Here is a 54,619-nt window from a genome sequence, read left to right as displayed (position 1 = left end):
CGTGGCGACCCTCCCCATCGAGGGGAGGGTGGGGCGCAGGTTCGGCCGCCGGCTTCAGTGCGTCCAGCGCATCCCATTTGATCGGCGGGAGGGGCGCGGTCTCGTCGACCCGCTCCTCGACAATTTCTTTCTTGCCGAACGAAAATATCTTCTTGAAAAAACCAGCCATGCTTTGCGTTTCTCAGGCGGCGCAAGCGGCAAGCGGGGCCGCGATCAGCCGGGCGCCATCTTGGCCAGTAATTGTCGCTTCGACGATCTCGCCCGGGCTGCCGGCGCCGAGTGCGGCAAGGGTGAAGCCTTCGGTGCGGCCAAGCCCATCACGCTCGATCAAGATCGACTGGCGGGTGCCGGGAAGTGACGACAGGTGACGGCGATAGGCGGCTTCACCGGCCGCGCGCAGCCGGGCGGCGCGCTGCTTGACCACCTCGCGGCGCAGCTGCGGCATGCGTGCGGCAGGCGTGCCTTCGCGCGGGCTGAACGGAAAGACGTGGAGATGGGTCAGGCCGCATTCCGCGACGATATCTATCGAGTTCTCGAACATGTCGTCGGTTTCGGTCGGGAAGCCGGCGATGATGTCGGCGCCGAAAACGATTGCAGGACGCAGCTTGCGCACATCCTCGCAGAAGCGGATCGACTGGTCGCGCAGATGGCGGCGCTTCATGCGCTTCAGGATCATGTCGTCGCCCGATTGCAGCGACAGATGCAGGTGCGGCATCAGCCTGGGCTCGGTGGCGATGGCGTCGAGCAGGTCGTCGTCGGCCTCGATGGAATCGATCGACGACAGCCGCAGGCGCTTCACGTCCGGCACCTGTCTGAGGATCGTCTTCACAAGTTTGCCGAGCTTGGGCGCACCCGGCAGGTCGGCGCCGAAAGACGTCATGTCGACGCCGGTCAGCACGATCTCGGCATAACCGTTGCCGGCGAGACGCTTGACCTGCTCGACCACGGCGCCCATCGGCACCGAGCGCGAATTGCCGCGGCCGTAAGGGATGATGCAGAAGGTGCAGCGATGGTCGCAGCCGTTCTGAACCTGGACGAACGCACGCGCCCGGCCCTCGATGGCGTCGACCATATGGCCGGCGGTCTCGCGCACCGAGAAGATGTCGTTGACGCGGGCCTTTTCGGTGTCGTTGATACCGAAATCCGGCAGCGCGCGATAAGAGTGCGCCTTCAGCTTCTCCTCATTGCCAAGCACGAGATCGACCTCGTCCATAGCGGCGAATTTTTCGGGCTCGGTTTGCGCAGCGCAGCCGGTGACGATGATGCGCGCCTGCGGGTTGTCGCGGCGCGCCTTGCGGATCGCCTGCCTGGCCTGGCGCACGGCCTCGCCGGTGACGGCGCAGGTGTTGAAGATCACGGCACCGCCGTCCAGCGCGCCGAGACCCGCGGTTTCGGCCTCGCGCCGCATCACTTCGGATTCATAGGTGTTCAGCCGGCAGCCGAAGGTCACCACGTCGATGCCATTGGAACGGGGGCCATTGGAACGGGGGGCCTCGGAGAGGGAGCCCTCGAAGACAGGGCTCTTCGACAGGGCCGACATCAGGCCGCGCTTTCGGTGTCGCGGGCCCAGGCGCCGGTCGAGGGATCGAAGCTGCCGGAAAATTCCCATTCGGCGGCACCGGTCAGGATGACATGGTCGTCGTCGCGCCATTCGACATGCAGCGTGCCGCCGCCGGGGGTCAGCAGGCTGACGCTGCGCCCGGTCCGCCTGGTGCGGGCCGCTGCCACCACGGCGGCGCAGGAGGCGGAGCCGCAGGCCTTGGTCAGGCCGGCGCCGCGTTCCCAGGTGCGAATGATCATGCTCTCGGGCGACGTGACCTGCGCGATGGTGATGTTGGCGCGTTCGGGGAAGATCGGGTGGTTCTCGAGCAGCGGGCCGAAACGGTCGAGCTCGTAGGACCAGACGTCGCGGTCGACCCAGAAGATGGCGTGCGGGTTGCCCATCGAGACGGCGGAGGGGGAATGCAGCACCGGTGCGTCGATCGGGCCGATCTGCAATTCGATCATGCGGGTGTCGCGGAATTCTTCGGCCAGCGGAATGTCCTGCCAGCCGAAACGCGGCATGCCCATGTCGACCGAGATCGAGCCGTCGGCATGTTCACTGGCGTTGAGGATGCCGGCGACGGTCTCGAAGGTGAAGCTCTTCTGGCCGGTCTCGGCGGCGAGCGCCTGGACGACGCAGCGCATGCCGTTGCCGCAAGCCTGTGCACCGGTGCCGTCGGAATTCAATATGTCGATGAAAAAGGCGGTGCCCGGCGTCCTCGCGTCGTGGATCGCCATGATCTGGTCGAAGCCGGTCGCGGCATCCGCGTTGAGCGCGATCGCCGCGGCCGCCGTCACCCGATCGGCGCGGCCGCGCATATCGGCGACGATGATCTCGTTGCCGATGCCGTTCATCTTGGCGAAAGGGGTCGTGCTTGCCATCGCTCCGAAAAGTTCCGTGTCCGTTTGGCGCTATATGGCGGAAACGGGCGGGAATTACCAGTGCGCAGCCGCTTTACGTCACGGCGAAGACCCCAAACAAGATCAGCAGGAAGATGATGAGCACGATACCGATGAGGATGCGTGCGCCAGTGGCTGCGGCCCCGGCCAACGCCGGCATGCCGAGCAGGCTGGCAGCGGCGGCGATGATCAGGAGAATGATGATCCATCTGAGCATGGAAATGCCTCTCGAGCCGACAGATTTTGTAACTGCATGAAAACGCTGCTGTCGTGCTTGGGTTCCGTCGCTCGCGAGGGAATGTCAGCGGCGAAACCTAGCCGGCGATCTCGATGTCGGTGCTGAACGGCCCCGTCTTGCTCGAATTCTCGTCGTGCATGAGGAAGTCGCAGCGGTATTTGCCGGGCGGCAAGCCATCGAGGGACAGGTCCAGCTTGAAGAACAGCTCGCGGTTGCGCGAGCGCGAGGCGACCTGGACGCGGCTGATCTTCTCCATTTTGCCGAGTTCCTCGCCGGATGCGGAGACCACGGTCAGATCGACCGAAAGCGAGATCTGCTTGTTGCCGAGCCCGTCGGAGCCGTAACCGTAGCCGACCGGCTCCATGTAGAGCACGATCTTCTCGCCGGGTTTGTAGATGTGGTTCGCGCGCTCGGTGTAGATGCCGAAACCCGCCGCCGTGTCGACGTGCTTGACGTTGAGCACGGCGAGCGGCATCGCCTCCCACAGCGCGTCCTCGGCACCGCGGAACTTTTCCAGCGCGCCGGCGGAATCACCGGACTGGAGCAGCTTTTCCGCTTCGGCGGCACGGTCGCCGATCTCACCGGCAAAGGCCATCGAGGTGGAGATTGCGGTGACGACGAGGGCTGCCAGGATTGTTTTCATGAGACGCGACTCCGTTCCTCGAAACATCACGACATCATGGTGGGCGAAAACCGGCGTGAGGTAAACGCCAATCCTGGCAGATGCCAAGGCCTGACCTCAGGGCACGTTCCAGACTTCGCCGGGCCGCAAGGCGCGAAAGCGCTCCGGCGGCAGCTGCTCGGCCGCAAGCGCCTCGGCCAGTTTCCGGACCGGCTCGTCGATCGGCTCATCGGTGAGCTGGAAGGTGCCCCAGTGGCAGCCGGCGGCGAAAGCCGCATTGCACAGTTTCATGCCTTGCACCGCTTCCTCCGGGTTCTGGTGCTGGGGTGCCATGAACCAGCGCGGCTCGTAGGCGCCGATCGGCAGGATGGCGAAGCGGAAGCCGCCATGCTTGTCAGCCATCAGCTGGTAGTTGATGCCATCGTGGAAGCCGGTATCGCCGGCGAAATAGATCTTGCCGTCCGGTGTCTCGACAACGAAGCCGGCCCACAGCGCCATGCGCCGGTCGCGGGTGCCGCGTGCCGACCAGTGATGCGCCGGCTCGATATGGACGACAACGCCACTGCCGATGTCGACCCTGTCGCCCCAGTCATGCGCCGCCAGCCGCATGCCGGGAACCGCCTGGCCAATCAGCATGTCATTGCCGAGCGGAGTGATCAGCAGCGGGTCATGGCCGGCTTTCAGCTGCCTGAGCGTGGCGAGATCGAGATGGTCGTAATGATTGTGGCTGACCAGCACGAGGTCGATGGGCGGCAAATCGGCAAAGGCGATGCCCGGCGGGTTGACGCGCTTCGGTCCGGCAAAGGAAAACGGCGATGCGCGTTGCGACCAGACCGGATCAGTGAGGATGTTCAGCCCAGCGGTCTGGACCAGCAGCGTGGCGTGGCCGATCATGGTCACCGCGAGGTTGGCACCTTCGACCTTCGCTGCCGGCCTTGCCTGCGGAAAAGGGCTCGGATCGGCCGCGGGCCACTTCGCGCGTTGGCCGTTGAACTGCCATTTGAGCGCGTCGGCGAAACGCCCGGGCGGCTGGCCGCCAGGATTGAAGAAGAGGGTGCCATCGAAATGGTCGCTGGGCGGGCCGCTGTAATAGCGGTTGGCGGTTTTCTTCCTCGCGGCCAACGTCTGCGCTCCAGCGGATTTCGGCCCCTAGACATAGGATCTGCGCCGATTCGTGCAAGCAGCCGTCACGAGAATGACAGGGATGGACGCTTCTCCATTTGTGATCGTCGAGGCCGAACGGCGAAGCTCCGGTCCATGTCATAGCGACAAATTTGCAACAAATCTTGCTGCAAACCCTATTTTAACCATATCGGGTTGAAATTTCGCCACCTTCTCCATCTTGGTGGAGGTGAGATTGCGCGGACGGCATCCCCCCAGCCGGATCCGACGGAGGTTGTAATGAATTTTTCGAAAAGCGGTCTGGTGGCCGTATCGTTTGCAGCGCTTTTTGCGGGCGGCTGCTCGACCTCACGCTTCTCGTCGATGGACGACCAGCAGCCGGCGCCGCTGCAGCCGGCCCCGGCTGGCCAGGTGACCTCGAACCAGCTGCCGCCGCCGGCCGCGCCCGGCACCACCGACCCAGCGCAATTCCCGACAGCGCCGGCGAACACGCAGGTCGCGTCCTTGCCGCCGGATGGCACAGCGCCGGCAGGGGCCGCGGACCTCAGTGCGGCCAGCGTCGCCGGCGTATGGAACGTCAGCGTTGCCGGCCAGAGCTGCAAGGTGGCGACGCCGCAGACCAAGTTCGGCGCCGGCTTCCGCGCCGGGCCGCTGCATTGCCCGGCGCCGATCGACGGCATCAAGTCCTGGAATGTAGCCGGCAAGCAGTTGACGCTCTATGACGAGAATGGCGGTTCGCTGGCGCGGCTCTATTCCTCGGGCGGCTCCAAATTCGACGGTCAGACTTCCAGCGGCCAGGCGATTTCGCTTACAAGGTAGGCTATGTATGCCGATATTCAGGTGATGCCGGCCTGCGAACGGCGGTTTTCTGCGCTTCCGGTGCTCACGTACTTTAAATACGCTCCGCTCCGGTTCTCGAAAGCCACCATTCTCGGCTCGGCCTGACCTGAATCTCAACACACCTAGTCCCTGAGGATTCTTGCTCTGTACAAACGACGTGACCGATGCATCTGCGTGACGGCCTCCAGACCCATGCGACCGTCAGGCAGCGCTACGACCATCTGGTGGACACCGGCGCGATCGAGCGCGATCCGGCGCAGGAACGCATCGCGGCCGCGCTCGACCGGCTGACATCGGAAATTTCGGCAAAACGGCTGGCCCACAAATCGAGTGCGCTGGGCTGGCTGTTCGCCCGCAAGCGCGAGACGCGGGACCTCGTCAGGGGCCTCTACATCCATGGCGGCGTCGGCCGCGGCAAGACCATGCTGATGGACATGTTCTTCGAGCTGCTGCCGGTCCGGCGCAAGCGCCGCGTCCATTTCAACGACTTCATGGCCGACGTGCAGGACCGCATCCAGAGGCACCGGCAGGCGCGCAAGAATGGTGACGTCAAAGAAGACGATCCGATCCCGCCTGTGGCAAAAGCCTTGGCCGAGCAGGCCTGGGTGCTGTGCTTCGACGAATTCTCGGTCACCGACATCGCCGACGCGATGATCCTGTCGCGGCTGTTTTCGGCGTTGTTCACCAATGGCGTCGTGCTTGTCGCCACCTCGAACGTGGCGCCGGAAGATCTCTATCGCGACGGGCTGAACCGCCAGCTGTTCCTGCCCTTCATCGGCATATTGGAACGGCACGCGCAGGTGCTGTCGCTCGACGCAGACAAGGATTACCGGCTGGAAAAGCTCGCCCGCACGCCGGTCTATGTCGTGCCGGACGATACGGTGGCCGACCGGGCGCTCGATGAGGCCTGGCGGACGATGACGCGCGGCGCGCCGACGGCTGCGACGTCGCTGACGCTGAAGGGAAGGCAAGTGATCGTGCCGGCTGCGGCGGGCGACGCGGCGCGGTTTTCCTTCGCCGATCTCTGCGAAAAGCCGCACGGCGCGCGCGATTTCCTGGCCATCGCCCGGCGTTTTTCGACTGTCTTCATCGATCACGTGCCGGTGCTGGGCGAAGGCAAGCGCAACGAGGCCAAGCGCTTCATCCTCCTGATCGACACGCTCTACGACCATCATGTACGGCTGGTGGTGAGCGCCGAGGCCGCACCCCACGAGCTCTATGTGGCCAAGCGCGGCATCGAGGTGTTCGAGTTCGAACGCACGGCCTCACGCCTGATCGAGATGCAGAGCCGCGACTGGCTGGAGGACTGGGCCGAGCGGCGGAAGGCGCCGGAGCCGACAGAAGCGTCGCAGGCGCAGGCTTAGAGACGAGAAAGTTCGCGATCCTTCGCGCCCCCTCTGTCCCGCCGCCGTTTAAAACTCACATCCTCGGCGACCCGCATCACAAGGGCGTCATCGCCTCTTCCAGCCTTCTGGTTGCCACTCTAATTGTATAATATCCAACAAGTCGGCTTACAAACTTTGACGTTTACGTAAATCCCAAACCATCTAACCGATTGAAAATGCTCACCCCAAAATAATCGTTTGAATTTATCTTGCACCGGGGCTATTGGGTGCGGCGAAATCTCGCGGGTTTCCGCTGCATTCCGGCCTCTTCCTCGACGCCGTCATCAAGTCGTCAAAGATTTGGGCGCAGTCACAGACAAAGGGAAAACATCCTCACATGGCACGCAACAAGATAGCGCTTATCGGCTCGGGCATGATCGGCGGCACGCTGGCCCACATGATCGGCCTCAAGGACCTCGGCGATGTGGTGCTGTTCGATATTGCCGAGGGTATTCCGCAAGGCAAGGGGCTCGATATCGCGCAGTCATCGCCGGTCGATGGTTTTGACTCGCGGCTGACCGGCGTCAACGATTATGCCGGTATCGAGGGTGCCGATGTCTGCATCGTCACCGCAGGCGTGCCGCGCAAGCCGGGCATGAGCCGCGACGACCTGCTCGGCATCAACCTCAAGGTCATGGAACAGGTCGGCGCCGGTCTGAAGAAGTACGCGCCGAAGGCTTTCGTCATCTGCATCACCAACCCGCTCGATGCCATGGTCTGGGCGCTGCAGAAGTTTTCCGGCCTGCCCAAGACCCATGTCGTCGGCATGGCCGGCGTGCTCGACAGCGCGCGCTTCCGCTATTTCCTGGCCGAGGAATTCAAGGTCTCGGTCGAGGACGTCACCGCCTTCGTGCTCGGCGGTCATGGCGATTCCATGGTGCCGATGATCCGCTATTCGACGGTGTCAGGCATTCCGCTGCCCGACCTGATCAAGATGGGCTGGACCTCGAAGGAAAAGCTCGACCAGATCGTGCAGCGCACCCGCGACGGCGGCGCCGAGATCGTCGGCCTGCTCAAGACCGGCTCGGCCTATTACGCCCCGGCCGCCTCGGCGATCCAGATGGCCGAAGCCTATCTCAAGGACAAGAAGCGCGTGCTGCCGTGTGCTGCCCACCTCTCCGGCCAGTATGGCGTCAAGGGCACCTATGTCGGCGTGCCCGTGGTGATCGGCGCCGGCGGTGTCGAGCGCATCATCGAGATCGACCTCAACAAGGCCGAGCAGAAGATGTTCGACAGTTCGGTGGCGACCGTGCAGGGCCTGACCGAGGCCTGCGTCAAGATCGCGCCGCAGCTCGCCTCGAAGTGAACCCCGCCAAAACGTCAATCCCGGCAAAAAGACTTGGAGATAGTTCCCAATGAACATCCATGAATATCAAGGCAAGGCGCTGCTGAAGAGCTTTGGCGCGCCGGTGGCCGAAGGCGTGCCGGTGTTCAAGGCAAGCGAGGCCGAAGCCGCCGCCAAGGCGCTGCCCGGTCCGCTCTATGTGGTGAAGAGCCAGATCCATGCCGGCGGCCGCGGCAAGGGCAAATTCAAGGAACTCGGCCCCGACGCCAAGGGTGGTGTGCGGCTGGCGAAGTCGGTGGCCGACGTCGTCGCCAACGCCAACGAGATGCTCGGCCACACGCTGGTGACCAAGCAGACCGGCCCGGCCGGCAAGCAGGTCAACCGCCTCTATATCGAGGACGGCGCCGACATCGAGCGCGAGCTCTATCTGTCGATCCTGGTCGACCGCTCGGTCGGCCGCGTTGCCTTCGTCGTCTCGACCGAAGGCGGCATGGACATCGAGGCGGTCGCGCATGACACGCCGGAAAAGATCATCACCGTCGCCATCGACCCGGAAAAGGGCGTCACATCAGCCGATCTGAAGGCGCTCAACGGCGCGCTGAAGCTCGACGGCGACGCGGCCAAGGACGGCGATACGCTGTTTCCGATCCTCTACAAGGCCTTCGTCGAGAAGGACATGAGCCTGCTCGAGGTCAACCCGCTGATCGTCATGAAGACCGGCCGGCTGCGCGTGCTCGACGCCAAGGTGTCGTTCGACAACAACGCGCTGTTCCGTCACCCCGACGTGCTCGAACTGCGCGACACCACCGAAGAGGACGAGAAGGAAATCGAGGCGTCGAAATACGACCTCGCCTATGTGGCCCTCGACGGCAATATCGGCTGCATGGTCAACGGCGCCGGCCTTGCCATGGCGACGATGGACATCATCAAGCTCTACGGCGCCGAACCCGCCAACTTCCTCGATGTCGGCGGCGGTGCGTCGAAGGAGAAGGTGACGGCGGCGTTCAAGATCATCACCAAGGATCCGGCCGTCAAAGGCATTTTGATCAACATCTTCGGCGGCATCATGAAGTGCGACATCATCGCCGAGGGCGTCATCGCCGCGGTCAAGGAAGTTGGGCTAAAGGTGCCGCTGGTGGTGCGTCTCGAAGGCACCAATGCCGAGCTCGGCAAGAGGATCATCAACGACAGCGGCTTGAACGTGGTGTCGGCCGACGATCTCGACGACGCGGCCAAGAAGATCGTGGCGGCGGTGAAGGGCTGAGCCGGTGCCTCCGCGCAAGATAAACCTGGTCGAGGCTGCGGATCAAAAGATCACCAAGGTCTTCGATCCGCATATCGCCGGCGACGTCAATGACAGCCAGGCGAAGGTCGCCAAGTTCGGCGAGGCCTTCGACTGGCACGCGCATGACCATGAGGACGAAGCCTTCCTGGTGCTGCGCGGCCGTATCGCCATCGATTTCCGCGATGGTCCGGTCGAGCTTGGCGAGGGCGATTTCATCGTCGTGCCGCGTGGCGTCGAGCACCGGCCGCGCTCGCTGACCGCCGAGCCAGTGGTGCTGATGTTCGAGCCGGCGACGACGCTCAACACCGGCAATGCCAAGAGCGATCTTACCGTCACCGACCTGAAGCGGCTCTGAGCCATGAACGCGTCCCCCTTCTCCTCGCTCTCGGCCGATCACCAGCGCCTGCAGGCGCTGGTCGGCGCCTGGCGCGGCGAGGAAGAGGTGGCGGGCACGCAATGGACCGATGCCGGCACGGCGACTTCCGAAGTGCTGGCGGAGGCACAGTTCGGCGGCCTGTTCGTGGTGCAACGCTATCGCCAGCGCCGCGACGGCACGGTTTCGTTCGGCGCGCACAATGTGTTCGGCTTCGACCAGCAAAGCGGCGCGGTGACCATGCACCAGTTCGATTCGATGGGTTTCGTGCCGGCCTCGCCGGCCACGGGCACGTGGGACGGCAATAGGCTGACGCTGCTGCGCTCGTCACCGCGCGGGGCCGCACGCGTGAGCTACGATTTCGATGGCAGCGACAGCTATCGCATGCGGCTGCAATTCCAGCCTGTCGGCAGCGACGGCTGGCAAGACATGGTGAGCGGCCTCTACCGGCGCGTCCCGCCTTCCGCGATAGGGGAAGGCTGAATGATCGAGCTCGTGGGTAAGGCGGTTGAAGAATTACACATAATCACACATATAATGGCTGTGTATTTATGTGGAGATGAACGATGAAGAACGTCACCCTGGCCATGGACGAGGCTCTGCTGGAAAAGGCGCGAGGCCTAGCCGAACGCCGCAAGACGACGCTCAACGCCCTTATTCGTTCACTGCTTGCGCATGAAGTCGAGCAGGAAGACCGGATTGCCTGGGCGCGGGAAGGTATGCGTAGGCTGATGGCCGAAACTCCGCTCGACCTGGGCCCGGCGTACAAATGGAATCGGGACGAGATCTATGCCGAACGAGAAGATAGAATGCTTTCTCGACTCGAACGTCCTGCTGTACGCGGCTTCGGAGAGGACAAGTGATCCTCGCCGACACGATATCGCGCAAAGGCTTGTGCTGGAGACTGTCTTCGGCGTCTCTGGCCAGACCTTGGCCGAGTTCGCAAACGTTGCAAGACGCAAGTCAGTCTCTGCCGACGCAGTGGTCGATCAGTGGCTGGTGTTCCTCGGCACGTTGCCGTTTGTCCCGGTCGACCAGGCCTATGTCATCGCAGGACTTCGTGTCGCGCGCCGCTATCAGCTTAAATACTACGACGCAGCGCTGCTCGCAGCCGCGGAGCGGCTCGGCGCGCCGATTTTCTACACCGAAGACCTCAATCACAACCAGGTTTATGGCTCGGTCCGAGCCGTCAATCCTTTCTTGTAATCGCTGAATTCAGAGGCGCATCACCCATGTCCATTCTCGTCGACAAGAACACCAAGGTGCTGGTGCAGGGCCTGACCGGCAAGACCGGCACGTTCCACACTGAACAGGCGCTGGCCTATCATGGCACCAAGATGGTGGGCGGCATCCATCCCAAGAAGGGCGGCGAGACCTGGACCGGGTCGAAGGGCGAGAACCTGCCGATCTTCGCCACCGTCGCCGAAGGCAAGGCAAAGACCGGCGCCAACGCGTCCGTCGTCTACGTGCCGCCGGCGGGTGCCGCCGAAGCCATCCTGGAAGCGATCGAGGCCGAGATCCCGCTGATCATCTGCATCACCGAAGGCATTCCGGTGATGGACATGATCAAGGTCAAGGCGCGGCTCGACCGCTCGGCCTCGCGGCTGATCGGGCCGAACTGCCCGGGCGTGCTCACCCCCAACGAATGCAAGATCGGCATCATGCCCGGCAACATCTTCCGCAAGGGCTCGGTCGGCGTTGTTTCGCGCTCGGGAACACTTACCTATGAGGCAGTGTTCCAGACCACCAATGTCGGCCTCGGCCAGACCACCGCCGTCGGCATTGGCGGCGACCCCGTCAAGGGCACCGAGTTCATCGACGTGCTCGAGATGTTCCTCGCCGACGACGAGACCAAGTCGATCATCATGATCGGCGAGATCGGCGGTTCGGCCGAGGAAGACGCCGCGCAGTTCCTCAAGGACGAAGCCAAGCGTGGCCGCAAGAAGCCGATGGCCGGCTTCATCGCCGGGCGCACGGCGCCGGCCGGCCGCACCATGGGCCACGCGGGCGCGGTCATCTCCGGCGGCAAGGGCGGCGCGGAAGACAAGATCGCGGCGATGGAATCGGCCGGCATCAAGGTATCGCCGTCGCCGGCACGGCTGGGCACGACGCTGGTCGAGGCGATCAAGGGTTAAGGCAGTAAGGGAGTAGGGCAGTAGGGGAATAGGAAGAACGGGACGAGCGCTGCTGCTTTCCCTACTGCCTTACTCCCCTACTGCCCTACTCCCCTCCAAAAACAGGAGACGGAGCCGGGCTCCGCAGACAAAAAATGGCACGACAAGATCAGGCCAACGACCAGTTTTCGCTCACCTCTTTCCTCTATGGCGGCAACGCGGACTATATCGACGCGCTCTATGCCGCCTATGAGGACGATCCCGCCTCGGTCAATCCCGAGTGGCAGGAGTTCTTCGCCGGGCTGAAAGACGATGCCGGCGATGTGCGCAGGAACGCCAAGGGCGCTTCCTGGGCAAAGCCCTCCTGGCCGCTGCAGGCCAATGGCGAACTGGTTTCGGCGCTCGACGGCAATTGGGGCATCGTCGAGAAGACGATCGAAAAGAAGGTCAAGGACAAGGCGGTCACCAACGGCGTGGTCCTGTCCGATGCCGATGTGCACCAGGCGACGCGCGATTCCGTGCGCGCCATCATGATGATCCGCGCCTACCGCATGCGCGGCCATCTGCACGCCAATCTCGACCCGCTCGGCATCGCCAAGCCGCTCGAGGACTACAATGAATTGTCGCCTGAGAATTACGGCTTCACCGAAGCCGACTACGACCGGCCGATCTTCCTCGACAACGTGCTCGGCCTCGAATTCGGCTCTATCCGGCAGATGCTGGAGATCCTGACCCGCACCTATTGCTCGACGCTCGGCGTCGAGTTCATGCACATCTCCGATCCCGAGGAAAAGGCCTGGATCCAGGCGCGTATCGAAGGCGCCGACAAGGAAATCTCCTTCACCGCCACCGGCAAGAAGGCGATCCTTTCGAAGCTGGTGGAGGCGGAAGGCTTCGAGCAGTTCATCGACGTCAAGTACAAGGGCACCAAGCGTTTCGGCCTCGACGGCAGTGAAGCGCTGATCCCGGCGCTGGAGCAGATCGTCAAGCGCGGCGGCCAGCTCGGCATGAAGGAAATCGTACTCGGCATGGCCCATCGCGGCCGGCTGAACGTGCTCAGCCAGGTGATGGCCAAGCCGCACCGCGCCATTTTCCACGAGTTCAAGGGTGGCTCCGCCGCACCTGACGAGGTCGAGGGCTCGGGCGACGTCAAGTACCATCTCGGCGCCTCGTCGGACCGCGAGTTCGACGGCAACAAGGTGCATCTGTCGCTGACCGCCAACCCCTCGCATCTGGAGATCGTCGATCCGGTGGTGATGGGCAAGGCGCGCGCCAAGCAGGACTCTCTGTTCGGTCGCGGCCGCGAGGAGATCGTGCCGCTGGAGGAGCGCGCCAAGGTGCTGCCGCTGCTGCTGCATGGCGACGCCGCCTTCGCCGGCCAGGGCGTGATCGCCGAAATCCTCGGCCTGTCGGGCCTGCGCGGCCACCGCGTCGCCGGCACGCTGCATTTCATCATCAACAACCAGATCGGCTTCACCACCAATCCGCGCTTCTCGCGCTCGTCGCCCTATCCGTCCGACGTCGCCAAGATGATCGAGGCGCCGATCTTCCACGTCAACGGCGACGATCCGGAAGCCGTGGTGCACGCCACCAAGGTGGCGATCGAATTCCGCATGAAGTTCCACAAGCCCGTTGTGGTCGACATGTTCTGCTACCGCCGCTTCGGCCACAATGAGGGCGACGAGCCGGCTTTCACCCAGCCGATCATGTACCGCAACATCCGCACCCATAAGACGACGGTGCAGATCTATGGCGAGCGGCTGATCGCCGAGGGCCATATCAGCCAGGCCGAACTCGACCAGATGAAGGCCGACTGGCGCGCGCACCTGGAGCAGGAATGGGAAGTCGGCCAGCACTACAAGCCCAACAAGGCCGACTGGCTCGACGGCGCCTGGTCGGGCCTGCGCACGGCCGACAACCAGGACGAACAAAGGCGCGGCAAGACCGCCGTCCCGGTCAAGACGCTGAAGGAGATCGGCAAGAAGCTGACCGAGGTGCCGAAGGGCTTCGAGGCGCACAAGACGATCATCCGCTTCCTCGAGAACCGCCGCGAGGCGATCGAATCGGGCGAAGGCATCGACTGGTCGACGGCCGAGGCGCTGGCCTTCGGCGCCATCCTGCTCGACGGCAACCCGATCCGCCTCTCGGGGCAGGATTCCGAACGCGGCACCTTCTCGCAGCGCCATTCGGTGCTCTACGACCAGCGCGACGAGACCCGCTACATCCCGCTCAACAATCTGTCGGCGGCGCAGGCGGGCTACGAAGTCATCAACTCGATGCTGTCGGAAGAGGCGGTGCTCGGCTTCGAATATGGCTACAGCCTGGCCGAGCCGAAGGCGCTGACGCTGTGGGAAGCGCAGTTCGGCGACTTCGCCAACGGCGCCCAGGTGGTGTTCGACCAGTTCATCTCCTCCGGCGAGCGCAAGTGGCTCAGAATGTCGGGCCTCGTCTGCCTGTTGCCGCACGGCTATGAAGGCCAGGGCCCGGAGCACTCCTCGGCCCGCCTGGAACGCTTCCTGCAGCTTTGCGCCGAAGACAACATGCAAGTGGCCAACTGCACGACGCCGGCCAACTATTTCCACATCCTGCGCCGGCAGCTGAAGCGGGATTTCCGCAAGCCGCTGATCCTGATGACGCCGAAGTCGCTGCTGCGCCACAAGCGGGCGGTGTCGACGCTGCCGGAAATCTCGGGCGAAAGCTCGTTCCACCGGCTGCTGTGGGACGACGCCCAGCTCTTGCCCAATCAGCCGATCAAGCTCACCAAGGATTCCAAGATCCGCCGCGTCGTGCTGTGCACGGGCAAGGTTTATTACGATCTCTACGAGGAGCGCGAGAAGCGCGGCATCAACGACATCTACCTGCTGCGCGTCGAACAGCTCTATCCATTCCCGGCCAAGGCGCTGATCACCGAATTGTCGCGTTTCCGCAACGCCGAGATGGTGTGGTGCCAGGAGGAGCCCAAGAACATGGGCGCCTGGTCCTTCATCGACCCCTATCTGGAATGGGTGCTGGCACATATCGACGCCAAGCATCAGCGGGTGCGCTACACCGGCCGGCCGGCGTCCGCGTCGCCGGCTACCGGACTGATGTCCAAGCACCTTGCCCAGCTCGCCGCCTTGCTCGAAGACGCGCTTGGTGAATAGAGAAGATCTGGGCGATTAGAGAAGATCTGGGCGAACAACAGAACCGAAAGAACGGACAGGCACAATGGCTACCGAAATCCGCGTTCCCACTCTCGGCGAATCCGTCACCGAGGCGACCATCGGCAAATGGTTCAAGAAGGTCGGCGATGCCATTGCCGTCGACGAGCCGCTGGTCGAGCTCGAAACCGACAAGGTAACGGTGGAGGTTCCGGCCGCCGCCGCAGGCACGCTGGGTGAGATCACCGCCAAGGAAGGCGAGACGGTCGGCGTCGGCGCGCTGCTGGGCTCGATCGCGGCCGGTGGCGCCGCTGCCCCGGCCACCAAGCCGCAGGCCGTGGCACAGGCCTCGAGCCCCGACGCGGCGCGGACCACCAAGCAGGCCGCGGCCGAAACCGCAAAGGTTGCCGGCGATGCCGGCCCCGTCGAGCCGCGCACCATGCCGCCGGCGCCAGCCGCCGCCAAACTGATCGCCGAGAACAATCTGTCGGTCGACCAGCTTTCCGGCTCGGGCAAGCGCGGCCAGGTGCTGAAGGGCGACGTGCTCGACGCCATCTCCAAGGGTGCGCCGTCGCAGCCGGCCGAGACGCCGAAGGCGGCACCGGCACCGGTTGCCGAACGTGCGCCATCCTCCGGCGACGACGCCTCGCGCGAGGAGCGCGTGCGGATGACCAAGCTGCGCCAGACCATCGCGCGCCGGCTCAAGGAAGCACAGTCGACCGCCGCCATGCTGACCACCTTCAACGAGGTCGACATGTCGGCGGTGATGGCGCTGCGGACCAAATACAAGGACATCTTCGAGAAGAAGCACGGTGTGAAGCTCGGCTTCATGGGCTTCTTCACCAAGGCGGTCACCCACGCCTTGAAGGAAATCCCCTCGGTCAATGCCGAGATCGACGGCACCGACATCATCTTCAAGAACTATGCCCATATCGGCGTCGCCGTCGGCACCGAAAAGGGCCTCGTCGTGCCGGTGGTGCGCGATGCCGACCAGATGTCGATCGCCGAGATCGAGAAGGATATCGGCCGGCTGGGCATTGCCGCGCGTGACGGCAAGCTGTCGGTCGCCGACATGCAGGGCGGCACGTTCACGATCTCCAATGGCGGCGTCTACGGCTCGCTGATGTCGACGCCGATCCTCAATGCGCCGCAGTCCGGCATTCTCGGCATGCACAAGATCCAGGACCGACCCGTCGTGGTCGGCGGCCAGATCGTGATCCGGCCGATGATGTATCTGGCGCTGAGCTACGATCACCGCATCGTCGACGGCAAGGAAGCCGTGACCTTCCTGGTTCGCGTCAAGGACAGCCTGGAGGATCCGGAACGGCTGGTGCTCGATCTCTGAGGTAGTCGCATGGCGGCTCGCGGCCGGGGCGGCCAATGATGGCCCATTTGCTTGGGTCCACTAAGCTGGTGACGCTGGCAGCCGGCTTGGCTTTGGCTCCAGCAAATGTCCAAGCCGCCTGCCCGATCGAACTCGCCGTCTACGGCGACGCTCAAAGCGGCAGCGAAATAGACTTCGCCCCGACCGGCACCTCTGCCACCGTCACCAACACATTCCGCGTGATCCTCGACAACAATGTGGTGCTGAACGGCATCGTCATGTGGAACGAAGGCGTTGCGCGGCCGAATGGCGCGCTGATGTACAAATGCCCGGAGGGCGATGCCACTGGGGATGAACTTGCCGCCTGCACGCTTTGGCATGGCGTCATCTACACGTCGGACGACAAGGGCAGCATCGGCCTGCTGCCGGCCGAGGGTGTCGAAGCGCCGAAGATGCTGATCCTGCCCGATCTTGGCCCAGCGCTGCGCCAGTCCAGCGCGTATGGCGGCGGCGGGTTTTCGAAAGTGCCGTGGGATGTGTTTGCCTTGAAGGGATGCCAGGAATGAGTGAGGCGCAAAAGGTGCTGCTGGTCACCGGCGGCAGCCGTGGCATCGGCGCCGCGATCTGCCGGCTCGGGTCCAAGGCGGGTTACCGCGTCGCGGTCAACTACGCCACGAACCGGAATGCCGCCGACGCCCTCGTTGCCGAGATCAGGGCCGCTGGCGGAGAAGCGTTTCCGGTCAAGGGCAATGTCGGCGTGGAGTCCGATGTGGCGGCCATGTTCGGCGCCGTCGACCGCGCCTATGGCCGGCTCGATGCCTTCGTCAACAATGCCGGCATCGTCGATCTCAAGGCGCGGGTCGACGAGATGTATGTCGCGCGGCTGGAACGCATGATGCGCGTCAATGTCGTCGGCGCGTTCCTGTGCGCCCGCGAGGCGGTGAAGCGCATGTCGACCCGCTATGGCGGTTCGGGTGGCGCCATCGTCAACGTCTCGTCGGCGGCCGCGACTTTGGGTTCGCCCGGCGAATATGTCGACTATGCGGCCTCCAAGGGTGCCGTCGACACGCTCACCATCGGGCTCGCCCGCGAGGTGGCGCTGGAAGGCATCCGCGTCAACGCGGTGCGGCCGGGCATCATCGACACCGAAATCCACGCGTCGGGCGGCCAGCCGGACCGGGTGGAACGGTTCCGCGATATGCTGCCGATGAAAAGAGCCGGCACGGCGGATGAAGTCGCGGGCGCGGTCCTCTATCTCTTGTCCGACGCCGCGTCCTATACGACGGGCGCGATCCTGAATGTCAGCGGCGGCCGTTGAGCGCCAAGCAAAGGGAAATTAACATGGCTTATGACGTCGTTATCATCGGATCGGGACCGGGCGGCTATGTCTGCGCCATCAAGGCGGCGCAGCTTGGGCTGAAGGTCGCGGTGGTCGAGAAGAACGCGACCTTCGGCGGCACCTGCCTCAACATCGGCTGCATCCCGTCCAAGGCGCTGCTCCATGCCTCCGAGATGTTCGCCGAGGCCGGCCATTCCTTCGATACGCTGGGCGTCGAGATATCGGCGCCGAAGCTCAACCTGAAGAAGATGATGGCGCACAAGGACACGACGGTCGCGTCCAACGTCAACGGCGTCGCCTTCCTGTTCAAGAAGAACAAGATCGATAGTTTCCGCGGCACCGGCAAGGTGGTCGCGGCCGGCAAGGTCTCGGTAACCGGCGAGAACGGCAAGGTCGAGGAGATCGAGACGGCGAACATCGTCATCGCCACCGGTTCGGACGTCGCCGGCATTCCCGGGGTCAAGGTCGACTTCGACGAGAAGGTCATCGTGTCGTCGACCGGCGCGCTGTCGCTGGCGAAGGTTCCCGACCATCTGGTGGTGGTCGGCGGCGGCGTCATCGGGCTCGAGCTCGGCTCGGTCTGGGCGCGGCTTGGCGCCAAGGTCACCGTGGTCGAGTTCCTCGACACCATCCTCGGTGGCATGGACGGCGAGGTCTCCAAGCAGTTCCAGCGCCTGCTCTCCAAGCAAGGTTTCGAGTTCAAGCTCGGCGCCAAGGTCACTGGCGTCGCCAAGGCAAAGACGGGCGTCAGCGTCACCTTCGAGCCAGTCAAGGGCGGCAATGCCGAGACGATCGATGCCGACGTGGTGCTGATCGCCACCGGCCGCCGCGCCTATTCCGACACGCTCGGTCTGAAGGAAGCGGGTGTCGAGGTCGACGAGCGCGGCCGGGTCAAGACCGACGCTCATTTGCGGACCAACGTACCCGGCATCTACGCCATCGGCGACGTCATCGCCGGGCCGATGCTGGCGCACAAGGCCGAGGACGAGGGCGTGGCGGTGGCCGAAACCATTGCCGGGCAGGCCGGCCATGTGAACTATGACGTCATTCCGAGCGTCGTCTACACCAGCCCGGAAATCGCCTCGGTCGGCAAGACCGAGGAGGAGCTGAAGAAGGCCGGCATCGACTACAAGGCCGGCAAATTCCCGTTCACCGCCAACGGCCGGGCACGCGCCATGCTGCACACCGACGGTTTCGTGAAGATCCTTGCCGACAAGACCAGCGACCGCGTGCTCGGCGTGCATATCGTCGGCTTCGGCGCCGGTGAGATGATCCACGAGGCAGCGGTGCTGATGGAGTTCGGGGGTTCGTCGGAGGACCTCGCCCGCACCTGCCATGCGCATCCGACGATGTCGGAAGCGGTGAAGGAAGCGGCGCTGGCGACGTTCTTCAAGCCGATCCATATCTAGCTAAAGGTCTTTTCGGCCGCTACCGCCAAAACAAAACGGCCCGCCTTTCGGCGGGCCGTTTGTATTCGATATCGAGCCGATTACTGAGCCGGTGCTGGCGCAGGGGCGGGCGCGGGAGCCGGAGCCGGAGCAGGTGCCGGAGCAGGGGCCGGAGCGGGCGCAGGCGCTGGTTCGGCTGGCTTCATCGGTTCAGCCGGCGCGGGCGCCGGGGCCGGTGTGCTGGCCGCTGGCGGTTCGGCGGGTGCCGGGTGTTCGCCACTTCTTCCGAAAACATAATAAGCGACAATCGCCAGGATAACCACGACCAGCGCAATCAGCCAGGGACTGCCACCGCCGCCGCCACTCGGCCTGGGAGTGTCGTTTGATGGATTCGCCATAAAAGTGTCCTCCGTGGATGAAAATGATCAATCAACAGCCATCAACGCGCAACCGTTGAATGGGTTTCACGCTAACGGAGGAAACCGCCGGAAACGCGGCGCCTGTGGCCCTCCGCTGCCGTCCGACTCAATTGACAGCGGTGACAGTATAGCCGGCTTTGCGGAAATCCTCGACCAGTCGCTCAGGACTGGAAGATGGCGCCTCCCGCCAGCTTTATTTCGAGCACTGGAGCCTCGCCGGACGGCGGCGTTTCGCCACGCAGCGAGCCAAGCCAACGGATGCTATCGTTGGTTGTTAGGGATTGCCGGTATGACGATCACTGCACAGACTTTTCCTGATCCCGAAGGCGCTCTTGCCGGTGCTCAGTTCGCCGACCGATACGTGCTGACAGCCGATGGTCTTGCCCTGACCGCCATTGGCGCGGCCGAACGCGTCCTGGGGTGGACACCGCGATGGGTCGACCGGCTTACGCGGCTACGCAACCTCGCCGTCAGGCCATTCGGGCTGAAAACGGGGGCGGAACCCGACGCACCGCCGGAAACCAGGATTGGCATATTTCCGCTCATCAGCCAGGCGCATGGCAAGGTCATCCTTGGCCTGGACGACCGGCATCTCGATTTCCGCATCCTGGTGGAGGTGAACGACCTCGGCGCGGGCCGGCAGGAGGTGGCGGCGTCGACGATCGTGAAGACACACAATCTGTTTGGGCGGACGTATCTCGCCATCATCATGCCGTTCCACCGCATGATCGTTCCGGCGATGCTGGCTCAGGTCTTGATCAAATAGGGCTTATAGCCCCACTGCCGTGACGGTATAGCCAGCTTTGCGGAAATCCTCGACCAGTCCCTGCGGACCGGGGAGATGCAGGGCGCCGACGGCCATGAAGGCATTGCCCTTGGCGAGGATCGGGCCGGCGTGATCGACCATCACCTTGTTGCGGCTGGTGATCATGGTTTCCTCGAAGGCGGCATAGCCTGAGACGTCATTCTGCTCTTCCGGCATGGCGGCGCGGAACAGCGGCCAGAACATGCCGGTGTCGCCACGCTGGTAGAGCACGATCATGGTTTCGTTGATATCATTGACCTTGTCGCCCAGCTTCAGCGTGTCGACCAGGCCTTTCATGTGAAAGGCGAGCGGCAAGGATGCCATGGCGCGCAACTGGCTCTCGGCCGTTTCCAATCCCTCCACCGGCTTGCCGGCAGCCTTGGCGCCTTCGGCCAGCTTGACGTCGAGCACCGGCGCGCCGCCGGACTGGCGGGCGAGCTCGCAAGCCGGAAGCGCCATCATGGCCGACAGCATCCACGGCTTCATCTTGGCGACGGTGGCCGGCGGGATGCCGCGTGCGTCGAGCGCGGCGTTCATGGCGGCCGCTTCGTCCGGCTTCAGCAGGGACGACAGCGTCGTGGAGTCCGTGAACATCATCAGGTCCGGCTCCTTCAGCATCGCCGTCATCATCTTCTGCTTGTCGAGCACGTCGGTGGTCTCGATGATGATGGTGCCGGCGGCGTCAAAAGCCTTCTGCGCGGCCGGCGGCAGCGTGGTGACGCGCGGATCGGTCATGTGCATGGTGCCGAACAGGAAGGATGGCTGTTCGCCCGGCTTTTCGAGCTTCCACAGCAGGCCCTTGCCGTTCGGCGTGGCTGCGGCTTCGGCCTCGATCTTCTGGTAGGCGGCCGGGTCGGTCTTCTGCAAGGCCGACACCATGTCGGCGCCGGTGCAAGTCGGGATCTCGGCATGCGCCCTGCCGGCCGCGAACAGCAGGACAGCGAGGAACGACAGGAAAAACAGGATGTTGAGCGCGACGAGCAGTTTCAGCGAGACGTGCGCTGCGCGGTCGGCGATGGCAATGACGCGTTTCATGACACTGTCTTCTGCTTGATCCATGATCTTGTCCGAAAACCGGGTGCCACTTTTCGGGATCATGGTCAGTCGTAAGCGCAAATAGCGGCAAAACGGTTAACTGGCACAGCAAAATTGAAGGGTTCACGCCCTGGGATGGGCGGATTCGTAGATCTCCAGCAGCCTCGTCGTGTCGACGCCGGTGTATATTTGCGTCGTCGACAGGCTGGCGTGGCCGAGCAGTTCCTGGATGGTGCGCAAATCGCCGCCGCGGCCGAGCAGATGCGTGGCGAAGGAATGGCGCAGCGCGTGCGGCGTCGCGGTGTCCGGCAGGTTCAGCGCCGAGCGCAGCTTGGCCATGTCGCGCTGGATGATGGCCGGGTTGAGCGGGCCGCCGCGCGCACCGCGAAACAACAGCCCCTTCGGGTCGAGATGATAGGGGCAGAGCCGGCGGTATTCGGCGATTGCCCTGAGCGCCACCGGCAGCACCGGCACCAGCCGTGTCTTGCCGCCCTTGCCGGTGACACGCAGCACGGTGTCGGCTTCCGACGCCAGATCGGCGCCGGCGAGGCCAAGCGCTTCCGAAATGCGCAGGCCGGAGCCATAGAGCAGCGTCAGCACCGCGGCGTTGCGGGCGGCGATCCAGGGTTCTTCGGCAAGTTGGCCTTCCACCGACACCACATGTTTGGCGTCGCTCGCCGTCAGCGGCTTGGGCAGGGATTTGGGCTGGCGCGGCGCACGCAAGGCTGCCGCCCCGGCGGCATTGGCGAGGCCACGCCGTTCGAGGAAGCGCAGCAGCGAGCGGATGCCGGCGAGACCCCGGCCAAGCGTGCGGGCGCCGGCGCCGGCGTTGCGGCGGGCAGCGAGAAAGCCGCGCAGGTCGGCCGGGCGCAGATTGGCGATGTCGGAAATGCCGGGCGAGCCGCCGCAATGGCCGGTGAGGAAATGCAGGAATTGGCGGGTGTCGCGCTCATAGGCTTCCACCGTCTCGGGTGACAGCCGACGTTCTCGCGCGAGCATCTTCAGCCAGCCTTCGCGCGCTGCCTGCAGATCGGGTTTTGCCGGGATGAGGAATTCCTGCATGGTGTCGTTCCGGTTCGCTGCCATTTTCGGGCACCCGGGTTAGGAAGCGGTGAAGAGGCCGTCATTGAAATCGCAGCCCTGTGGGGTTAGGAGACAGTCGATCGGTGGCAAATCCAAACCTTGGTGATTGGCTCCTGAACCGCCTTGCGTACTGGTCACCGTAACGGAATGGATCCTCGGGTCTGCGCAGTCGCTTCGCGCCTGCTCCGCCCGTGGATGACGAAGGTAAAAGCGCCATGAGCAAGCCCCAGAACCCCGTCCAGATGGCCGTGATCGGCGCCGCCCATGGCATCAAGGGCGAGCTCAGGGTGAAGACCTTCACCGGCGAGCCGATGGCGCTGGCCGACTATGGGCCGCTCTATGCCAGCGATGGCCGCGCCTTTCAGATCATCGACATCAGGCCCGCCAACACCGTCGTCGTGGTACGCTTCAAGGGTGTCGCCGACCGCAATGCCGCCGAGGCGCTTGCGGGCACCGAACTGTTCGTCGACCGTTCGATGCTGCCCGACGACGGCGAGGAGGACGAATTCTACCACGCCGACCTGATCGGGCTGGAGGTCCGCGACGATACAGGTGCTGCGCTCGGCAAGGTGGTCGCGGTGCACAATTTCGGCGGCGGCGACATTCTCGATGTGACGCTGGGCGGGCGCAAGGGCGTGCTGATCCCGTTTACGCAGGCCGCCGTGCCGCAGGTGTCGATCGCCGAGGGTTTTGTCCGCATCGACCCTGCGGCGGCCGGGCTTGTCGAGGATGAGGATGGCGAAGCGCCGCGCGAGGAGGATTTCGACCCGAAGGGCAGGCCGCGCGGGCCGCGCGATGCCGGGGGCAACCGGTGACGTTCAAGGCTTCGGTGCTGACGCTCTATCCCGAGATGTTCCCGGGCGCGCTCGGCCTGTCGCTCGCCGGGCGGGCGCTCGAGGCTGGCACCTGGTCGCTGGAAGCGATCCAGATCCGCGATTTCGCCACTGACAGGCATCGCACCGTCGACGACACGCCGGCCGGCGGCGGCGCCGGCATGGTGATGCGCGCCGATGTCCTGGCCAGGGCGATCGACCATGCCTCTCCTGAAGGCGATTTGCGGCCACGACTGCTGATGAGCCCACGCGGCAAACCGCTGACGCAGGCGCGCGTGCGCGAACTCGCCGCCGGGCCGGGCGCCGTCATCCTGTGCGGCCGCTTCGAAGGTGTCGACCAGCGGGTGATCGACGCGCGGGAACTGGAGGAAGTCTCGATCGGCGATTTCATTCTCTCAGGCGGCGAGCCGGCGGCGCTCGTGCTGCTCGACGCCGTGGTGCGGCTTTTGCCCGGGGTCATGGGCAATGCGGTGTCGGGCGAAGAAGAGAGTTTTGAGAACGGCCTTCTCGAACACCCGCATTACACGCGGCCCCAGGAATTCGAGGGTCGGGAGATTCCCGAAGTGCTGATTTCGGGCAATCACAAGAAGATCGCCGCCTGGCGGCGGGCGGAGTCCGAGAAACTGACGAAAGAGCGCCGGCCCGATCTGCTCGGTGTTCAGCCTTTGCTGAAATAGTAGAAGGCGAGGAACAGGCCTACCGCGATGACGAAGCCGCGCACCACGTTCTGCGGCACGCGCTTGGCGATCCAGACGCCGGCATAGCCGCCGAGCGCACCACCGGGGATCATGACGATCGCCTGCGGCCAGGCGACGACGCCACCCGAGACGAAGACGACGATGGCGACAGCCGCGATGACCACGGCCAGCATGTTCTTCAGCGCGTTCAGCCGGTGGTAGTCGCCGGCCTGGGTCAGGCCGAGCGTCGCCAGCATCATGACGCCCATGCCGGCGCCGAAGAAGCCGCCATAAATGGCGGTGGCGAACTGCGCCAGCGAACCGGCAAGTGACCCCACGGACGCCTCATGCCCTGGTTTCGGCGCCGGCTTCAGCCAGGGTCCGGCGGCGAAAAGCGCCGTCGCCGCCAGCAGCAGCCACGGCACCATGGCGCGGAAGGACGGGTTGGACAGCGCCAGGAGGATGAAGGCCCCGGCCAGTGCGCCGGCCGCCGAGATCAGGCACAGCAGCAGGGCGCCGCGCCAGAAATGCTTGATGTCGGTCCAATAGGCGAGCGTCGACGTGATATAGCCCGGAAATTGCGTGACCGAGGAGGTCGCGTTGGCGACGATCGGCGGCACGCCGACCAATGTCATGGCGCCGAAGGTGATGAAGGTGCCGCCGCCGGCGACCGCGTTGGCGGCGCCTGACAGGAAGCCCGCCAGGAAAAGCAGGGTGGCGTCGAGAACAGACATGGAATGCCGCCGTGGAAAACTGTGTTATCTCAGGCTTAGAAAGCCCCGGTGACCAGCGCAACCCGGCACGGCCGGTATTACAATGGGGCCATGCCGGCAAAAAAGTCTCTGGCGCGGGCGTGACAAAGTGCTGAAATAGCTGTATGTGCCCGCCCGTACCGGCAAGAAAAATCTGCCGGGCCCGTCAACAATGACGGTGTAGTCGCCCCTGTCCGATGTCTGAAGATGGATGTCTTCTCGACAAAGGACATAGCCGAGCGGTCATTGGAACTGCAAGGCGAGTGTCGGACGCTCTGACTGTCGGAAGAACAAGAAGTGGATTATTGAGATGGATCTCATCCGTCAGCTCGAGGCCGAACAGGCCGCCAAGATCGAAGCCAAGCGCAAGCTTCCCGAATTCCAGCCCGGCGACACCGTGCGCGTCCAGGTCCGCGTGACCGAAGGTACCCGCACCCGCGTCCAGGCCTATGAGGGCGTCGTCATCGCCCGCGCCGGTTCCGGCTTCCAGGAAAATTTCACCGTCCGCAAGATCTCCTACGGCGAAGGCGTCGAGCGCGTGTTCCCGGTCTACTCGCCGATGGTCGAAGGCGTCGAGATCGTGCGTCGCGGCAAGGTGCGTCGCGCCAAGCTCTATTACCTGCGCGACCGTCGCGGCAAGTCGGCCCGTATTTCGGAAAACACCGGCGTGCGCGCCCGCAAGCTCAACGATGAGGAGCGCGATGCGCTGAACGCCGAGAAGGCCCGCATCGAGGCCGAGAAGGTCGCCGCTGCCCAGGCGCTGGCCGCCGAGACTGCCGCCAAGGAAGCCGCCGAGAAGAAGGCAGCCGCCGAGGCCGAGGCAGCAGCCAAGGCCGCCGCGGAAGCGACCCCGGCCGAATAAGGGTTTCGGAAAGTACATTCGAAAAGGCGGCTTCGGCCGCCTTTTTTCGTTTCACCAGACCGTGAACGCTTTCGGCTCCGGAAATCGGATGCGGGGCGTTGACGGCAGTTTATGTTGTGTACTAAACAATCGTGCACAAGATAGTTGGAGATTTGATATGGCACTCTATACGACACGGGCTCACGTCACCGGCGGCCGCGCCGGCCATGGCGAGACCAGCGACGGCCTGCTCAAGGTCGATCTGGCAATGCCCAAGGAGCTCGGCGGGCCCGGAGGCGCCACCAATCCCGAACAGCTTTTCGCTGTCGGCTACGCCGCCTGCTTCGAAAGCGCCGTCCGCTTCATCGCGCGCAAGCAGAAGCTGCCGCTCGAGGATGCCGCGATAACGTCTAGCGTCAGCCTGCTTCCCAATGGCGAAGGCTTCAAGCTCGGCGTCGCGCTCGCGGTGGAGACGAAAGGCCTTGATCAGGCGGCGGCGGAAGCGCTTGTATCGGAGGCGCATAATGTTTGCCCCTATTCGAATGCCATCAGGGGCAACATCGACGTAGCGCTTTCGGTTAGGGCGGCATGACGGGTAAGACCACAAAGAGCGCGAGCGACGTCCCGGCGGAGGCAGTCGGGACGGTTCCTGTTCCACGGCTCGACCAGCAGCTCTGCTTCGCGCTCTATTCGGCGAGTGGGCTGATGACCAAGGTGTACCGGCCGCTGCTCGAGCGGCTCAGTCTCACCTATCCGCAATATCTGGTGATGCTGGCGCTGTGGGAGCGCAAGCCGAGCACGGTTGGTGAACTGGGCGTGGCGCTGGGCCTGGATTCCGCCACGCTGACGCCGCTGATCAAGCGGATGGAAGCAGGCGGTCTCGTCACCCGCCGGCGCGATGTCGCCGACGAGCGACGCGTGCTGGTGGAACCGACGGCCAAGGGTGAGGCACTGCGTGCACGCATGAAAGATGTATCCGCCGGGCTGGCCTGCGCCGTGCCGCTGGAGCCGGGTGAAGTGAAAGCCCTGCACGCGACACTCACTCGCCTCGTTTCAGGCATGCGCAGCGCCATGGCGGATGACCGGCCGGCGGACGCGGAAGCGCTGATCCCTGTCCCGGTGTAACCGGATCATCCCGAAATTCCTGGCCCGAAATTCATCGGTTGAGGGCATCGGAATCCCTTTTTGCCAGTCCTGACGCAGCGGACCGTCTTGCATGGCGGTTGCGGCAAGCTAAAGTCGGCGCGGATTTTCCTGCAAGCCCGGCCGATGTCCGGGCGCTTTCAATTTTCGGGAGTGTGTCATGACCAAATCGAAACTGCTGCTGGCCGGCCTGCTTGCCCTGATCCTGACACCCGTTGCCGCTTTCGCGCAGGCGCTGCCCGATCTCGGCGGCAAGAAGGTAGTGGTGGTGACCGAGAACGCCTATCCGCCGCTGCAGTTCATCGATGCCAAGACCGGCAAGCAGATCGGCTGGGAATATGACGCGATGGACGAAATCGCCAAGCGGCTCAATTTCAAGGTCGAATACCAGAACACCTCCTGGGACGCGATGATCCAGGCGGTTTCCGACAACCAGTACAACATCGGCATGACCGGCATCACCATCAAGGACGACCGCAAGGCGAAGGTCGATTTCTCCGACCCCTATATGCGCTCGGAGCAGTTCATGCTGGTGCGTGGCGATGAGAGCCGCTTCACTGATGCCAAGACCTTCGGCGCCTTCAAGGACGGGCTGATCGGCGCGCAGGCCGGCACCACGCCCTTCTACACCGCCGTCTACAGCGTGCTCGATGGCAATGAGCAGAACCCGCGCATCAAACTGTTCGAGACCTTCGGCGCCACGGTGCAGGCGTTGAAGTCCGGCGACGTCGACGTGGTGCTGACCGACGGCACCGCCGGCAAGGGCTATGTCGATGCTTCCGAGGGCAAGCTGAAGCTGATCGGCGGCCCGCTCGGCACCGAGGATTTCGGCTTCATCTTCCCTAAGGGGTCCGACCTGGTGAAGCCGGTCAACGCGGCGATTGCGGCGCTGAAGGCGGATGGCACGTTCGATGCGCTCAACAAGAAGTGGTTCCTTGATTACAAGATGGGGCAGTGATTTCCCGCTGACTTTGCGCTTGAACGCCCCCCTCTGCCCTGCCGGACGTTCGTCGTTCGGAAAGCCAAGCAATTGGCTTTCCCTCCACTCCGCGGACCACTTCCTCAACCCCCGCAAGGGGGGAGATCGGATGTCTTTTCCGATCTCGCCAATCAGCAATGTTGTAAGAAGAGTGCCGCCGACGAGGCTGCCAATCTCCCCCCTTGAGGGGGAGATGTCCGGCAGGACAGAGGGGGGCGCCTTGGCGCCTGACCTTCGCGATATCTGCCTTGTCAGCATCGCCTGATGGGACCTCTGTCCTCCTCCAAACCCGACTTCCCCTGGTGGCTTGCCGTTGCCGCCGTCCTGGCCCTGGCGGCCGCCTTGTTCATAGCCACCAACAACCTCTATGCCCAGGTCTTCGCCACGGTCGCCAAGGGCATCGGCGTCACCATCTTCGTCACCGTTGTCGCCTTTTCGCTGGCGTCCGCCATTGGTCTCGGTATTGCGCTGATGGGATTGTCGGGCTCGCGCTGGCTAAGGCAGATCGCCCGCTTTTATGTCGAGATCATCCGCGGCGTGCCGATCCTGGTGCTTTTGTTCTGGATCGCTTTCGCCGGCGCGCCGGCCTTCGTCGCGGCCTGGAACGCGCTGACCGCGCCGCTGCAGAATGCCGGCCTATTCGGCGAGCTTCTGGTGCGCGATGTGTCGCTTTTGTGGCGCGCAGTCATGGCGCTGACCATCGGCTACTCGGCTTTCATCTCGGAGGTTTTCCGAGCCGGCATCCAGGCCGTCGAGAAAGGCCAGATCGAGGCGGCGAAGGCGCTCGGGCTGAGCCGCGCGCAACGCTTCCGGCTGATCGTGTTCCCGCAGGCAATCCGCACCATCCTGCCGCCGCTGGGCAATGATTTCGTCGCCCTGGTCAAGGATTCCTCACTGGTCTCGGTGCTCGGCGTCGCCGACATCACCCAGATGGGCAAGGTCTATGCCGCCGGGTCCTTTCGCTTCTTCGAGACCTATTCGATAACAGCCTACATCTACCTCATCCTGACCGTCGGCCTGTCGCTGGCGCTGAGGGCGCTGGAGCGGCGGCTGCGCCGCCAGCACGAGGAATAGTTTTTGGGCAAGGACGGCGTTACGATCATCCCGACATATCTGGTTGGGAGGTTTCATGATCGTCGACAAGGCCAATGCCGCGCTGGATTCCGTCTACGGCGCCGACACGCCGGAAGCGCTTGAAGAGGCCTACGCCGCATGGGCCGCGACCTATGACAGCGAAACCGCCTCGCTCGGCTACCTGCTGCCGTTCCTGATCACCGCCTGGGTGGCGCGGCACGTCCCGGCGGGTGAAGGGCCGCTGCTCGACGCCGGCTGCGGCACCGGCCTGTCGGGGCCGTCGCTGAAGGCGTTGGGTTACGGCGACATTGCCGGGCTGGATTTGTCGGACGACATGCTGAAGATCGCCGGCAGCCGCAATGCCTATGGCGAGCTGAAGCAGGCGATGCTGGGCGGTCCGCTGCCATGGCCGGATGGCCATTTCCGCGCCTTCTTCTCGACCGGCGTGTTCACGATCAGCCACGCGCCGGCCTCGGGCCTGCACGAGCTGGTCCGGATCACCAAAAAGGGCGGCCACGCCATCTTCACCGTGCGCGACCAGGTGTTTGAAAGCGGCGGTTTTCAGGCGGTGTTCAACGACTTGGAGCGGGCGAGGAAATGGCGGCTTGTGGAGCAAAGCCCGTGGTTTCGCTGCTATGCAATCGCCGAGCCGGAGGCATTGGTGAAGACGTTTGTGTTCGAGGTGCTGTAGCGGCGGCTTCTTCCTTCCCCCCCTTGTGGGGGAAGGTGGCCTCGCGAAGCGAGGTCGGATGAGGGGTGTTCCAGCTTGGCAAAGACGGAGATCCTTCGCGCACCCTCAACCGTCTCGGCGCTGCGCGCCGATCCACCGCCCGGGGCGAGTCACGGGCCTCGCCCGCCCTTCGGGCCCCACAAGGGGAGAAGGGAAAGCCGCGCCGCACCACGCCGCAATTGCCGAAAAGCCAAAACATTGATATGAGCCACGCCATGGAAGAGCTTTTTGGCGATCCGGCCTACAAAGGGTTCGTGCTGCAGGACAGAAAACGCCTGCCGTCGCGCTTTTCCGCGCGCGTCAGCGGCGCGCTGACCAGCCGACTTAGCTAGGCCGACCTGCCCAGGTCGTTGCGCCGGACCCAACCTGCCGGCATCTGCTCCTTTCCATTCTCATATCGACGGATTTACGCACATGAGCGCACCGCGCACCCTCTACGACAAGATATTCGACGACCATGTGGTCGACCGCCAGGACGACGGCACCTGCCTGCTCTACATCGATCGCCACCTCGTCCACGAAGTGACCAGCCCGCAGGCTTTCGAAGGCCTGCGCCTGAGCGGCCGAAAAGTCCGGCATCCGGAAAAGACGCTGGCCGTGGTCGATCACAATGTCTCGACCTCGCCCGAGCGCAAGTTTGGCATCAAGAACGAGGAAAGCCGCATCCAGGTCGAGGCGCTGGCCAAGAACGCCAAGGATTTCGGCGTCGAATATTATTCCGAGAACGATATCCGCCAGGGCATCGTTCACATCATCGGTCCCGAGCAGGGCTTTACCTTGCCCGGCATGACCATCGTCTGCGGCGACAGCCACACCTCGACGCACGGTGCTTTTGGCGCATTGGCGCACGGCATCGGCACCTCCGAGGTCGAGCATGTGCTGGCGACGCAGACGCTGATCCAGCGCAAGGCCAAGAACATGCTGGTGCGGGTCGACGGCGTGCTGCCGGAAGGCGTCACCGCCAAGGACATCATCCTGGCCATCATCGGCGAGATCGGCACCGCCGGCGGTACCGGCTATGTCATCGAATATGCCGGCGAGGCGATCCGCTCGCTGTCGATGGAAGGGCGCATGACGATCTGCAACATGTCGATCGAAGGCGGCGCGCGCGCCGGCCTGATCGCCGCCGACGAGACGACCTTCGCCTATGTCAAGGACAAGCCGCGCGCGCCGAAGGGCGCTGCCTGGGATGCGGCACTCGAATACTGGAAGACGCTGCAGTCGGACGAAGGCGCGCATTTCGACAAGGTGATCGTGCTCGACGCGGCCAAGCTGCCGCCGATCGTCTCCTGGGGTTCGTCGCCCGAGGATGTCGTCTCGGTGCAAGGTATCGTGCCGAACCCGGCCGACATCACCGATGAGAACAAGCGCACCTCCAAGCAGCGCGCGCTCGACTATATGGGCCTGACGCCGGGGACGAAGATCACCGACATCGCGCTCGACCGCGTCTTCATCGGCTCCTGCACCAATGGCCGTATCGAGGATCTGCGCGCCGTCGCCAAGGTGGTCGAAGGCAAAACGGTCAGCCCGCATGTCGATGCGATGATCGTGCCGGGCTCCGGCCTGGTCAAGGAACAGGCGGAAGCCGAGGGTCTCGACAAGATCTTCCTCGCCGCCGGCTTCGACTGGCGCGAGCCGGGCTGCTCGATGTGCCTGGCCATGAACGACGACCGGCTGAAGCCGCATGAGCGCTGCGCCTCGACCTCGAACCGCAATTTCGAGGGCCGGCAGGGCTTCAAGGGCCGCACCCATCTGGTGTCGCCGGCGATGGCGGCGGCGGCGGCGATCGCCGGCCACTTCGTCGACATCCGCGATTGGAAATAATCCCAACTTCACCAGAACCCGAGCCACATGGGCTCGGGCTCAAGGCTTTCCGTCGCGGCGGACGAGCTCGTGGAACTCCTCCCGGCGTCCCGGCTGGTCGGCAGCGACCACAAGCGCCAACTGCTGCTCTTCGAAGAGCCTGAACCATTCGTCCCATTCGACGAGTTCATAGCCACCGGCATTGATCGGCCGTTCCGGCTGGTCTTGATCCTGGTAGGCATGCTGGCCAAAGACCAGCCTCAACATGGGCTGTGTTCCCGCTTCGGGTGATATGTCGACGATCGCGGGAAAACCGGCTCGTCCGGCAGCCCACGAGCGGATTGCTTCGTGGTCGGTCAGTGTAATCATGTCGGCCATGGGCTGCTCCCGATTGTGACCTCAGAACGCTGGCCGCGGGTTGGGGTTCCCTGACAATATGTCGAGACTTGGCCCGGCTTAACCGCTTGTTTGGGCTTGCGCTCTAAGGTCTTCCCCGACGTCAGCGAGGGGAAGTCACCGTCCTTTGGACACCGGTCTGTTTATAGCGCTGCTCAATCCGACGATCGCGCTGGCCCTCGGCGCGGCGTTCCTCGTGCTATGGATCCATCAGCGCCATCGTCCGTATCTGGCCGTGCTGGCGCTCAGTTACTGCGTTTCGGCGCCGGGCTTTCTGTTCCAGTATTTCACCTTGCCAATCGGCATGGAGCTGACCAAGCTGGTGTCCAACATCTGCTTCGCCATTGCCGGCTGCTGCCTGTCCAGCGCCATTGTCGCCCGCTACGGCCGCAAGGTGCCTTATGTCGGGATCGGCGTGCTGGCGCTTGGCGGGCTGGTGTCCTTCTGTTGGTTCCTGTTCGTGGCGCCGGATCTCACCTGGCGTATCCTGGCGATGAATTTCGCCTTCGGAGGCATCAGTCTCCTGGTCGCCGCCGAACTCAGACCGGTGCGCAACCACGGCCCGACGGAAAAAATCCTGTTCGTGTTGTCGCTGCTGTCAGGCCTCAATTTCTTGGTCCGCACCCTCGTCGTGGTCATCGCGCACGGCCCGTTTGCCAGCTATGACGGGTTCTATGGTTCGTCCTACTGGACGACCGCGCTGCTGTCGCACGCGCTTTTGTCGCTGCTGATCGCGCTCTGTCTGTTCACCGCCGCCGCACTCGACGTGATGAAGGCGCTGAAGACCGAGACGTTTACCGATCCGCTGTCGGGCCTGCTCAACCGCCGCGGTTTCGAGGAGCGCGCCGCGATGCTGCTGGAGACTTGCGCCAGGGCAAAATTCCCGGTGGCCCTGGTGCTGGCCGACCTCGACCACTTCAAGGCGCTCAACGATGTGCATGGCCATGCGGCGGGCGACCGCGTGATCGCCGACTTCGCCGCCAAGCTTCGGGCGGCGGCCGGGACGAGGGGTGCCGCGGGGCGCATCGGCGGCGAGGAGTTCGCCGTACTCCTGCCGCTCAGCGATCTCGCGTCGGCGCGATTGTTCGCCGAGGCCGTGCGCACGCTTTATTCGGCCGGCAGCGTCGACGGGCTTCCTCCGGGCACCAAGGTCACCGCCAGTTTCGGCGTGGCGGCGCGCAGCGGCGGCGAGGCGCTGGAGCCCCTGATGCGCCGCGCGGACGAGGCGCTCTACAAGGCCAAGAAGAACGGCCGCGACAGTGTGCGCCTGTCCTACGAGCGACCGGAAGCGGTGTTCGTGGCGGAGCCGCTCAAGGTGAGCTGATCACGCGCGCCCGGCCTCGCGTTAACGTCTTTTTCGCCCGTCGATGCTTAGGTGGGGCTCGGGGTTTAAAGAAGATGAGCGGCGCCAACTTCATCCTGTTGATCAACGTATCGGTTGCCGGCCTGCTGGCGGCAGCCTTCATGGCGGTCGCGTTGCATGATGCCGGCCGCGCGCCGGCGCGCTGGTTTGCCTTCGGCTACCTGCTGGGCATGGTCTATTCGGCCATCGAATTCAGCATTCCCGCCTTCAGCGATGCGCGGCTCCCGGTGGTCGCAGCCTTCGCGGTCTTCCTTGCCGCCACCATCGCCTTCAATGGCGGGCTGGCCCGCAAATACGGCGTGGCGCCGCCATGGTCGCCGATGCTGTTCTTCCTGTTCGCCGCCACTGTCGCCGTCTATTTCGTGCAGGACCTGCCGCGCCAATCGCTGGTCCGCATGATGGCCTACCAGCTTCCCTATGCCGTCATGCAGTTCGTCGGGCTGGCCATCGTCTGGTCGTCAAGACAAAGGCGTGGCCGGCTCGATCTCATATTGATGGGGGTGCTCGCGGCCAGTGGCCTGCAGTTCGCCTCCAAGCCGTTCATCGCCCATGCGCTCGGCGGCTGGGGTGCCAATCCGCAGGCCTACCTGCAAAGCAGCTACGCGTTGGTGTCGCAGTCGCTCGGCACCGTCTTCGCTCTGGCGCTTGCGCTGCTGACGCTGGCGATACTCGCTCGCGATGTGCTGGCCGAAGTGATCTCGAAGTCGGAGATGGATATGCTGTCGGGGTTGCTCAATCGCGGGGGCTTCACGCGCCAGGCCGAGCTGGCGGTGCTCGGCGCCGTGCGGCAAGGCGTGCCGGTCGCGCTGGTGATCGCCGATCTCGATCATTTCAAGAGCATAAACGACGGTTTCGGCCATGCGTCCGGCGACCGGGTGATCGAGACCTTCGCCGGCCTCCTCCGAGAGGCCGCCGCCGGCCACCACGCCGCGGGCCGGATCGGTGGCGAGGAGTTCGCCATCATCCTGACGGGAACCAACCTTGCCGGCGCCCGGCTGTTCGCCGAGGGCACGCGCAGCGCGTTCGGCACACTGCCCATCGACGGGCTGCCGGCCGACAATCGCTGCACGGCGAGCTTCGGGGTTGCCGAACTTCATCCGGGCGAAACCATTGCCGATCTCATGCGGCGCGCCGACGAGGCGCTTTATCTGGCGAAGAATGCCGGACGCGACTGCGTGCGTGTCTCAGCCGGGCCGGGAGGCGAGTGGCCAGCTAATGCAATGGTCGTGAGTTCCAGATCAGGGTGACGTTTGGTTGGACCGTCATCCTGATCCAACTCTTTTCTTGGAGCATGATCTCTTCCGAAAACCGGTTCCCACTTTTCGGAATCATGCTTTAGCGGCAGGGGCTGAGTTCGGGCATCTCGCCTTCGGAAAGTCCGTACATGTAGCTTCTGCCCTTGACGAAGACCGGCGGCCGGTAGCAATCGCTGCCGCCCGATATCTCATCGGCTTCGTCCTGGTAGATCACCTTGGGCTGGCCGGCGCTGGTGTAGTCGGACAGTCGCTTGGCGAGCTTGCCTTCGCCAACGATGATGCGCTTGTAGCCGGCTGAGCTGTCGATGACGAGATTGCCGAGGGAATCGGCGTAGACGCGATCCTGGTGGCGAGCCCCCGCAAGTGCGGGTGTCGTCAGGCCGGCGACCGAGGCGGCCACGATGAGCGCCGCGAGGCGCGATCTGCCAGAGTTGGAACGCATGACGTCCTCCTGATGGTTAGAGGCCCCTGATGGTAGAGGCCAAAGCGCGTCGCGACGCGCCTTACTCCTTGTTTGGATGCATGCCGTTGTCCCAAAACCGCTGACGCGTTCTTGGACGACATGCATTGGCTCCTCGAATCAGAAATTAACCTTTTCTTAACCTTTGTTAAGAGGCCGGCGCGTTTGCCGGCGATGTCTCGTCAAACATGGTTAATTTCCGACTTGAGGGAAAACCCCGTGGCCATCATTCGGCCATGCTTGGCCGCACCATCGCCGCCAGCCATCGGGTCGATCTTGATCTTGGCAAAGCATAGCGGCTAGCTTGCCGCAGGGGAGGACAGCATATGGCGTTGCGCCGGTCGGTTTGGGTGTCCTTTCTCCCGTTGCTCGCCATCGTTGCCGCCTGTGTGCCGCAGGACAATGCGCCGAAGGCGGCCAACACCGTCTCGCCCGCGCCGGCTCAGCAATCCATGGCAGCCGTGGCGCCTCCGACATCGCCAACCAAGATCACCACCGACCTTACCGCGCCGCGATCCGCAGTGGGTACGGTAACCTATGGATGCGGCAATGGCAGCGCGATCACCATTCAGAATCTCGGCTCGTCGTTGCGTGTGATCGGGCCGGACGGCGCGACCGAAGAATTCGTGGCGTCGCCCGCCAACCAGTCCAGCCGCTACCAGGAAGCCGCCACGCATAACGCAATCGTGATCGACGGGCGCGAGGCGCTGGTGATGAAGAGGGGTTCGACGCCGCGGACCTGCAGGCGATAGGCCGCACAGCTAATGAGTTGCGTATGCTGCACTGCAGCGACATCGAGCGCGGCGCAGGCCACCAGCCCCTAATCGATTGAAGCCCGAGCCTGCCTTTTTGTCAGACTAAATGACGTTTCCAAAACGATTTTCTGGCTTTGACGCGGTGCAAAAAGAGCATTAGAAACCCGCTGTCCGAAGTCATACATAAGGGCGGCAAATGCCGCTTTCCATCGCGGCTCCGGACGTCGAACTGGGGGAGCCATGAGCAGATCACCAGCCACCCGCGCCAATGCCAGACGTGAACGGCCACTGTCGCCGCATCTGACGGTCTACCGGCCGCCGATCACCATGATGATGTCGATCATCCATCGCATCACCGGCGGTGCGCTCTATTTCGGCACGCTGCTGGTCGCGATCTGGCTGATGGCGGCGGCAAGCTCGCAAGGCGCCTTCGACTGGGTCAACTGGGCCTTCGGCACCTGGCTCGGCCGGCTCATCCTGTTCGGCTACACCTGGGCGCTGATGCACCACATGCTGGGCGGTGTGCGCCACCTTGTCTGGGACACCGGCGCCGGTCTCGAAAAGCACACGGCGTCGAAGATCGCCTGGGCGACGCTGGCCGGCTCGATCCTGCTCACATTGCTGATCTGGGTCGCCGGCTACATGGCGCGGGGAGCCTGATCATGAGCACTGGCAAGACCGACATGCGCACGCCGCTGGCCAGGGTCCGCGGCCTGGGTTCCGCCCGCGAAGGCACCGGGCATTTCTGGCGCCAGCGGCTGACGGCGATCGCCAACATTCCGCTGATCCTGTTTTTCACCGGCTTCCTGATTGCGCTCAACGGCGCCAGCTATGCTGAGGTGCGCGCAGCGCTCGCCAATCCACTGGTGGCCCTGGTGATGGCACTGGTGCTCATTTCTCCCCTTTATCACATGCGTATCGGCATGCAGGTGATCATCGAGGATTACGTGCATGCCGAAGGCATGAAGCTGGCGCTCATCGCGCTCAATACTTTTTTCACGGTAGTGGTCGGCGTCGCCTCGATCTTCGCCCTGCTCAAGCTGGCATTCGGAGGCTGATTTGGCCAAGGACGCGAAATCGGCCAATACGGCAGGCTACACTTTCGTCGACCACAAATTCGATGTGGTGGTCGTCGGCGCCGGAGGGGCTGGCCTGCGCGCCACGCTCGGCATGGCCGAACAGGGCCTGCGCACGGCCTGCATCACCAAGGTGTTCCCGACCCGCTCGCATACGGTGGCCGCGCAAGGCGGCATTGCCGCTTCGCTCGCCAATATGGGCCCGGACAACTGGCAATGGCATCTCTTCGATACCGTTAAGGGGTCGGACTGGCTGGGCGACATCGACGCGCAGGAGTACATGGTCCAGCAGGCGCCCGCCGCCGTCTACGAACTCGAGCATTACGGTGTGCCGTTCTCGCGCACCGAAGAGGGCAAGATCTATCAGCGGCCGTTCGGCGGCATGATGATGAATTTCGGCGAGGGCCCGCCCGTGCAGCGCACCTGTGCCGCCGCCGACCGAACCGGCCATGCCATGCTGCACACGCTCTATGGCCAGTCGCTGAAGCACAACGCGCAGTTCTTCATCGAGTATTTCGCGCTCGACCTGATCATGGAGCCGGACGGCACCTGCACCGGCGTCGTCGCCTGGAATCTCGACGACGGCACCATCCACCGGTTCTCGGCCAAGATGGTGGTGCTGGCGACCGGCGGCTATGGCCGCGCCTATTTCTCGGCGACTTCGGCACACACATGCACCGGCGACGGCGGCGGCATGGCAGCCAGGGCCGGCTTCCCGCTGCAGGACATGGAGTTCGTGCAGTTCCACCCGACCGGAATCTACGGTGCCGGCTGCCTGATCACCGAAGGCGCGCGCGGCGAGGGCGGCTACCTCGTCAATTCCGAAGGCGAGCGCTTCATGGAGCGCTACGCGCCGTCGGCCAAGGATCTTGCCTCGCGCGATGTGGTGTCGCGCTGCATGACGCTGGAAATCCGCGAGGGCCGCGGCGTCGGCCCGAAGAAGGACCACATCTTCCTGCATCTCGACCATCTCGACCCGGCCGTCCTGCATGAGCGGCTGCCCGGCATTTCGGAATCGGCCAAGATCTTCGCCGGCGTCGATCTGACCAAGGAGCCGATCCCCGTGCTGCCGACGGTGCACTACAATATGGGTGGCGTGCCGACCAATTATTGGGGCGAAGTGCTCAATCCTACCGCTGAAAACCCGGACCGGGTGTCGCCCGGGCTGATGGCTGTCGGCGAGGCGGGCTGCGCCTCGGTGCACGGCGCCAACCGGCTGGGTTCGAACTCGCTGATCGATCTGGTCGTGTTCGGCCGCGCGGCGGCGATCCGGGCCGGCCAGGTCATCGACCGCAATTCGGCTATCCCTTCGCCCAACGAAGCCTCTGTCGAAAAGATCATGGATCGATTCGACCGGCTGCGCCACGCCAATGGCTCGACGCCGACGGCGGTGCTGCGAGAGAAGATGCAGAAGGCGATGCAGGAAGACGCGGCGGTGTTCCGCACCCAGGAATCGCTGGACAATGGCTGCAAGCGCGTCTCGCAGATCTGGGGCGAGCTCAAGGAGATAAAAGTGTCCGACCGCTCGATGATCTGGAACTCCGACCTGGTCGAGACGCTTGAGCTGGAAAACCTCATGGCCAATGCCATCACCACGGTCTATGGCGCCGCGGCGCGCAAGGAGAGCCGTGGCGCACACGCCCGCGAGGACTTTTCGGCGCGCGACGACGTGACTTGGCGCAAGCATACGCTGGCGCGGCTCAACGAAGCCGGCGAGGTGACGCTCAGCTATCGCCCGGTGCACACCGAATTGCAACGCAAGGAAGCCGACGGCGGTATCAACCCGGCCAAGATCGCGCCAAAGGCCAGGGTGTATTGACCATGGCGCTGGCGGCAGCGGGATATTCCGGCACGCCCCTTCCGGCCAAGCTCGGCCTGAAGGACGGCATGACCGCTGCCTTCATCGCGCTGCCTGTGGAACTCGATGCGTTGGCCGGCGCCGTCGATTTTGCCGAGGTCGACCGGCTAGCCGAATGGTCCGACATTTCGGGCAGCCATCAAAGATACGACGCCGTCCATGCCTTCACCCGGCAGCGCGCCGAGATCGAGGATCGCCTTGGCGATGTCGAAGCGGCGATCAAGCGCGACGGCATGGTCTGGGTGTCCTGGCCGAAAAAGGCGTCGAAGGTGCCGACGGACGTCACCGAAGGCGTTGTCCGCGCTGAAGCGCTGAAGCTCGACCTTGTCGATGTGAAGGTCGCCGCCGTCAATGAAATCTGGTCCGGGCTGAAGCTCGTCATCCGAAAGGACCTGAGGTAAATGGTCGAACTGACGCTCCCCAAGAACTCGAAGATCCAGCAGGGCAAGACCTGGCCGAAGCCGGAGGGCGCCACCAATCTGCGGGAATACCGCATCTACCGCTGGTCGCCCGACGATGACGAGAATCCGCGCATCGACACCTATTTCGTCGACATGGACGATTGCGGGCCGATGGTGCTCGACGCGCTGCTGTGGATCAAGAACAAGATCGACCCGACGCTGGCCTTGCGTCGCTCCTGCCGCGAAGGCATTTGCGGCTCCTGCGCCATGAACATCGACGGCTCCAATACGCTGGCCTGCACCAAGGGTTGCGACGACATTTCCGGCGCCGTGAAAGTCTACCCGCTGCCGCACATGCAGGTGGTGAAGGACCTGGTGCCCGACCTCACCAATTTCTACGCCCAGCACGCCTCGATCGAGCCGTGGCTGAAGACGGTGTCGCCGGAGCCGGCCAAGGAATGGCTGCAGAGCCATGAGGACCGCGAGAAGCTCGACGGGCTCTACGAATGCATATTGTGCGCCTGCTGCTCGACCTCGTGCCCGAGCTACTGGTGGAACGGCGACCGCTATCTCGGCCCGGCAACCCTGCTGCAGGCCTATCGCTGGCTCATCGACAGCCGCGACGAAGCCAAGGGCGAGCGCCTCGACAATCTCGAGGACCCGTTCCGTCTCTATCGCTGCCATACCATCATGAACTGCGCCCAGACCTGTCCCAAGGGGCTGAACCCGGCCAAGGCAATCGCCGAGATCAAGAAGATGATGGTGGAGAGACGGGTTTAGGCGGGTTCGCTCTCGGCAATCTCAAACGCGGCGATCCTTCGCGCCCCCCTCTGTCCTGCCGGACATCTCCCCCACGGGTGGGAAGATTGGCTGTCACTACGGCTTTCGCCAATCTTCAAGGTTGAAGGATGATGTGCTGTCGGCGAAGCTGCCGATCTCCCCCCAAGTGGGGGAGATGTCCGGCAGGACAGAGGGGGGCGCTGTCCCGCCGGTCTCAGAAAGGATTGTAATCCAATGAGCGAAGACCTTCCCATCCTTTCCCCCGTCGAAGCCCGCGTGCTTGGCTGCCTGATCGAGAAGAAGGAGCTGACGCCGGATGTCTACCCGCTGACGCTCAATGCAGCCCTCGCCGCCGCCAACCAGAAGACGGCGCGCGAACCTGTGATGGCGCTGGAGCAGACAGAGGTGCACCGGGCACTGAAGCTGCTCGAGCAGAAGGGGCTGGTGCGGCAGATGTTCGGCTCTCGCGTGGAGCGCTATGAGCATCAGATGGCGCAGCGCTTCTCGCTGACGACGCCGCAGACCGCCTTGCTCGGCCTGCTCCTGTTGCGCGGGCCGCAGACGGCGCATGAACTCCTGGCGCGCGCCGAGCGCATGGCGCGGTTTTCGTCGATCGAGGCGCTGCGGGGTGAACTCGATATGCTGATTGGCCGTCGCCCGCCGCTGATCCAGGAAATCCCGCGCGGGCCAGGCCAACGCGAGGACCGCTACGTGCATCTCCTCGCCGGCCCGGTGGACATTGCCGCCCTTTCGGCGCAGCGGAGCGCGCCAGCCATGCCTGCCTCCGACCTGGAGGCGAGATTGGAGGCGCTGGAGCAGGAAGTCGCCGCACTACGCGCCCGACTTGAGGCGCTGGGCGGTTGAGGATCGCCGTAATCGCGTCGAAAGCTCGCGAAGAAAATAAAACTCACAGGAAGGTTTTATCTTCTGGTCACAGTAAGTTGCCAAGCGCGAGATTTGGAGTCACCCTCAGTGTGATTCTAAAGGGGGTTTTCTATGCCGCGCCGAGCAAGAGCACCTTATGTAAAACAAGCCTTGTATAAAATTACAAAAGAACTGGCTAAGTCCGAGAATCTTTCTGGAGCCACCTCTCGGAAAGTGGTTGATATGCTGAAGAATCAATACAAAGAAGATCTTGAGCGGGATTCGGGCGACATCATTGATATAGGGCTTATGGTTCTTGCAGGACGTGTGCCGACTATGAAGAACGGCGACTCTGATCAATATGAATTACTCGATCGGGAGAGCATTCGTGAGTTCGTTGACGTAAGAATGCGTGTCGGCAACCGGATAAGTAAGTCTCGCGTATTTAGCCTTGGCCTGAAGCCAGACGCTTATTTCTCACAAGAATTCCTTGCGAAAAAAGAGCCGAGACAGGCTCCCGTCGACAAAATCGCACTGCATATGAACGAAATGCGGGAGAAGGGATTAAACGATATGACTCTTGGCGATTATCTAAAGACGCTCTAAGGCGCCAACTCCCAAGAAGGATCCGAAATGGAGCGATTGCACCCATTTCGGATCTGGAAAAATCTTCAACCGAGCCTGGCGTCGAGCGATACGTTGATGGCGCCGAGCGCCTTCGAGACCGGGCATTCGGCCTTGGCTTTCTCGGCCAATTCCCCAAATTTCGCCGCATCGATGCCCGGCACCTTGCCGACCAGCGTGATGGCGCTGCCGGTGATGCCGGTGCCGGGAACCAACGTCACCACGGCCTTGGCGTCGAGTTCAGCGGCGGGCGTGCCATTCTCGGCCAGGAAGTGCGAAAGCTGCATGGCGTAGCAGCCGGCGTGAGCCGCCGCGATCAGCTCTTCCGGATTGGTGCCGGATTTACCGCTCTCGTCCTCAAAGCGCGCCTTGAACGAATAGGGCGTGCCCTTGAGCGTCCCGCTCTGCGTGTCGAGCGTGCCCTGGCCCTCTTTCAGATTGCCTTTCCAGACGGCGTTTGCAGTGCGGTCCATGAAGTCCTCCTTGGTTGCGGTGGCCGGTTGTCTTGGCTGGTTGCCTGGGTGAGCCCGGCGTCAGGCCAACTATAGCGCGCGCGGACACGAAGGCCACTGTGCTCTTTGGACATTGCGCGGTGTTGGGCTGCGACGGTTTCGAACTTTTTGAAAAAAGTGCGTGCAAAAATGTCGACTTCCATCCGGCCCGACCGTCCTGCGGGCGGCCACGGGGTTGTGGCCGGATGGAGGTTCACATGGATAATCTGTTTTTCGCGCCGTGGAACAACCCGGGCCGCAAGGCTCAGCGACGGCAAGACTTCTGGCTGGATCCGCCGGCGTCCGGTTTCGGCAGGCTGCTGGCGGCTGTCGCCATCATCGCGGTCGCGGCGTGCTTTCTCGACCACGCGGCGGCGGTCGACGGCAAGGCTGACATGCTTGTCGCGGCATCCTATGATTCATCGCAGCACGGGAGTTCGAAATGAAATATGTCTGCCTGGTCTATGGTGAGGAGAAAGACCTCTACGCGCTGACCCCGGAGGGGATGGCCAAGCTCGATGCCGATTCGCTGGCCTATGACAGGTCCTTGGATCAAGCGGGCAAGCTGATCATCGCGCAGGCGCTGCAATCGGTGAGGACGTCGAAGTCGGTGCGACGGCGCGAGGGCAAGCGCCTGATCACCGACGGCCCTTTCGCCGAAACCAAGGAGCAGCTGCTCGGTTTCGTCATGATCGAAGCCGACAATCTCGAGCAGGCGCTGGACATCGCCGGCGACATTCCGCTGGCTGAACTGGGCACCATCGAGGTGCGCGCGATCTACAATGTGCCGGGATGATAGGCAGGATTGTTTGCCTGCGGCCCAACGGAATAGGTGCTGACGGAGCGGCCGAGATTTCTTCGCCGTTGAAGCAAGCCGAGAGTTCTCCTATCGTCGCGGGATCTTGGGGGAATCCGACATGCCTTTCCTGATTGCTGTTCTTGGCGTGCTCGGAGCGGCCGCGCTCTGGTGGTACCGGATGAAGGCCATGAACGAGGCCGCGCGTGACGTTGCCGATGTGATCGGCCGGGTCCAGGGCTCCGTGCGTCGCAAGAAACTGCGCAAGCAGGCGGCCCTGTCGCCGCTGACGGCGATCGACGACCCGGTGGTGGCGGCGGCAACGCTCATCACCGCGATCGTCTCCGAGAATGGGCCGGTGCTGCCGCAGCGCGAGGCCGTCATCCGGTCGGTGATCTCGGAAATCGCCGACAAGAAGAAGACCGACGAGGCGGTGATCTACGCCAAATGGGCGGCCGCGCAGATCGATGACACGACCATCGTCATCGACAAACTGGCGCCGTTCCTGCGCGAGCGTCTCGACGTGTCGGAACGCAACGATCTCCTGCAGATGGTCAACCGCGCCGCCCAGGGCGGCGAGAAGCGCCTCGAGATCGCCGACCAACGCATTTTGCGGCTGCGGCAGAAGCTCGGTTTCGAGGTCAATTAGGCTTGACCGCACACCCTGGTGTGTCCGCCCGTGAGACGGTCAGATCGCTTCGCCCTTCAACAGGCGCGGCGTGCCGGCGGACAGTCCCGACGCCTGGCGGATGAAGAAATCCTTCAGGCGCGGCATGCGTTCGACGAGGCCGAGGCCGATGTCGCGGACGGTGCGCAGCGGGGCGATGTCGTTGGAAAACAGCCGGTTCAGCACGTCCGTTGTGATGCCCATCTGCACCGTGTCGAAACGGCGCCATTGCTGGTAGCGCTCGAGCACGTCGAGCGCGCCGATATCCTGACCGAGCCGGTCCGCCTCGACGATCACCTCGGCGAGCGCCGCCACGTCCTTGAAGCCGAGATTGAGGCCTTGGCCGGCAATCGGGTGGATGCCGTGGGCTGCGTCGCCGGCAAGCGCGATGCGCGGGGCGACGAAGGCACGCGCGATGGTCAGGCCGAGCGGCCAGGCGCGCGGCTTGTCGGCGACGCGGATTTCGCCGAGCTTCAGGCCGAAGCGCAGTTCGAGTTCGTGCTCGAAGACGAGATCGTCGCCTTCCACGAGCGCCTTGGCATCCTCCGCGCGTTCGACCCAGACGATCGACGAGCGGTTGGTGCCGTCCTCGTCGGGTTTCAACGGCAAGGTGGCGAAGGGGCCGGCCGGTAAAAAGTGCTCTTCGGCGCGGCCATTGTGCGGGCGTTCATGCGCCACGGTGCAGACGATGCCCGACTGGCCATAGTCCCACTTCACGGTTTTGATGCCGGCCATGTCGCGCAGCTTCGAATTGACGCCGTCGGCGGCAACCAAAAGCCGTGCCGTCAGCGCGGCACCGTCGGCCAGATGCACAGACATGCCGGCGCTATTGGTTTCGAAGCCTTGCACGGCAACGCCTTCGATGATGTCGATGCCGAGCTTTTCGGCCCTGGCCCGCAAGGCGCCGTTGAGCGCCCGGTTGGCGACCATATGCGCGAAAGGCTCGCCCGGCGCCACTTCGCCGCCGAAGGTCAGGAAGATCGGGCGCACCGGATCGGCGCTGCGCGAATCGGTGATGATCATCTCGGTGATCGCCTGCGCCTGCGGCGCGATCTCGGCCCAGACGCCGAGCTGGTCGAGCATGCGGCAGGCGGCCGCGGCGATCGCCGAGGCGCGGCCATCCCTTTGCCAGGCGCCGGCGGGCGCGGCATCGACCAGCGCCACGGCAAGGCCCGGGCGGGCCTGCTTCAGCGAGACGGCGGTGGCCAGGCCGACATAGCCGGCGCCGGCGACGAGGACATCGAGCCCGGATCTGGTCTTGGCGTCCGCCTTGCGTTCCATAGTCTTGGCTCCTTGCGCGTCGACCGGGGCTTGCGCCCTTGACGGCTCGTTCTTCCTGTCGGAAACCGCCATAGCAATTTTGAGGCGAGGTCACAAAACATGACGGCGGCCATGGACGAGCTTCTCGGCATTCTCGACCTCGAGAGGCTGGAACACAATCTGTATCGTGGTCGCAGCCCCCAGGTGGAGTGGCAGCGCGTGTTCGGCGGCCAGACCATCGCCCAGGCCCTGGTGGCGGCGCAGCGTACGGTGGAGCCGGACCGCTTCGTGCATTCGCTGCACGGCTATTTCATGCGGCCTGGCGACATCAAGGTGCCGATCATCTACGAGGTCGACCGCATTCGCGACGGCGGCTCCTTCACCACCCGCCGCGTGCTGGCGATCCAGCACGGACAGGCGATCTTTTCGCTGGAAGCCTCGTTCCAGGTCGACGAGAAGGGGCTCGAACACCAATTCGCGCTGCCCGACGACGTGCCGCCGCCGGAAGGCCTGCAGACGCAGCGGCAGCTGCTCGAAAAAGCCGAGCGCGTGCCGGACGCGGTACGCCGCTTCTGGGCGCGCGAGCGGCCGCTGGAGCTCAGGCCGGTCAATCTCCAGCACTATGAAAGCCGCGACAAGCTGCCGCCCCGCCAGAATGTCTGGATCCGCCTTGCCGGGCCGGTTCCCGACGACCGCGCGCTGCAGTCGGTGCTGCTTGCCTATCTCTCCGATATGACGCTGCTCGACACCTCGACCTTCGCGCATGGGCGCGGCCTGTTCGATCCCGATATCCAGGCGGCGAGCCTCGACCATTCCATGTGGTTCCACCGGCCGCACGCGCTCGACGGCTGGCTGCTCTATGCGCAGGACAGCCCGTCGAGCTCGGGATCGCGCGGCTTCAGCCGCGGTACGCTCTATGCACGCGACGGCACGCTGATCGCCTCGATGGCCCAGGAAGGCTTGATCCGGCTCAAGCGTTGAGCAATGCGAGTCTTGTTTGAGCAGGATCTCTGGACAAACGAAAACCGTTTGTCCGCGAAAACCGGCTCCGTGTTTCGGTCCCATGCACAAAGCCGGCGAAATAGGCAATTTCGAAAAATTGCACATTTTTTGTGCATACGCTTTGACGTGCCTGCGTGCACGAGGCGGCCGACAGCCTCTCAATCCTTTTGTTTACAACGGGTTAATGTTCTGCCTCCGCAATTGGCATGAAGCTTGAATCCCTGTTGGCACTCTCCGGCTCTTTGGGATCGGTGAAGTCGTGCAAACGCGGGTCACCGCAACAGCAAAGGGTGAAACCTTATGAAAATCGTGATGGCAATCATCAAGCCGTTCAAGCTCGACGAGGTACGCGAAGCGCTGACCGCCGTCGGCATCCAGGGCCTGACCGTCACCGAAGTCAAAGGCTACGGGCGTCAGAAGGGGCATACGGAAATCTATCGCGGGGCGGAATACGCGGTCAGTTTCCTGCCGAAGATCAAGATCGAGGTCGCGGTCAGTGGCGACATGGTCGACAAGGCCGTCGAAGCCATCACGGCGGCCGCCAAGACCGGCCAGATCGGCGACGGCAAGATCTTCGTTTTCGGCATCGATCAGGCGGTGCGCATCCGCACCGGCGAAACAGACACCGACGCGCTCTGAGCGGCGAACACGTATTCCAATGGAGAGTTCAATGAATATTTCTTCTACCTTGAAGACGACGGGACGCGCCGCCCTTTTGGGCTCGCTCGCTCTCGCAGCGTTGGGCAGCGTCGCCGCCGTCGCGCAGGAAGCGGCCCCGGCCGCGGCGGCCGCCGCGCCAACGCCAGTGCTCGACACCGGCAACACCGCCTGGATGCTGACCTCGACGGCGCTGGTGCTGATGATGACCATCCCCGGCCTGGCGCTGTTCTACGGCGGCATGGTGCGCAAGAAGAACGTGCTTGCCACCATCATGCAGAGCTTTGCCATCACCTGCCTGGTGACGGTGCTGTGGTTCATGTTCGGCTATTCGCTGGCCTTCTCCGACGGCGGCGGCATGAACAGCTATATCGGCGGCGCCTCGAAATTCTTCCACCATGGCATCACGACCTCGTCGTTGTGGCTGCCGGGGGTCGCGAACATACCCGAGTTCGTCTTCTCGATGTTCCAGATGACCTTTGCCATCATCACCCCGGCGCTGATTGCCGGCGCCTTCGCCGAACGGTTCAAATTCTCGGCACTGCTGATCTTCATGGCGCTCTGGCTGCTCATCGTCTACGTGCCGATCGCGCATTGGGTCTGGGGCGGCGGCTTCCTCGGCTCAGCTGGCGTGCTCGACTTCGCCGGCGGCACGGTCGTCCACATCAATGCCGGTGTCGCGGGCCTGGTCTGCGCGCTGGTCCTGGGCAAGCGCGAAGGCTACGGCACCACCAACATGGCGCCGCACAACCTGGTCTATTCGGTGATCGGCGCCTCGCTGCTGTGGGTCGGCTGGTTCGGCTTCAACGCCGGTTCGGAACTGGCGGCTGACGGCCTTGCCGGTGCGGCCATGCTCAACACCCAGGTTGCCACCGCCGCGGCGGCGCTGGCCTGGATGTTCGCCGAATGGATCGTCGCCAAGAAGCCTTCGGTGCTCGGCATCATCTCGGGTGCCGTCGCCGGCCTCGTCGCGGTGACGCCGGCTTCCGGCTTCGTCAACCCGACCGGCGCCTTCATCGTCGGCATCCTTGCCGGCGTCATCTGCTACATCTCGGCGGTCAAGGTGAAGCACATGTTCGGCTATGACGACTCGCTGGACGCCTTCGGCGTGCACGGCGTCGGCGGCGTGGTCGGCGCCCTGCTCACCGGCGTGCTGGCCGATCCCGCGATCAACAGCCTGTCGTCGGGCGCTTCGCTCGGCAAGCAGATCTACGGCGTCGCGGTCACCATCGTATGGACGGCCGTCGCCACCTTCGTGATCCTCTATGTCGTCAAGGCTCTGGTTGGGCTGCGTCCGACGACCCAGGAAGAGGTCGAGGGTCTCGACATCTCCCAGCATGGCGAAGTCGTGCCGTAAGGCCGGCTTGGCCAACGGGACCGGCGGATCCTCCTCCCGCCGGTCCCCTGCCTGTTCCACGCAATCGCGGGCGGCAATGCACTTGCACCCTGCAATTGCCTCGAAGAAGATCCCGTCGTGACACTCCCGAAAGGAGTTCACGCCTTGAGGCCCGGATCGCATCCGGGCCTCTTTTTTTTGGTGCAGGCATTCTGCCGCTGCCGGGATTCACGCAATCACGTTCGCGTGAACAAGTTTTTCGAGGAAACATCGACCGCCCAGGCCCCGAACTGTGGGGACGAATCGCCGTTCCGACGATCGCTTTTTAAACACAGGGAAGGAATTTTCTCATGAACTTCAAGAATATCTGCCTCGGGGCACTCGCGCTTTCCATGGTCAGTGGCGTGGCACTTGCCGGTGCTCTCGACGAACCGGACAACATGGCGCCGTTCTTCACCGATTCCAGCATGAAAACCATGAAGCCGATGGAAGAATTCAAGGCCGCCTTCATGGCCATGCCGAAGGAGAAGCAGGACGCCATGATGAAGGAATGCCAGGACGCGGCGATGAGCAAGCCTCATGCCGAGTTCTGCGCCAATGTGAAGGCGCTCGGCGGGGCCAACAAGTAACACGCTGCCCGATCCCAAAACGAATGGATGGCGGTCCAACGCGCCCGCCATTTTCATGCGGCTGGGTTGGCCGGAAGATTTTCATGCAATGGGAGTGGCTCCACCGGCCTTATAGTTAATGCAGCCTTAACCTTCCCACGGCTAGTCTGGCCTCCGAATCTGCCGGAGTGCGTCATGCGCTCGGGCCGGGCAATCACTGACGGGGAAGAGCATGCGTTCAGGGGCTTCAGCACCGCTCGCGATGGCCGATACGGGGCACGGCATCCAGGCTTTCGCGCGACGCCAGGTCGGCCGGCTTGTCGGCGTCGGCCTGTTCCTGACTGTTGCCTTCGGGATCGCCAGCCTCGCCACCTGGAACGTTGCCGATCCAAGCTTCTCGCACGCGACGAACAACATCGTCACCAACGCCATGGGCTATGCCGGCGCGGTGTTCTCCGACCTTGCCATGCAGTTTTTCGGCCTCGCCGCGGTTGCCGCGCTGGTTCCGGCGGTCATCTGGGGCTACCTCCTGTTTTCGGCGCGCGGCGTCGACAGGCTGCCCAAGCGCGGTCTCTACTGGTTCGGCTTCGCGCTGCTTTGCGCCGCGATCGCCGGCTGCATCGTCCCGCCCAAGACCTGGCCGCTGCCGACCGGCCTCGGCGGCGTGTTCGGCGACATGGTGCTCAAGATTCCCGGTGTCCTCATCGGCGGCTATCCGACCGGGCTGATCGCCAGCGTGCTTGCCGTGCTTTTGGCCGCGCCGGCGCTCTGGCTGTTCGCCTACGGCGCGGCGCTGACCGGACGCAAGAACGGCTTCGCCGTCATGGAAGAGCCGGCCGCCGCTGACCCGCGCGAGGACGAGCTTTTGTTCGACAATGACGAGGATGAGGGCGACGAGGGCATATTGGCGCTGGGTGCGATCACCCATTGGTGGCTCTCGTTGCGTGCATGGATGCACCGCCGCGCCATGCGCCGCCAGCGCGAGCGGGACGAGTACGAGCCGGAGATGGAGCCGCGCGCCAGCGCCTGGCGCCGTGCCGCCGAACGGGTCGAATCGGCCGAGTTCGCCGAATCACGCATGAGCCAGGACGGCCGCGCCCGCGTCGAGCCGGAATTCTTCGCCGCCATGGTCAATGACCGCAGCGTTTCCGTCGATCCCGACGATGACGACATCTTCGACCGCGACGACCGGGACATGGATTTCGACGACGAGCCCGTCGCCCCGCGCCGCGCCGCGTCCACGGCCAAGGTGCAGCAGTTCCGTTCCGATGCCGCCACCCGCGTCGAGGCGCCGGCGCCGCGCCCGGCCCCGGGCGCTCGCGTCCAGCGCGAGGCGCAGACATCGATGATCGGCTCGGACACGTTCGAGATGCCGTCGCTGCATTTCCTGTCCGAACCGAAGAACGTTGCGCGAGACCCAAGTCTCTCCAAGGATGCGCTGGAACAGAATGCGCGCCTGCTCGAAGGCGTTCTGGAAGATTTCGGCGTCAAGGGCGAGATCATCGCCGTCCGCCCGGGTCCCGTCGTGACGCTCTATGAACTCGAACCGGCGCCGGGCATCAAATCGTCACGCGTCATCGGCCTTTCCGACGACATCGCCCGCTCGATGAGCGCGATCGCCTGCCGCGTCGCCGTTGTGCCGGGGCGCAACGCCATCGGCATCGAACTGCCGAACGCCAAGCGCGAGACGGTGTATCTGCGGGAAATCATGGCCAGCCGCGACTTCGAGACCACCAAGGCCAAGCTGGCGCTGGCGCTGGGCAAGACCATCAATGGCGAGGCGGTCATCGTCGACATCGCCAAGATGCCGCACGTGCTGGTCGCCGGCACCACCGGCTCGGGCAAGTCGGTCGCCATCAACACCATGATCCTGTCGCTGCTCTACCGGCTGACGCCGCAGGAATGCCGGCTGATCATGATCGACCCGAAGATGCTGGAACTCTCCGTCTATGACGGCATCCCGCATCTGCTGACGCCCGTCGTCACCGATCCGAAGAAGGCGGTCGTGGCACTGAAATGGACCGTGCGCGAGATGGAGGACCGCTACCGCAAGATGTCCAAGGTCGGCGTGCGCAACATCGACGGTTTCAACGCACGCGTCCAACAGGCCGAGAAGAAGGGCGAGAAGATTTCGCGCACGGTTCAGACCGGCTTCGACCGCCAGACCGGCGAGGCGATCTACGAGACCGAGAATCTCGATCTCGAGCCGATGCCCTACATCGTCGTCATCATCGACGAAATGGCCGACCTGATGATGGTCGCCGGCAAGGACATCGAAGGTGCGGTACAGCGCCTGGCGCAGATGGCGCGTGCCGCCGGCATCCACGTCATCATGGCGACGCAGCGTCCGTCGGTCGACGTCATTACCGGCACCATCAAGGCCAACTTCCCGACCCGCATCTCCTTCCAGGTGACGTCGAAGATCGACAGCCGCACCATCCTGGGCGAGCAGGGCGCCGAACAGCTGCTCGGCATGGGCGACATGCTCTACATGGCCGGCGGCGGCCGCATCCAGCGCGTGCACGGCCCCTTCGTCGCCGACGAGGAGGTGGAAAAGATCGTTGCGCATCTGAAGCTGCAGGGCGTGCCGGAATATCTCGACGCCATCACCGAGGATGACGACGAAGATGATGACGAACCGTCCGGCAAGGGCGGATCGGGCGGTGGTGGCGGCGGCAATTTCGAGGATTCCGACGACCCCTACGACCAGGCGGTCGCCGTGGTGCTGCGCGACGGCAAGGCGTCGACCAGCTATATCCAGCGCCGTCTCGGCATCGGCTACAACCGCGCCGCCTCGATCATCGAGAAGATGGAAAAGGAAGGCATTGTCGGACCGGCCAACCATGCGGGAAAACGCGAAATCCTGGTGCCGACCGAAGACGACAAATTCTGACAAAGGGGCGTTCGCGGCAACTTTGAACTTTCTGGCGCGTTCATGGCACGAAGCAGCGTTCGCCCGGTCAAACTTAAGCCCAACTGGGGGTCCACCACAGCCACCAAATCAGGAATCAGACGAGAGTGACCGATATGAAAAACGATCTTTCAGTGCTCAGCGATCTTGCCCCGACACGCCGCCAACTGCTCGGCCTTGGCCTTGCCTTCGCGGGTGCAGCGGCCATCAATTTGGTGCCCGGGTTCCAGCTGCTGGCCTCGGCGCAGGCGGCCGTGCCCGCTGCCGCGCAGAAGATCGCCGACCATTTTTCCGCGGTCAAATCGATGAGTGGCGAATTCGTCCAGTTCGGCCCCAAGGGCGAGCAGACCGGCGGCAAGTTCTTCCTGGAACGGCCGGGCAAGATCCGCTTCAACTATGACGGCTCGTCGAATTTCAAGGTGATCTCCGATGGCAAGTCGGTGGTCATCCTCAACAAGAAAATGAACACGTCCGATCTCTATCCGCTGTCGAAGACGCCACTGAAACTTTTGCTCGACGACCGCATCGACCTCTCCGGCGACCGCGTCAAAAGCGTCAAGCAAGAGGATGATCTCACCACCATCCAGCTTTCCGACAAGTCGGTGTTCGGCAATGCCCGCATCACCATGATGTTCGATCCGAAGACCTATGACTTGCGCCAGTGGACGATCACCGACGCGCAGGGCAAGGACACCACGGTGATGATCTTCAACACCAAGGAAGGCGTCAGCTTCGCCCCGGACACCTTTGCCATCGACTATACGGCGAACCGCGAGCTGAATACGAAGACAAGGTAGTTTCCGTCGCTGCGGCAAGGTTTTTGGGCGTTAGCGCTGCCCCTCATCTGGCTGCTGTCCAGCCGATAGATAGGTAACACTTTGGACCGGATACATAGGTAACACTTCTCCCCCTATTCGTCCGCCGCAGCGCCAAGCGGTTTGGTTGGCGCGGCGCTGCGGCCCGGCCAGCTTCTTTCTCTCCGTTTACGGGGAGAAATGCCCGGCAGGACAATGAGGGGCGGCGCTGAGATTGGCGGTTAGCCCCCGCTTGTTTTTATATCGCGCGGCTGGCAGTAGTTCGGGAACCAACTTCATAGGGCACAATGTCCTGTCCGGCCGTCCTAGAGCTGGCGGGGCTTGCTCTGCCCCGGACTGGATTCCCGCATGCCCTTTTCCATCGCCACCTGGAACATCAACTCCGTGCGCCTGCGCATGCCGATCGTCGAGCGCTTGCTGGTCGAGCAGGCACCGGATGTGCTGTGCCTGCAGGAAACCAAGGTTCCCGATGAGCTGTTTCCGGAAAAGGCATTCCGCAAGCTCGGCTACGAGCACATCGCCTTCCACGGCCAGAAGGGCTACCACGGCGTGGCGACGGTGGCGCGGCGGCCGATCGCGGTGGTCGAGAAGCGCCGCTTTTGCGAGATCGAGGACAGCCGGCACCTTTCGGTGACGGTGCGGGCCGGCGGCAAGACGATCCTGGTGCACAATTTCTACGTTCCGGCGGGCGGCGACGAACCAAACCCCGAGATCAACAAGAAATTCAAGCACAAGCTCGATTTCGTCGCCGAAATGAACGCCATCCGCGCCGAGCATGACGAGGTGTCGGCTTCGGTCCTGGTCGGCGACCTCAACATCGCGCCGCTCGAACATGATGTCTGGTCGCACAAGCAACTGCTCAACGTGGTCAGTCACACGCCGGTCGAGACCGAGAACTTCGAAGCGATGCGGGTGGCCGGCAATTGGGTCGACCTGATGCGGCTCAACGTACCATCAGAACAGAAACTCTACACCTGGTGGAGCTATCGCGCGCAGGACTGGGAAGCGTCGAACCGGGGCCGGCGGCTCGACCATGTCTGGTCGTCGCCGAACCTGGTGCCAAGTTTCACCGGCTACGAAATCCTGCGCCTGGCGCGCGGTTGGGAACGCCCGTCGGACCACGTGCCGGTGATTGCGCGGTTCGATCTGGACTAGCTCACTCCGAAAAGCGTGGCGCCAGTTTCTCGATGCGGCGGATCATCGCCTGGAATTCCTCGGATATGCGCTCATGCAACTTCACCGCGACTTCCGGATATTCCTCCAGGATGCGGCGGAACATCTTGCGGCTGAGCCGGATCACTTCCGAGTCGATCTCGGCCGACGCGCTGGTCAGCCGGTTGGTGTCGGCGATCAATGCCAGTTCGCTCAGGATGGTGCCGGGGCCGGCCGTGCCGATCGGGATGCGCGCGCCATTCTGCTCGCGGTAGAGCACGATGCGCCCGCTGACCACGATATAGGCTGAATCGGCCTCGTCGTCCTCGCGGTAAAGCTTGTGGTTGGCTTGCAGCACGGTGTTCTCGGCGCCGAAGGCGAGCAGGCGCAATTGTTCCTGCGTGAAGCCCTCGAAGAGCCTCACGGCGGACAGGATGCGGATGTCGTCATCCAACGCCATCTCTAGCTGCGTCCCCGAACGGTCAGTCCAATCCCTCCTTCACGAGCAGACCCTGAATCCCCTCCGACAGGATCGCACCCGAAAGCGGTCCCGCCCAGACCGCTCATTGGATAATGAAATGTTTAAGGAACCAGCTTGTAGCCACCGCTTTCTGTCACAAGAATTTCCGCATTGGAAGGATCGCGCTCGATCTTCTGGCGCAACCGGTAGACATGGGTTTCCAGCGTGTGCGTGGTGACGCCGGAATTGTAGCCCCAGACCTCCTCGAGCAGCACGTCGCGCGTCACCACCTTCTGGTCGGCGCGATAGAGATATTTGATGATCGAGGCTTCCTTTTCCGTCAGCCGCACCTTGGCGCCGCGCGGGTCGATAAGCAGCTTCTGGCTGGGTTTGAAAGTGTAGGGGCCGACCGAGAAGGTGGCGTCCTCGCTCTGCTCATGCTGGCGCAGCTGCGCGCGGATGCGTGCCAGAAGCACCGCGAAACGGAACGGCTTCGTCACATAGTCGTTGGCGCCGGCCTCGAGACCGAGAATCGTGTCCGAATCGGTGTCGTGGCCGGTCAGCATGATGATGGGCGCCTTGTAGCCGCCCTTGCGCAGGATCTTCACTGCCTCGCGGCCATCCATGTCGGGGAGGCCGACATCCATGATGAGCAGATCGATGAGGCCGCCGCGCGCCGTGTTGACGCCTTTTGCCGCAGTCGCTTCCTGCAGCACGTCGAATTCCTCGTAGAGGGACAATTGCTCGACCAGTGTGCCGCGCAGGTCGTCATCGTCGTCGACGATCAGGATGGTGCGTGAAGTCATGGATCAATCCGTTGTTTTGAAAAGTGAATTCAGTTGACCGCTGCGTATTTATGCGGAAGCTGGCCGGCACAACAGCCGATCACAGTGATTTGTTCCGTGGCACGATCATACAAGAAAAAACGCGATCGCAATGCAGCCGGCGCAATTTTGGTAAAACGGCTGCGTGTGCTGACCGTGCGGGCGAGGCCCGGGCACCCAACCCAGGGCCTGCTGCAGGCCGGAAACACGGTGTTTGCCTGCGCGCTGGGGCGTAGCGGCATCTCGGCCGACAAGCGTGAGGGCGATGGCGCCACGCCGCTCGGCTCGATGCGGGTGCTGTCAGGCTATTTCCGGGGGGATCAGTTTGCCGGCGCGCGCCGGACCCGGCTGGCGATGACGCCGATCGGGCCCGATCTCGGCTGGTGCGAGGTGCCTGATGACCGCAACTACAACCGTCCGGTCAAGATTCCCTATGGCGCCAGCCATGAACGCATGCGGCGCGACGACCGGCTCTATGACGCCTGCCTGGTGCTCGACTGGAACATCGCCCCGCGCCGCCGCGGGCGCGGCAGCGCGATCTTCTTCCACCTGGCGCGGCCAGGCTTCACGCCGACGCAAGGCTGCGTCGCGGTGACGGCGCGGACCATGGCGCGGCTTTTGCCACTGCTGTCGGACAGGACGGTGGTCAGGGTGGTGAGGTAGGCAGTAGGCAGTAGGCAGTAGGCAGTAGGCAGTAGGCAGTAGGCAGTAGGCAGTAGGCAGTAGGCAGTAGGCA

60 protein-coding genes are annotated in these 54,619 nt (G+C 63.7%); 46 read left to right on the top strand and 14 right to left on the bottom strand.

What is annotated here, in order from left to right; genetic code table 11:
* Window positions 1–181: 181 nt before the first annotated feature.
* From mtaB to LB577_RS26985, 5 genes are all read right to left on the bottom strand, one after another.
* Window positions 182–1,540, bottom strand: coding sequence for a tRNA (N(6)-L-threonylcarbamoyladenosine(37)-C(2))-methylthiotransferase MtaB (gene mtaB, locus LB577_RS27005; RefSeq protein ID WP_411969339.1), 1,359 nt, complete (start codon window positions 1,538–1,540; stop codon window positions 182–184).
* A complete protein-coding gene (gene dapF, locus LB577_RS27000) occupies window positions 1,540–2,424 on the bottom strand; it encodes a diaminopimelate epimerase (protein ID WP_224689633.1) in 885 nt (294 codons plus the stop codon). Before dapF ends, mtaB begins: the two co-directional genes overlap by 1 nt.
* Window positions 2,425–2,497: 73 nt before the next feature.
* Entirely contained in the window at window positions 2,498–2,659 is a 162-nt protein-coding gene (locus LB577_RS26995) for a DUF1328 family protein (RefSeq protein WP_013892243.1), read from the bottom strand.
* 97 nt (window positions 2,660–2,756) lie between these two features.
* Window positions 2,757–3,323, bottom strand: a complete 567-nt coding sequence (locus tag LB577_RS26990) for a hypothetical protein (protein WP_224689632.1) — start codon at window positions 3,321–3,323, stop codon at window positions 2,757–2,759.
* Window positions 3,324–3,419: 96 nt separating this feature from the next.
* Window positions 3,420–4,424, bottom strand: coding sequence for an MBL fold metallo-hydrolase (locus LB577_RS26985; RefSeq protein ID WP_224689631.1), 1,005 nt, complete (start codon window positions 4,422–4,424; stop codon window positions 3,420–3,422).
* A gap of 279 nt (window positions 4,425–4,703) precedes the next feature.
* Between LB577_RS26985 and LB577_RS26980 the strand changes: the two genes are divergently transcribed.
* The 15 genes from LB577_RS26980 to LB577_RS26910 all read left to right on the top strand — a co-directional run bounded on the left by LB577_RS26980 (window position 4,704) and on the right by LB577_RS26910 (window position 20,082).
* Complete coding sequence (locus LB577_RS26980) at window positions 4,704–5,243, top strand: protease inhibitor Inh/omp19 family protein (RefSeq protein ID WP_023778897.1); 540 nt, start codon at window positions 4,704–4,706, stop codon at window positions 5,241–5,243.
* Between the two features lie 185 nt (window positions 5,244–5,428).
* A complete protein-coding gene (zapE, locus tag LB577_RS26975) occupies window positions 5,429–6,628 on the top strand; it encodes a cell division protein ZapE (RefSeq protein ID WP_224689630.1) in 1,200 nt (399 codons plus the stop codon).
* Window positions 6,629–6,986: 358 nt separating this feature from the next.
* Window positions 6,987–7,955: a malate dehydrogenase gene (gene mdh / locus LB577_RS26970; protein ID WP_172222189.1), complete on the top strand. Its 969-nt coding sequence runs from the start codon at window positions 6,987–6,989 to the stop codon at window positions 7,953–7,955.
* 49 nt (window positions 7,956–8,004) lie between these two features.
* A complete protein-coding gene (sucC, locus tag LB577_RS26965; RefSeq protein ID WP_224689629.1) occupies window positions 8,005–9,198 on the top strand; it encodes an ADP-forming succinate--CoA ligase subunit beta in 1,194 nt (397 codons plus the stop codon).
* 4 nt (window positions 9,199–9,202) lie between these two features.
* A complete protein-coding gene (locus LB577_RS26960; protein WP_224689628.1) occupies window positions 9,203–9,574 on the top strand; it encodes a cupin domain-containing protein in 372 nt (123 codons plus the stop codon).
* 3 nt (window positions 9,575–9,577) lie between these two features.
* Complete coding sequence (locus LB577_RS26955; protein ID WP_224689627.1) at window positions 9,578–10,075, top strand: DUF1579 family protein; 498 nt, start codon at window positions 9,578–9,580, stop codon at window positions 10,073–10,075.
* Window positions 10,076–10,158: 83 nt separating this feature from the next.
* Window positions 10,159–10,455, top strand: a complete 297-nt coding sequence (locus LB577_RS26950) for a hypothetical protein (protein ID WP_023768439.1) — start codon at window positions 10,159–10,161, stop codon at window positions 10,453–10,455.
* Entirely contained in the window at window positions 10,382–10,798 is a 417-nt protein-coding gene (locus tag LB577_RS26945; RefSeq protein ID WP_224689626.1) for a PIN domain-containing protein, read from the top strand. The genes LB577_RS26950 and LB577_RS26945 overlap by 74 nt, the downstream gene beginning before the upstream one ends.
* Window positions 10,799–10,824: 26 nt before the next feature.
* Complete coding sequence (gene sucD, locus LB577_RS26940; protein WP_023768441.1) at window positions 10,825–11,727, top strand: succinate--CoA ligase subunit alpha; 903 nt, start codon at window positions 10,825–10,827, stop codon at window positions 11,725–11,727.
* A 134-nt stretch (window positions 11,728–11,861) separates the two neighbouring features.
* Window positions 11,862–14,849 (top strand): 2-oxoglutarate dehydrogenase E1 component, encoded by a 2,988-nt coding sequence (locus LB577_RS26935; protein ID WP_224689625.1) that lies wholly within the window; start codon window positions 11,862–11,864, stop codon window positions 14,847–14,849.
* A 64-nt stretch (window positions 14,850–14,913) separates the two neighbouring features.
* Window positions 14,914–16,191, top strand: coding sequence for a 2-oxoglutarate dehydrogenase complex dihydrolipoyllysine-residue succinyltransferase (odhB, locus tag LB577_RS26930; protein WP_224689624.1), 1,278 nt, complete (start codon window positions 14,914–14,916; stop codon window positions 16,189–16,191).
* Between the two features lie 38 nt (window positions 16,192–16,229).
* Window positions 16,230–16,736, top strand: a complete 507-nt coding sequence (locus LB577_RS26925; protein WP_224689637.1) for a hypothetical protein — start codon at window positions 16,230–16,232, stop codon at window positions 16,734–16,736.
* Complete coding sequence (locus tag LB577_RS26920) at window positions 16,733–17,488, top strand: SDR family oxidoreductase (RefSeq protein ID WP_224689623.1); 756 nt, start codon at window positions 16,733–16,735, stop codon at window positions 17,486–17,488. The genes LB577_RS26925 and LB577_RS26920 overlap by 4 nt, the downstream gene beginning before the upstream one ends.
* 23 nt (window positions 17,489–17,511) lie before the next feature.
* Window positions 17,512–18,918: a dihydrolipoyl dehydrogenase gene (lpdA, locus tag LB577_RS26915; protein WP_224689622.1), complete on the top strand. Its 1,407-nt coding sequence runs from the start codon at window positions 17,512–17,514 to the stop codon at window positions 18,916–18,918.
* A 687-nt stretch (window positions 18,919–19,605) separates the two neighbouring features.
* On the top strand, window positions 19,606–20,082 hold the full coding sequence (locus LB577_RS26910) for a DUF2867 domain-containing protein (RefSeq protein WP_224689636.1): 477 nt from the start codon (window positions 19,606–19,608) through the stop codon (window positions 20,080–20,082).
* Between the two features lie 3 nt (window positions 20,083–20,085).
* Here LB577_RS26910 and LB577_RS26905 read toward each other — a convergent pair whose 3' ends face one another.
* Both LB577_RS26905 and LB577_RS26900 read right to left on the bottom strand, forming a co-directional pair.
* Complete coding sequence (locus LB577_RS26905; RefSeq protein WP_224689635.1) at window positions 20,086–21,156, bottom strand: TraB/GumN family protein; 1,071 nt, start codon at window positions 21,154–21,156, stop codon at window positions 20,086–20,088.
* A 123-nt stretch (window positions 21,157–21,279) separates the two neighbouring features.
* The gene (locus LB577_RS26900; RefSeq protein WP_224689634.1) at window positions 21,280–22,218 is read right to left on the bottom strand and encodes a tyrosine recombinase XerC; all 939 of its coding nucleotides are present in this window, start codon (window positions 22,216–22,218) and stop codon (window positions 21,280–21,282) included.
* 236 nt (window positions 22,219–22,454) lie between these two features.
* Here LB577_RS26900 and rimM point away from each other — a divergent pair, with 236 nt between their 5' ends.
* Window positions 22,455–23,054 carry a ribosome maturation factor RimM gene (gene rimM / locus LB577_RS26895; RefSeq protein WP_224689621.1) on the top strand — a complete coding sequence of 200 codons (600 nt, stop codon included), beginning with the start codon at window positions 22,455–22,457 and terminating at the stop codon, window positions 23,052–23,054.
* Window positions 23,051–23,749, top strand: a complete 699-nt coding sequence (trmD, locus tag LB577_RS26890; protein WP_224689620.1) for a tRNA (guanosine(37)-N1)-methyltransferase TrmD — start codon at window positions 23,051–23,053, stop codon at window positions 23,747–23,749. The genes rimM and trmD overlap by 4 nt, the downstream gene beginning before the upstream one ends.
* On the opposite strand, the gene LB577_RS26885 is transcribed toward trmD, so the two are convergent.
* Window positions 23,731–24,483: a sulfite exporter TauE/SafE family protein gene (locus LB577_RS26885; RefSeq protein WP_224689619.1), complete on the bottom strand. Its 753-nt coding sequence runs from the start codon at window positions 24,481–24,483 to the stop codon at window positions 23,731–23,733. The two genes, trmD and LB577_RS26885, sit on opposite strands and share 19 nt — an antisense overlap.
* A gap of 328 nt (window positions 24,484–24,811) precedes the next feature.
* On the opposite strand from LB577_RS26885, the gene rplS reads away from it, so the two are divergent.
* The 8 genes from rplS to leuC all read left to right on the top strand — a co-directional run bounded on the left by rplS (window position 24,812) and on the right by leuC (window position 31,092).
* Entirely contained in the window at window positions 24,812–25,363 is a 552-nt protein-coding gene (gene rplS / locus LB577_RS26880; RefSeq protein ID WP_013892267.1) for a 50S ribosomal protein L19, read from the top strand.
* 157 nt (window positions 25,364–25,520) lie between these two features.
* On the top strand, window positions 25,521–25,934 hold the full coding sequence (locus LB577_RS26875) for an organic hydroperoxide resistance protein (RefSeq protein WP_224689618.1): 414 nt from the start codon (window positions 25,521–25,523) through the stop codon (window positions 25,932–25,934).
* Entirely contained in the window at window positions 25,931–26,467 is a 537-nt protein-coding gene (locus tag LB577_RS26870; protein ID WP_224689617.1) for a MarR family winged helix-turn-helix transcriptional regulator, read from the top strand. The genes LB577_RS26875 and LB577_RS26870 overlap by 4 nt, the downstream gene beginning before the upstream one ends.
* Window positions 26,468–26,645: 178 nt before the next feature.
* Window positions 26,646–27,443: a transporter substrate-binding domain-containing protein gene (locus LB577_RS26865; RefSeq protein WP_023765905.1), complete on the top strand. Its 798-nt coding sequence runs from the start codon at window positions 26,646–26,648 to the stop codon at window positions 27,441–27,443.
* Between the two features lie 285 nt (window positions 27,444–27,728).
* Entirely contained in the window at window positions 27,729–28,538 is an 810-nt protein-coding gene (locus LB577_RS26860) for an amino acid ABC transporter permease (protein WP_224689616.1), read from the top strand.
* A 55-nt stretch (window positions 28,539–28,593) separates the two neighbouring features.
* The gene (locus LB577_RS26855; protein ID WP_224689615.1) at window positions 28,594–29,229 is read left to right on the top strand and encodes a class I SAM-dependent DNA methyltransferase; all 636 of its coding nucleotides are present in this window, start codon (window positions 28,594–28,596) and stop codon (window positions 29,227–29,229) included.
* 65 nt (window positions 29,230–29,294) lie between these two features.
* Complete coding sequence (locus tag LB577_RS26850; protein ID WP_224689639.1) at window positions 29,295–29,600, top strand: hypothetical protein; 306 nt, start codon at window positions 29,295–29,297, stop codon at window positions 29,598–29,600.
* An 82-nt stretch (window positions 29,601–29,682) separates the two neighbouring features.
* Entirely contained in the window at window positions 29,683–31,092 is a 1,410-nt protein-coding gene (gene leuC, locus LB577_RS26845) for a 3-isopropylmalate dehydratase large subunit (protein ID WP_224689614.1), read from the top strand.
* A 39-nt stretch (window positions 31,093–31,131) separates the two neighbouring features.
* Here the strand turns inward: leuC and LB577_RS26840 are convergent, their stop codons facing one another.
* Complete coding sequence (locus LB577_RS26840) at window positions 31,132–31,449, bottom strand: hypothetical protein (protein WP_023765910.1); 318 nt, start codon at window positions 31,447–31,449, stop codon at window positions 31,132–31,134.
* A gap of 145 nt (window positions 31,450–31,594) precedes the next feature.
* On the opposite strand from LB577_RS26840, the gene LB577_RS26835 reads away from it, so the two are divergent.
* A complete protein-coding gene (locus tag LB577_RS26835) occupies window positions 31,595–32,791 on the top strand; it encodes a GGDEF domain-containing protein (protein WP_224689613.1) in 1,197 nt (398 codons plus the stop codon).
* A 74-nt stretch (window positions 32,792–32,865) separates the two neighbouring features.
* Window positions 32,866–34,077 carry a sensor domain-containing diguanylate cyclase gene (locus LB577_RS26830; protein ID WP_224689612.1) on the top strand — a complete coding sequence of 404 codons (1,212 nt, stop codon included), beginning with the start codon at window positions 32,866–32,868 and terminating at the stop codon, window positions 34,075–34,077.
* 88 nt (window positions 34,078–34,165) lie between these two features.
* Here LB577_RS26830 and LB577_RS26825 read toward each other — a convergent pair whose 3' ends face one another.
* Window positions 34,166–34,528 (bottom strand): hypothetical protein, encoded by a 363-nt coding sequence (locus tag LB577_RS26825; protein WP_023778874.1) that lies wholly within the window; start codon window positions 34,526–34,528, stop codon window positions 34,166–34,168.
* Window positions 34,529–34,872: 344 nt separating this feature from the next.
* On the opposite strand from LB577_RS26825, the gene LB577_RS26820 reads away from it, so the two are divergent.
* From LB577_RS26820 to LB577_RS26785, 8 genes are all read left to right on the top strand, one after another.
* A complete protein-coding gene (locus LB577_RS26820) occupies window positions 34,873–35,298 on the top strand; it encodes a hypothetical protein (RefSeq protein ID WP_224689611.1) in 426 nt (141 codons plus the stop codon).
* A gap of 243 nt (window positions 35,299–35,541) precedes the next feature.
* Window positions 35,542–35,961, top strand: a complete 420-nt coding sequence (gene sdhC / locus LB577_RS26815; RefSeq protein WP_023765915.1) for a succinate dehydrogenase, cytochrome b556 subunit — start codon at window positions 35,542–35,544, stop codon at window positions 35,959–35,961.
* A gap of 2 nt (window positions 35,962–35,963) precedes the next feature.
* The gene (gene sdhD / locus LB577_RS26810) at window positions 35,964–36,359 is read left to right on the top strand and encodes a succinate dehydrogenase, hydrophobic membrane anchor protein (RefSeq protein ID WP_023765916.1); all 396 of its coding nucleotides are present in this window, start codon (window positions 35,964–35,966) and stop codon (window positions 36,357–36,359) included.
* A 1-nt stretch (window position 36,360) separates the two neighbouring features.
* Window positions 36,361–38,196 carry a succinate dehydrogenase flavoprotein subunit gene (gene sdhA, locus LB577_RS26805; protein WP_224689610.1) on the top strand — a complete coding sequence of 612 codons (1,836 nt, stop codon included), beginning with the start codon at window positions 36,361–36,363 and terminating at the stop codon, window positions 38,194–38,196.
* A 2-nt stretch (window positions 38,197–38,198) separates the two neighbouring features.
* Window positions 38,199–38,636 (top strand): DUF3052 family protein, encoded by a 438-nt coding sequence (locus LB577_RS26800; RefSeq protein WP_224689609.1) that lies wholly within the window; start codon window positions 38,199–38,201, stop codon window positions 38,634–38,636.
* Window positions 38,637–39,416 (top strand): succinate dehydrogenase iron-sulfur subunit, encoded by a 780-nt coding sequence (locus tag LB577_RS26795; protein ID WP_023765919.1) that lies wholly within the window; start codon window positions 38,637–38,639, stop codon window positions 39,414–39,416.
* A 234-nt stretch (window positions 39,417–39,650) separates the two neighbouring features.
* Complete coding sequence (locus tag LB577_RS26790) at window positions 39,651–40,280, top strand: YceH family protein (RefSeq protein WP_224689608.1); 630 nt, start codon at window positions 39,651–39,653, stop codon at window positions 40,278–40,280.
* A gap of 132 nt (window positions 40,281–40,412) precedes the next feature.
* Window positions 40,413–40,886 (top strand): hypothetical protein, encoded by a 474-nt coding sequence (locus LB577_RS26785; protein ID WP_224689607.1) that lies wholly within the window; start codon window positions 40,413–40,415, stop codon window positions 40,884–40,886.
* A 65-nt stretch (window positions 40,887–40,951) separates the two neighbouring features.
* Here LB577_RS26785 and LB577_RS26780 read toward each other — a convergent pair whose 3' ends face one another.
* Window positions 40,952–41,377 (bottom strand): OsmC family protein, encoded by a 426-nt coding sequence (locus LB577_RS26780; protein ID WP_013892286.1) that lies wholly within the window; start codon window positions 41,375–41,377, stop codon window positions 40,952–40,954.
* Between the two features lie 236 nt (window positions 41,378–41,613).
* Between LB577_RS26780 and LB577_RS26775 the strand changes: the two genes are divergently transcribed.
* From LB577_RS26775 to LB577_RS26765, 3 genes are all read left to right on the top strand, one after another.
* Window positions 41,614–41,841: a hypothetical protein gene (locus tag LB577_RS26775; RefSeq protein ID WP_224689606.1), complete on the top strand. Its 228-nt coding sequence runs from the start codon at window positions 41,614–41,616 to the stop codon at window positions 41,839–41,841.
* Window positions 41,838–42,191 (top strand): YciI family protein, encoded by a 354-nt coding sequence (locus tag LB577_RS26770; protein ID WP_224689605.1) that lies wholly within the window; start codon window positions 41,838–41,840, stop codon window positions 42,189–42,191. The genes LB577_RS26775 and LB577_RS26770 overlap by 4 nt, the downstream gene beginning before the upstream one ends.
* A gap of 121 nt (window positions 42,192–42,312) precedes the next feature.
* Window positions 42,313–42,840, top strand: coding sequence for a hypothetical protein (locus tag LB577_RS26765; protein WP_023778867.1), 528 nt, complete (start codon window positions 42,313–42,315; stop codon window positions 42,838–42,840).
* A gap of 39 nt (window positions 42,841–42,879) precedes the next feature.
* Here the strand turns inward: LB577_RS26765 and LB577_RS26760 are convergent, their stop codons facing one another.
* Entirely contained in the window at window positions 42,880–44,139 is a 1,260-nt protein-coding gene (locus LB577_RS26760) for a ubiquinone biosynthesis hydroxylase (protein WP_224689604.1), read from the bottom strand.
* Window positions 44,140–44,238: 99 nt separating this feature from the next.
* Here LB577_RS26760 and tesB point away from each other — a divergent pair, with 99 nt between their 5' ends.
* From tesB to LB577_RS26725, 7 genes are all read left to right on the top strand, one after another.
* Window positions 44,239–45,099, top strand: coding sequence for an acyl-CoA thioesterase II (gene tesB / locus LB577_RS26755; RefSeq protein WP_023765925.1), 861 nt, complete (start codon window positions 44,239–44,241; stop codon window positions 45,097–45,099).
* A 321-nt stretch (window positions 45,100–45,420) separates the two neighbouring features.
* The gene (locus tag LB577_RS26750) at window positions 45,421–45,759 is read left to right on the top strand and encodes a P-II family nitrogen regulator (protein ID WP_023765926.1); all 339 of its coding nucleotides are present in this window, start codon (window positions 45,421–45,423) and stop codon (window positions 45,757–45,759) included.
* Window positions 45,760–45,808: 49 nt separating this feature from the next.
* The gene (locus LB577_RS26745; protein WP_411969340.1) at window positions 45,809–47,134 is read left to right on the top strand and encodes an ammonium transporter; all 1,326 of its coding nucleotides are present in this window, start codon (window positions 45,809–45,811) and stop codon (window positions 47,132–47,134) included.
* 329 nt (window positions 47,135–47,463) lie between these two features.
* A complete protein-coding gene (locus LB577_RS26740; RefSeq protein ID WP_013892294.1) occupies window positions 47,464–47,742 on the top strand; it encodes a hypothetical protein in 279 nt (92 codons plus the stop codon).
* 211 nt (window positions 47,743–47,953) lie between these two features.
* Complete coding sequence (locus tag LB577_RS26735) at window positions 47,954–50,614, top strand: DNA translocase FtsK (RefSeq protein ID WP_224689602.1); 2,661 nt, start codon at window positions 47,954–47,956, stop codon at window positions 50,612–50,614.
* 134 nt (window positions 50,615–50,748) lie between these two features.
* Window positions 50,749–51,429: an outer-membrane lipoprotein carrier protein LolA gene (locus tag LB577_RS26730; RefSeq protein ID WP_013892296.1), complete on the top strand. Its 681-nt coding sequence runs from the start codon at window positions 50,749–50,751 to the stop codon at window positions 51,427–51,429.
* A 366-nt stretch (window positions 51,430–51,795) separates the two neighbouring features.
* Entirely contained in the window at window positions 51,796–52,602 is an 807-nt protein-coding gene (locus LB577_RS26725) for an exodeoxyribonuclease III (protein ID WP_224689601.1), read from the top strand.
* Between the two features lies 1 nt (window position 52,603).
* On the opposite strand, the gene LB577_RS26720 is transcribed toward LB577_RS26725, so the two are convergent.
* On the bottom strand, window positions 52,604–53,059 hold the full coding sequence (locus LB577_RS26720; RefSeq protein ID WP_023765931.1) for a Crp/Fnr family transcriptional regulator: 456 nt from the start codon (window positions 53,057–53,059) through the stop codon (window positions 52,604–52,606).
* Between the two features lie 122 nt (window positions 53,060–53,181).
* The gene (locus tag LB577_RS26715) at window positions 53,182–53,865 is read right to left on the bottom strand and encodes a response regulator transcription factor (RefSeq protein WP_023765932.1); all 684 of its coding nucleotides are present in this window, start codon (window positions 53,863–53,865) and stop codon (window positions 53,182–53,184) included.
* A gap of 144 nt (window positions 53,866–54,009) precedes the next feature.
* Between LB577_RS26715 and LB577_RS26710 the strand changes: the two genes are divergently transcribed.
* Complete coding sequence (locus tag LB577_RS26710) at window positions 54,010–54,546, top strand: L,D-transpeptidase (protein ID WP_198028439.1); 537 nt, start codon at window positions 54,010–54,012, stop codon at window positions 54,544–54,546.
* The last annotated feature ends 73 nt before the right edge of the window (window positions 54,547–54,619 follow it).

Source organism: Mesorhizobium sp. B283B1A (assembly GCF_020165735.1).
Taxonomy (GTDB): Bacteria; Pseudomonadota; Alphaproteobacteria; order Rhizobiales; family Rhizobiaceae; genus Mesorhizobium; species Mesorhizobium opportunistum.
This window is presented reverse-complemented; position numbering and strand designations above follow the sequence as displayed.

Excerpts from the sequence above, each read along its gene's own strand:
- LB577_RS26840 (WP_023765910.1), bottom strand. The coding sequence starts at position 31,449 with ATGGCCGACATGATTACACTGACCGACCACGAAGCAATCCGCTCGTGG.
- sdhC (WP_023765915.1), top strand. The coding sequence starts at position 35,542 with ATGAGCAGATCACCAGCCACCCGCGCCAATGCCAGACGTGAACGGCCA.
- LB577_RS26865 (WP_023765905.1), top strand. The coding sequence starts at position 26,646 with ATGACCAAATCGAAACTGCTGCTGGCCGGCCTGCTTGCCCTGATCCTG.
- LB577_RS26765 (WP_023778867.1), top strand. The coding sequence starts at position 42,313 with ATGCCTTTCCTGATTGCTGTTCTTGGCGTGCTCGGAGCGGCCGCGCTC.
- LB577_RS26875 (WP_224689618.1), top strand. The coding sequence starts at position 25,521 with ATGGCACTCTATACGACACGGGCTCACGTCACCGGCGGCCGCGCCGGC.
- LB577_RS26900 (WP_224689634.1), bottom strand. The coding sequence starts at position 22,218 with ATGCAGGAATTCCTCATCCCGGCAAAACCCGATCTGCAGGCAGCGCGC.
- mdh (WP_172222189.1), top strand. The coding sequence starts at position 6,987 with ATGGCACGCAACAAGATAGCGCTTATCGGCTCGGGCATGATCGGCGGC.
- LB577_RS26730 (WP_013892296.1), top strand. The coding sequence starts at position 50,749 with ATGAAAAACGATCTTTCAGTGCTCAGCGATCTTGCCCCGACACGCCGC.
- LB577_RS26935 (WP_224689625.1), top strand. The coding sequence starts at position 11,862 with ATGGCACGACAAGATCAGGCCAACGACCAGTTTTCGCTCACCTCTTTC.
- LB577_RS26860 (WP_224689616.1), top strand. The coding sequence starts at position 27,729 with ATGGGACCTCTGTCCTCCTCCAAACCCGACTTCCCCTGGTGGCTTGCC.
- LB577_RS26780 (WP_013892286.1), bottom strand. The coding sequence starts at position 41,377 with ATGGACCGCACTGCAAACGCCGTCTGGAAAGGCAATCTGAAAGAGGGC.
- LB577_RS26995 (WP_013892243.1), bottom strand. The coding sequence starts at position 2,659 with ATGCTCAGATGGATCATCATTCTCCTGATCATCGCCGCCGCTGCCAGC.
- dapF (WP_224689633.1), bottom strand. The coding sequence starts at position 2,424 with ATGGCAAGCACGACCCCTTTCGCCAAGATGAACGGCATCGGCAACGAG.
- LB577_RS26750 (WP_023765926.1), top strand. The coding sequence starts at position 45,421 with ATGAAAATCGTGATGGCAATCATCAAGCCGTTCAAGCTCGACGAGGTA.
- LB577_RS26950 (WP_023768439.1), top strand. The coding sequence starts at position 10,159 with ATGAAGAACGTCACCCTGGCCATGGACGAGGCTCTGCTGGAAAAGGCG.
- LB577_RS26925 (WP_224689637.1), top strand. The coding sequence starts at position 16,230 with ATGGCCCATTTGCTTGGGTCCACTAAGCTGGTGACGCTGGCAGCCGGC.
- rplS (WP_013892267.1), top strand. The coding sequence starts at position 24,812 with ATGGATCTCATCCGTCAGCTCGAGGCCGAACAGGCCGCCAAGATCGAA.
- LB577_RS26945 (WP_224689626.1), top strand. The coding sequence starts at position 10,382 with ATGCCGAACGAGAAGATAGAATGCTTTCTCGACTCGAACGTCCTGCTG.
- tesB (WP_023765925.1), top strand. The coding sequence starts at position 44,239 with ATGACGGCGGCCATGGACGAGCTTCTCGGCATTCTCGACCTCGAGAGG.
- lpdA (WP_224689622.1), top strand. The coding sequence starts at position 17,512 with ATGGCTTATGACGTCGTTATCATCGGATCGGGACCGGGCGGCTATGTC.
- LB577_RS26740 (WP_013892294.1), top strand. The coding sequence starts at position 47,464 with ATGAACTTCAAGAATATCTGCCTCGGGGCACTCGCGCTTTCCATGGTC.
- LB577_RS26885 (WP_224689619.1), bottom strand. The coding sequence starts at position 24,483 with ATGTCTGTTCTCGACGCCACCCTGCTTTTCCTGGCGGGCTTCCTGTCA.
- LB577_RS26990 (WP_224689632.1), bottom strand. The coding sequence starts at position 3,323 with ATGAAAACAATCCTGGCAGCCCTCGTCGTCACCGCAATCTCCACCTCG.
- LB577_RS26775 (WP_224689606.1), top strand. The coding sequence starts at position 41,614 with ATGGATAATCTGTTTTTCGCGCCGTGGAACAACCCGGGCCGCAAGGCT.
- sucC (WP_224689629.1), top strand. The coding sequence starts at position 8,005 with ATGAACATCCATGAATATCAAGGCAAGGCGCTGCTGAAGAGCTTTGGC.
- leuC (WP_224689614.1), top strand. The coding sequence starts at position 29,683 with ATGAGCGCACCGCGCACCCTCTACGACAAGATATTCGACGACCATGTG.
- LB577_RS26830 (WP_224689612.1), top strand. The coding sequence starts at position 32,866 with ATGAGCGGCGCCAACTTCATCCTGTTGATCAACGTATCGGTTGCCGGC.
- LB577_RS26955 (WP_224689627.1), top strand. The coding sequence starts at position 9,578 with ATGAACGCGTCCCCCTTCTCCTCGCTCTCGGCCGATCACCAGCGCCTG.
- LB577_RS26825 (WP_023778874.1), bottom strand. The coding sequence starts at position 34,528 with ATGCGTTCCAACTCTGGCAGATCGCGCCTCGCGGCGCTCATCGTGGCC.
- zapE (WP_224689630.1), top strand. The coding sequence starts at position 5,429 with ATGCATCTGCGTGACGGCCTCCAGACCCATGCGACCGTCAGGCAGCGC.
- LB577_RS26760 (WP_224689604.1), bottom strand. The coding sequence starts at position 44,139 with ATGGAACGCAAGGCGGACGCCAAGACCAGATCCGGGCTCGATGTCCTC.
- LB577_RS26800 (WP_224689609.1), top strand. The coding sequence starts at position 38,199 with ATGGCGCTGGCGGCAGCGGGATATTCCGGCACGCCCCTTCCGGCCAAG.
- LB577_RS26870 (WP_224689617.1), top strand. The coding sequence starts at position 25,931 with ATGACGGGTAAGACCACAAAGAGCGCGAGCGACGTCCCGGCGGAGGCA.
- rimM (WP_224689621.1), top strand. The coding sequence starts at position 22,455 with ATGAGCAAGCCCCAGAACCCCGTCCAGATGGCCGTGATCGGCGCCGCC.
- LB577_RS26720 (WP_023765931.1), bottom strand. The coding sequence starts at position 53,059 with ATGGCGTTGGATGACGACATCCGCATCCTGTCCGCCGTGAGGCTCTTC.
- mtaB (WP_411969339.1), bottom strand. The coding sequence starts at position 1,540 with ATGTCGGCCCTGTCGAAGAGCCCTGTCTTCGAGGGCTCCCTCTCCGAG.
- LB577_RS26905 (WP_224689635.1), bottom strand. The coding sequence starts at position 21,156 with ATGAAACGCGTCATTGCCATCGCCGACCGCGCAGCGCACGTCTCGCTG.
- LB577_RS26715 (WP_023765932.1), bottom strand. The coding sequence starts at position 53,865 with ATGACTTCACGCACCATCCTGATCGTCGACGACGATGACGACCTGCGC.
- LB577_RS26820 (WP_224689611.1), top strand. The coding sequence starts at position 34,873 with ATGGCGTTGCGCCGGTCGGTTTGGGTGTCCTTTCTCCCGTTGCTCGCC.
- sdhD (WP_023765916.1), top strand. The coding sequence starts at position 35,964 with ATGAGCACTGGCAAGACCGACATGCGCACGCCGCTGGCCAGGGTCCGC.
- LB577_RS26725 (WP_224689601.1), top strand. The coding sequence starts at position 51,796 with ATGCCCTTTTCCATCGCCACCTGGAACATCAACTCCGTGCGCCTGCGC.
- LB577_RS26790 (WP_224689608.1), top strand. The coding sequence starts at position 39,651 with ATGAGCGAAGACCTTCCCATCCTTTCCCCCGTCGAAGCCCGCGTGCTT.
- sucD (WP_023768441.1), top strand. The coding sequence starts at position 10,825 with ATGTCCATTCTCGTCGACAAGAACACCAAGGTGCTGGTGCAGGGCCTG.
- odhB (WP_224689624.1), top strand. The coding sequence starts at position 14,914 with ATGGCTACCGAAATCCGCGTTCCCACTCTCGGCGAATCCGTCACCGAG.
- LB577_RS26795 (WP_023765919.1), top strand. The coding sequence starts at position 38,637 with ATGGTCGAACTGACGCTCCCCAAGAACTCGAAGATCCAGCAGGGCAAG.
- LB577_RS26785 (WP_224689607.1), top strand. The coding sequence starts at position 40,413 with ATGCCGCGCCGAGCAAGAGCACCTTATGTAAAACAAGCCTTGTATAAA.
- LB577_RS26735 (WP_224689602.1), top strand. The coding sequence starts at position 47,954 with ATGCGTTCAGGGGCTTCAGCACCGCTCGCGATGGCCGATACGGGGCAC.
- LB577_RS26980 (WP_023778897.1), top strand. The coding sequence starts at position 4,704 with ATGAATTTTTCGAAAAGCGGTCTGGTGGCCGTATCGTTTGCAGCGCTT.
- LB577_RS26770 (WP_224689605.1), top strand. The coding sequence starts at position 41,838 with ATGAAATATGTCTGCCTGGTCTATGGTGAGGAGAAAGACCTCTACGCG.
- LB577_RS26920 (WP_224689623.1), top strand. The coding sequence starts at position 16,733 with ATGAGTGAGGCGCAAAAGGTGCTGCTGGTCACCGGCGGCAGCCGTGGC.
- LB577_RS26855 (WP_224689615.1), top strand. The coding sequence starts at position 28,594 with ATGATCGTCGACAAGGCCAATGCCGCGCTGGATTCCGTCTACGGCGCC.
- LB577_RS26910 (WP_224689636.1), top strand. The coding sequence starts at position 19,606 with ATGACGATCACTGCACAGACTTTTCCTGATCCCGAAGGCGCTCTTGCC.